The 55582-nt window shown below is 70.9% G+C and carries 50 protein-coding genes and 6 pseudogenes (1 of these 56 cut by a window edge); 32 read left to right on the top strand and 24 right to left on the bottom strand.

Going from position 1 to position 55582, the window contains the following annotated elements:
* The 3 genes from MOTC310_RS31445 to MOTC310_RS31435 all read left to right on the top strand — a co-directional run.
* Window positions 1–426, top strand: partial view of a chloride channel protein gene (locus MOTC310_RS31445; protein WP_331291014.1) — the final stretch only. It extends 954 nt beyond the left edge of the window; 426 of the gene's 1380 nt are visible here — the last part of the coding sequence; its start codon lies off the left edge, out of view; the stop codon is at window positions 424–426.
* Window positions 427–562: 136 nt separating this feature from the next.
* Window positions 563–742 carry a DUF1328 domain-containing protein gene (locus tag MOTC310_RS31440; RefSeq protein WP_010685332.1) on the top strand — a complete coding sequence of 60 codons (180 nt, stop codon included), beginning with the start codon at window positions 563–565 and terminating at the stop codon, window positions 740–742.
* Window positions 743–752: 10 nt separating this feature from the next.
* On the top strand, window positions 753–1607 hold the full coding sequence (locus tag MOTC310_RS31435; RefSeq protein ID WP_331304606.1) for an SDR family oxidoreductase: 855 nt from the start codon (window positions 753–755) through the stop codon (window positions 1605–1607).
* A 27-nt stretch (window positions 1608–1634) separates the two neighbouring features.
* On the opposite strand, the gene MOTC310_RS31430 is transcribed toward MOTC310_RS31435, so the two are convergent.
* Both MOTC310_RS31430 and MOTC310_RS31425 read right to left on the bottom strand, forming a co-directional pair.
* Complete coding sequence (locus MOTC310_RS31430; RefSeq protein WP_331304605.1) at window positions 1635–2033, bottom strand: nuclear transport factor 2 family protein; 399 nt, start codon at window positions 2031–2033, stop codon at window positions 1635–1637.
* A 47-nt stretch (window positions 2034–2080) separates the two neighbouring features.
* Window positions 2081–2803, bottom strand: a complete 723-nt coding sequence (locus tag MOTC310_RS31425) for an SDR family oxidoreductase (protein ID WP_331304604.1) — start codon at window positions 2801–2803, stop codon at window positions 2081–2083.
* Window positions 2804–2909: 106 nt separating this feature from the next.
* On the opposite strand from MOTC310_RS31425, the gene MOTC310_RS31420 reads away from it, so the two are divergent.
* A complete protein-coding gene (locus MOTC310_RS31420) occupies window positions 2910–3890 on the top strand; it encodes a LysR substrate-binding domain-containing protein (protein WP_331304603.1) in 981 nt (326 codons plus the stop codon).
* Between the two features lie 21 nt (window positions 3891–3911).
* On the opposite strand, the gene MOTC310_RS31415 is transcribed toward MOTC310_RS31420, so the two are convergent.
* Window positions 3912–4871, bottom strand: coding sequence for a cation diffusion facilitator family transporter (locus MOTC310_RS31415; RefSeq protein WP_331291020.1), 960 nt, complete (start codon window positions 4869–4871; stop codon window positions 3912–3914).
* Between the two features lie 158 nt (window positions 4872–5029).
* Here MOTC310_RS31415 and MOTC310_RS31410 point away from each other — a divergent pair, with 158 nt between their 5' ends.
* Complete coding sequence (locus MOTC310_RS31410) at window positions 5030–5467, top strand: HIT family protein (protein WP_331304602.1); 438 nt, start codon at window positions 5030–5032, stop codon at window positions 5465–5467.
* A 3-nt stretch (window positions 5468–5470) separates the two neighbouring features.
* On the opposite strand, the gene MOTC310_RS31405 is transcribed toward MOTC310_RS31410, so the two are convergent.
* The 3 genes from MOTC310_RS31405 to MOTC310_RS31395 all read right to left on the bottom strand — a co-directional run bounded on the left by MOTC310_RS31405 (window position 5471) and on the right by MOTC310_RS31395 (window position 8549).
* Window positions 5471–5881 (bottom strand): PilZ domain-containing protein, encoded by a 411-nt coding sequence (locus MOTC310_RS31405; protein WP_331304601.1) that lies wholly within the window; start codon window positions 5879–5881, stop codon window positions 5471–5473.
* 258 nt (window positions 5882–6139) lie between these two features.
* Entirely contained in the window at window positions 6140–6370 is a 231-nt protein-coding gene (locus MOTC310_RS31400) for a hypothetical protein (RefSeq protein ID WP_012320685.1), read from the bottom strand.
* A 115-nt stretch (window positions 6371–6485) separates the two neighbouring features.
* Window positions 6486–8549 carry an NAD(+) synthase gene (locus MOTC310_RS31395; RefSeq protein ID WP_091976887.1) on the bottom strand — a complete coding sequence of 688 codons (2064 nt, stop codon included), beginning with the start codon at window positions 8547–8549 and terminating at the stop codon, window positions 6486–6488.
* A 334-nt stretch (window positions 8550–8883) separates the two neighbouring features.
* Here MOTC310_RS31395 and MOTC310_RS32955 point away from each other — a divergent pair.
* The 3 genes and pseudogenes from MOTC310_RS32955 to MOTC310_RS31380 form a co-directional block, all read left to right on the top strand.
* A pseudogene (locus MOTC310_RS32955) lies at window positions 8884–10431 on the top strand (DNA translocase FtsK); the annotation flags it as partial.
* Window positions 10424–11116: pseudogene (locus tag MOTC310_RS31385) on the top strand (DNA translocase FtsK); the annotation flags it as partial. The pseudogenes MOTC310_RS32955 and MOTC310_RS31385, both read left to right, overlap by 8 nt.
* A 267-nt stretch (window positions 11117–11383) precedes the next feature.
* Complete coding sequence (locus MOTC310_RS31380) at window positions 11384–12292, top strand: LolA family protein (RefSeq protein ID WP_331293945.1); 909 nt, start codon at window positions 11384–11386, stop codon at window positions 12290–12292.
* Window positions 12293–12304: 12 nt separating this feature from the next.
* Here MOTC310_RS31380 and MOTC310_RS31375 read toward each other — a convergent pair whose 3' ends face one another.
* The gene (locus tag MOTC310_RS31375; protein ID WP_331293944.1) at window positions 12305–13039 is read right to left on the bottom strand and encodes a lysophospholipid acyltransferase family protein; all 735 of its coding nucleotides are present in this window, start codon (window positions 13037–13039) and stop codon (window positions 12305–12307) included.
* A gap of 160 nt (window positions 13040–13199) precedes the next feature.
* Here MOTC310_RS31375 and xth point away from each other — a divergent pair, with 160 nt between their 5' ends.
* Together xth and MOTC310_RS31365 are read left to right on the top strand one after the other, a co-directional pair.
* Window positions 13200–14009, top strand: a complete 810-nt coding sequence (gene xth / locus MOTC310_RS31370; protein ID WP_331304599.1) for an exodeoxyribonuclease III — start codon at window positions 13200–13202, stop codon at window positions 14007–14009.
* Between the two features lie 268 nt (window positions 14010–14277).
* The gene (locus tag MOTC310_RS31365) at window positions 14278–15156 is read left to right on the top strand and encodes an SDR family oxidoreductase (RefSeq protein ID WP_331293942.1); all 879 of its coding nucleotides are present in this window, start codon (window positions 14278–14280) and stop codon (window positions 15154–15156) included.
* A gap of 45 nt (window positions 15157–15201) precedes the next feature.
* Here MOTC310_RS31365 and MOTC310_RS31360 read toward each other — a convergent pair whose 3' ends face one another.
* On the bottom strand, window positions 15202–17532 hold the full coding sequence (locus tag MOTC310_RS31360; protein ID WP_331304598.1) for an FdhF/YdeP family oxidoreductase: 2331 nt from the start codon (window positions 17530–17532) through the stop codon (window positions 15202–15204).
* A 117-nt stretch (window positions 17533–17649) separates the two neighbouring features.
* Here MOTC310_RS31360 and MOTC310_RS31355 point away from each other — a divergent pair, with 117 nt between their 5' ends.
* The 6 genes and pseudogenes from MOTC310_RS31355 to MOTC310_RS31330 all read left to right on the top strand — a co-directional run bounded on the left by MOTC310_RS31355 (window position 17650) and on the right by MOTC310_RS31330 (window position 20814).
* Window positions 17650–17904: a hypothetical protein gene (locus MOTC310_RS31355; RefSeq protein WP_331304597.1), complete on the top strand. Its 255-nt coding sequence runs from the start codon at window positions 17650–17652 to the stop codon at window positions 17902–17904.
* A 213-nt stretch (window positions 17905–18117) separates the two neighbouring features.
* On the top strand, window positions 18118–18900 hold the full coding sequence (locus MOTC310_RS31350; protein WP_331304596.1) for an SDR family NAD(P)-dependent oxidoreductase: 783 nt from the start codon (window positions 18118–18120) through the stop codon (window positions 18898–18900).
* 105 nt (window positions 18901–19005) lie between these two features.
* The gene (locus tag MOTC310_RS31345) at window positions 19006–19284 is read left to right on the top strand and encodes a hypothetical protein (RefSeq protein WP_331304595.1); all 279 of its coding nucleotides are present in this window, start codon (window positions 19006–19008) and stop codon (window positions 19282–19284) included.
* Between the two features lie 133 nt (window positions 19285–19417).
* On the top strand, window positions 19418–19732 hold the full coding sequence (locus MOTC310_RS31340) for a hypothetical protein (RefSeq protein ID WP_331293937.1): 315 nt from the start codon (window positions 19418–19420) through the stop codon (window positions 19730–19732).
* A 139-nt stretch (window positions 19733–19871) separates the two neighbouring features.
* Window positions 19872–20183, top strand: a complete 312-nt coding sequence (locus MOTC310_RS31335; RefSeq protein ID WP_331304594.1) for a GCG_CRPN prefix-to-repeats domain-containing protein — start codon at window positions 19872–19874, stop codon at window positions 20181–20183.
* 155 nt (window positions 20184–20338) lie between these two features.
* A pseudogene (locus tag MOTC310_RS31330) lies at window positions 20339–20814 on the top strand (hypothetical protein).
* 377 nt (window positions 20815–21191) lie between these two features.
* Here the strand turns inward: MOTC310_RS31330 and MOTC310_RS31325 are convergent.
* The 8 genes from MOTC310_RS31325 to MOTC310_RS31290 form a co-directional block, all read right to left on the bottom strand.
* Window positions 21192–23063 carry an AAA family ATPase gene (locus MOTC310_RS31325; RefSeq protein WP_331304593.1) on the bottom strand — a complete coding sequence of 624 codons (1872 nt, stop codon included), beginning with the start codon at window positions 23061–23063 and terminating at the stop codon, window positions 21192–21194.
* 161 nt (window positions 23064–23224) lie between these two features.
* Window positions 23225–23677 (bottom strand): DUF6262 family protein, encoded by a 453-nt coding sequence (locus MOTC310_RS31320; protein ID WP_331304592.1) that lies wholly within the window; start codon window positions 23675–23677, stop codon window positions 23225–23227.
* A 2-nt stretch (window positions 23678–23679) separates the two neighbouring features.
* A complete protein-coding gene (locus tag MOTC310_RS31315; protein ID WP_331304591.1) occupies window positions 23680–24057 on the bottom strand; it encodes a hypothetical protein in 378 nt (125 codons plus the stop codon).
* 354 nt (window positions 24058–24411) lie between these two features.
* Window positions 24412–26370 carry a hypothetical protein gene (locus tag MOTC310_RS31310; protein WP_331304590.1) on the bottom strand — a complete coding sequence of 653 codons (1959 nt, stop codon included), beginning with the start codon at window positions 26368–26370 and terminating at the stop codon, window positions 24412–24414.
* The gene (locus MOTC310_RS31305; protein ID WP_331304589.1) at window positions 26367–27911 is read right to left on the bottom strand and encodes a site-specific integrase; all 1545 of its coding nucleotides are present in this window, start codon (window positions 27909–27911) and stop codon (window positions 26367–26369) included. The genes MOTC310_RS31310 and MOTC310_RS31305 overlap by 4 nt, the downstream gene beginning before the upstream one ends.
* Entirely contained in the window at window positions 27908–29110 is a 1203-nt protein-coding gene (locus tag MOTC310_RS31300) for a site-specific integrase (RefSeq protein WP_331304588.1), read from the bottom strand. Before MOTC310_RS31300 ends, MOTC310_RS31305 begins: the two co-directional genes overlap by 4 nt.
* Before the next feature lie 153 nt (window positions 29111–29263).
* Window positions 29264–29830, bottom strand: coding sequence for a single-stranded DNA-binding protein (gene ssb / locus MOTC310_RS31295; protein WP_331304587.1), 567 nt, complete (start codon window positions 29828–29830; stop codon window positions 29264–29266).
* A 168-nt stretch (window positions 29831–29998) separates the two neighbouring features.
* A complete protein-coding gene (locus MOTC310_RS31290; RefSeq protein WP_331304586.1) occupies window positions 29999–31018 on the bottom strand; it encodes an NADP-dependent oxidoreductase in 1020 nt (339 codons plus the stop codon).
* A 122-nt stretch (window positions 31019–31140) separates the two neighbouring features.
* Between MOTC310_RS31290 and MOTC310_RS31285 the strand changes: the two genes are divergently transcribed.
* Window positions 31141–31548 carry a DUF4174 domain-containing protein gene (locus tag MOTC310_RS31285; protein ID WP_331304585.1) on the top strand — a complete coding sequence of 136 codons (408 nt, stop codon included), beginning with the start codon at window positions 31141–31143 and terminating at the stop codon, window positions 31546–31548.
* A 137-nt stretch (window positions 31549–31685) separates the two neighbouring features.
* Complete coding sequence (locus MOTC310_RS31280) at window positions 31686–31862, top strand: hypothetical protein (protein WP_012320668.1); 177 nt, start codon at window positions 31686–31688, stop codon at window positions 31860–31862.
* Window positions 31863–32385: 523 nt separating this feature from the next.
* On the opposite strand, the pseudogene MOTC310_RS31275 reads toward MOTC310_RS31280, so the two are convergent.
* Both MOTC310_RS31275 and MOTC310_RS31270 read right to left on the bottom strand, forming a co-directional pair.
* A pseudogene (locus MOTC310_RS31275) lies at window positions 32386–32649 on the bottom strand (hypothetical protein); the annotation flags it as partial.
* A pseudogene (locus tag MOTC310_RS31270) lies at window positions 32643–33533 on the bottom strand (protein-methionine-sulfoxide reductase heme-binding subunit MsrQ); the annotation flags it as partial. The pseudogenes MOTC310_RS31270 and MOTC310_RS31275, both read right to left, overlap by 7 nt.
* A gap of 205 nt (window positions 33534–33738) precedes the next feature.
* On the opposite strand from MOTC310_RS31270, the gene MOTC310_RS31265 reads away from it, so the two are divergent.
* The 12 genes and pseudogenes from MOTC310_RS31265 to MOTC310_RS31215 all read left to right on the top strand — a co-directional run bounded on the left by MOTC310_RS31265 (window position 33739) and on the right by MOTC310_RS31215 (window position 48045).
* A complete protein-coding gene (locus MOTC310_RS31265) occupies window positions 33739–34749 on the top strand; it encodes an aldo/keto reductase (protein WP_331293926.1) in 1011 nt (336 codons plus the stop codon).
* Between the two features lie 378 nt (window positions 34750–35127).
* Entirely contained in the window at window positions 35128–35892 is a 765-nt protein-coding gene (rimP, locus tag MOTC310_RS31260; RefSeq protein WP_331293925.1) for a ribosome maturation factor RimP, read from the top strand.
* A 64-nt stretch (window positions 35893–35956) separates the two neighbouring features.
* Window positions 35957–37594, top strand: a complete 1638-nt coding sequence (gene nusA / locus MOTC310_RS31255) for a transcription termination factor NusA (protein ID WP_331293924.1) — start codon at window positions 35957–35959, stop codon at window positions 37592–37594.
* A gap of 25 nt (window positions 37595–37619) precedes the next feature.
* A complete protein-coding gene (locus MOTC310_RS31250; protein ID WP_331293923.1) occupies window positions 37620–38342 on the top strand; it encodes an RNA-binding protein in 723 nt (240 codons plus the stop codon).
* A 76-nt stretch (window positions 38343–38418) separates the two neighbouring features.
* Window positions 38419–38898, top strand: a complete 480-nt coding sequence (locus MOTC310_RS32950; RefSeq protein ID WP_419539982.1) for a translation initiation factor IF-2 associated domain-containing protein — start codon at window positions 38419–38421, stop codon at window positions 38896–38898.
* Between the two features lie 144 nt (window positions 38899–39042).
* Window positions 39043–41079: pseudogene (infB, locus tag MOTC310_RS31245) on the top strand (translation initiation factor IF-2); the annotation flags it as partial.
* A gap of 104 nt (window positions 41080–41183) precedes the next feature.
* A complete protein-coding gene (gene rbfA / locus MOTC310_RS31240) occupies window positions 41184–41612 on the top strand; it encodes a 30S ribosome-binding factor RbfA (protein ID WP_331293919.1) in 429 nt (142 codons plus the stop codon).
* A gap of 65 nt (window positions 41613–41677) precedes the next feature.
* Window positions 41678–42694 carry a tRNA pseudouridine(55) synthase TruB gene (gene truB / locus MOTC310_RS31235; RefSeq protein WP_331293918.1) on the top strand — a complete coding sequence of 339 codons (1017 nt, stop codon included), beginning with the start codon at window positions 41678–41680 and terminating at the stop codon, window positions 42692–42694.
* Window positions 42695–42828: 134 nt separating this feature from the next.
* Complete coding sequence (locus MOTC310_RS31230) at window positions 42829–44214, top strand: dihydrolipoyl dehydrogenase (protein WP_331304740.1); 1386 nt, start codon at window positions 42829–42831, stop codon at window positions 44212–44214.
* An 84-nt stretch (window positions 44215–44298) separates the two neighbouring features.
* Complete coding sequence (locus tag MOTC310_RS31225) at window positions 44299–46914, top strand: histidine kinase dimerization/phosphoacceptor domain -containing protein (RefSeq protein ID WP_331304584.1); 2616 nt, start codon at window positions 44299–44301, stop codon at window positions 46912–46914.
* Complete coding sequence (locus MOTC310_RS31220; protein ID WP_331304583.1) at window positions 46914–47504, top strand: biliverdin-producing heme oxygenase; 591 nt, start codon at window positions 46914–46916, stop codon at window positions 47502–47504. The genes MOTC310_RS31225 and MOTC310_RS31220 overlap by 1 nt, the downstream gene beginning before the upstream one ends.
* A 94-nt stretch (window positions 47505–47598) precedes the next feature.
* Window positions 47599–48045 carry a DMT family transporter gene (locus MOTC310_RS31215; protein WP_331304582.1) on the top strand — a complete coding sequence of 149 codons (447 nt, stop codon included), beginning with the start codon at window positions 47599–47601 and terminating at the stop codon, window positions 48043–48045.
* 109 nt (window positions 48046–48154) lie between these two features.
* Here the strand turns inward: MOTC310_RS31215 and gmk are convergent, their stop codons facing one another.
* Window positions 48155–48817, bottom strand: a complete 663-nt coding sequence (gmk, locus tag MOTC310_RS31210) for a guanylate kinase (RefSeq protein WP_331293913.1) — start codon at window positions 48815–48817, stop codon at window positions 48155–48157.
* A 52-nt stretch (window positions 48818–48869) separates the two neighbouring features.
* Entirely contained in the window at window positions 48870–49727 is an 858-nt protein-coding gene (locus tag MOTC310_RS31205; RefSeq protein ID WP_331294008.1) for a YicC/YloC family endoribonuclease, read from the bottom strand.
* A 144-nt stretch (window positions 49728–49871) separates the two neighbouring features.
* Here MOTC310_RS31205 and MOTC310_RS31200 point away from each other — a divergent pair, with 144 nt between their 5' ends.
* Complete coding sequence (locus tag MOTC310_RS31200; RefSeq protein ID WP_331293912.1) at window positions 49872–50507, top strand: PAS domain-containing protein; 636 nt, start codon at window positions 49872–49874, stop codon at window positions 50505–50507.
* A 59-nt stretch (window positions 50508–50566) separates the two neighbouring features.
* Here the strand turns inward: MOTC310_RS31200 and mltG are convergent, their stop codons facing one another.
* The 4 genes from mltG to MOTC310_RS31180 all read right to left on the bottom strand — a co-directional run bounded on the left by mltG (window position 50567) and on the right by MOTC310_RS31180 (window position 54616).
* Window positions 50567–51982: an endolytic transglycosylase MltG gene (gene mltG, locus MOTC310_RS31195; RefSeq protein ID WP_331304581.1), complete on the bottom strand. Its 1416-nt coding sequence runs from the start codon at window positions 51980–51982 to the stop codon at window positions 50567–50569.
* A 150-nt stretch (window positions 51983–52132) separates the two neighbouring features.
* On the bottom strand, window positions 52133–53023 hold the full coding sequence (gene mutM / locus MOTC310_RS31190) for a bifunctional DNA-formamidopyrimidine glycosylase/DNA-(apurinic or apyrimidinic site) lyase (RefSeq protein ID WP_331304580.1): 891 nt from the start codon (window positions 53021–53023) through the stop codon (window positions 52133–52135).
* Window positions 53024–53232: 209 nt separating this feature from the next.
* Entirely contained in the window at window positions 53233–53580 is a 348-nt protein-coding gene (locus MOTC310_RS31185; protein WP_419539981.1) for a Smr/MutS family protein, read from the bottom strand.
* A 322-nt stretch (window positions 53581–53902) separates the two neighbouring features.
* Window positions 53903–54616, bottom strand: coding sequence for a Tim44/TimA family putative adaptor protein (locus tag MOTC310_RS31180; RefSeq protein ID WP_331304578.1), 714 nt, complete (start codon window positions 54614–54616; stop codon window positions 53903–53905).
* A gap of 347 nt (window positions 54617–54963) precedes the next feature.
* Here MOTC310_RS31180 and secB point away from each other — a divergent pair, with 347 nt between their 5' ends.
* Window positions 54964–55464, top strand: a complete 501-nt coding sequence (gene secB, locus MOTC310_RS31175) for a protein-export chaperone SecB (RefSeq protein ID WP_331304577.1) — start codon at window positions 54964–54966, stop codon at window positions 55462–55464.
* Window positions 55465–55582 lie beyond the last annotated feature (118 nt).

The raw sequence follows: 55582 nt of genomic DNA, 5'->3' as shown, positions 1-55582 counted from the left end.
GAGGCCAAGGCCATCCTCCACGGCGACGCGGCGGCCGGCTGGACCTACGCGCCCCTGAAATTCGCCGCCACCGTGCTGAGCTCGATCAGCGGCATTCCGGGCGGCCTGTTCGCGCCGTCCCTGGCGGTCGGGGCCGGCCTCGGCGGCACGGTCCACGGCCTCCTGCCGGGCATGCCCGTGGGCGCCGTCGTGCTGATCGGGATGGTGGCCTACCTGACGGGCGTGCTGCAGGCGCCGATCACCAGCTTCGTCATCGTCACCGAGATGACCCAGAACCACGCGATGGTGATCCCCCTGATGGTCGCGGCCCTGCTGGCCGACGCGGCCTCCAAGGCGGTCTGCCGGGGCGGCCTCTACCACACCCTGGCGGAGATCATGCTGGAACGCGCCGATGTGCCGGCGCAGCCCGTGGCGAAGACCGGCTGACGGCGCCGCAACCCGCGCGACCGAGCGCGGGTAAGAATAAAAGCGGACCGGGCCGGGATTCGCGGAACGGTCTCGCTTGGCGTCGGTTGAGGCAGCAGCATCAGGCCCCGCGCCGGGGCGCAGCCGGAGTGACGCCATGACCCTTCTGAAATGGGCCCTCATCTGCTTCGTGATCTCGCTGATCGCCGGCGGTCTCGGCTTCACCGGCATCGCCTCCGGCGCCGGCTCGCTGGCCCGCATCCTGTTCGGCCTGTTCCTGCTCATCGCCATCGTGATCGTCGTCATCGCCTTCGCGGTCGGCCAGGCGGTGTTCTGAGTCCGGCGCGGTGCGCGGCACGGTCTGCCTCGTCACCGGGGCGACCGGCGGCATCGGCTACGAGACGGCCCTCGGCCTCGCGCGCCTCGGCGCGCGGGTCGCCATCGTCGGCCGCGACGCCGGGAAGCTGCAGGCCTGCGCCGAGCGGCTGCGCGACGCTGTGCCCGGGGCCGCCGTGGATCCGCACCGTGCGGATCTGTCGGCGCAGGCCGAGATCCGCCGTCTGGCCGAGACCCTGCGGACGGCCTATCCACGCCTCGACGTGCTGGTGAACAATGCCGGTGCGATCTTCGACCGGCGCACGCTGACCGTCGACGGGATCGAGCGCACCTGGGCACTCGACCATCTCGGCTACGTGCTCCTGACCCTCGAGCTCCTCGACACCCTGAAGGGCGCGGCGGCGGCGGGCGGCAAGCCGCGGATCGTCAACGTCGCCTCGGCAGCCCATTACCGCGGGCATATCGACTTCGACGACATCGAGGGCGCCCGGCGCTACCGCGCCATGGGCGCCTATGCCCAGGCCAAGCTCGGCAACGTGCTGTTCACCTACGCGCTGGCCCGACGCCTGCGCGACAGCGGCATCACGGCGAACGCCGTCCACCCGGGCGTGGTCAACACCGGCTTCGCCAGGAATACCGGCGGCCTGCTCGGTGCGGCCTGGGCGCTGATGCGGCCGTTCCTGATCACGCCCGAGAAGGGCGCGCGGACATCCCTCCGCGCGGCCAGCGCCCCGGACCTCGACGGCGTGACCGGCCGGTACTTCTCCCACGGTCGGCCGAAGGTCTCCTCGGCCGAGAGCCGCGACGAGGCCGTCCAGGAGCGGCTCTGGGCGCTGAGCCTCCGGCAGGTGGGCCGGAGCGGCTGAAAACCCCGACCCTTCGCGGCCCCGGTCTCAGGCGGCCGGCGGGTCGAGCAGGACCCAGAGGCGCACGATCCTGCCGTCCACGACTTCGGCAACGTCGGTCCCGGTGATGGCGACCGGACCGCCCTCCGGGCCGGCTTCCCAGCGCAGAGATCCCAGGCCGTGGTGCCCGACCGCCGGGCCGACGGGCATGAAGCGAAAGGTCGGCCCGAACCGGCCCAGGAGCGTCCCGGCGACCGCGCCGATCGCCGCGCGTCCCCGCACGATGCCGGTCGGCTCGAACATGACCGGCTCGGCCACGAACAGTTCGTCCAGGGCGGCGGTCCGCCTGTCGGCGTCCCGCTCGTTGAAGACCCGCTCCAGGTTGGCGCGCAGCAGCCGGTCGTAGTCCGGCTCCGTCACCGGAGGGGCCTCGGTCATGTCGGGCATCGCGATTCTCCTGCGCAGGGGGGGTGTCGCGCGCGACGGCCGGCTGCTCAGATGAGGCGGCCGCCGCCGTCGATGTGCAGGGTCTCACCGTTCATGAAGCCGTTGCTCATCAGGAAGACGACGGCTGCACCGGCTTCCTCGGCGGTGCCGAGGCGGCGCTGCGGCAGCCTCTCCGTGAGCCCGGCCACGTAGGCGTCGCGGTGGGCGCCGAGCGTGCGGCCCAGGAGGGGAGTGTCGGTGGTGCCGGGAGACAGCGCGTTCACGCGCACCGGGGCCAGTTCGAGAGCGAGGCCGCGGGCGAGGGCCTCCGTGGCGGCCGACGCGGCCGCCAGCACGGCGGTGCCCTGGGCGCTCGGGCGGTCCGCCAGGGCGCCGGAAATGAGAGTGACCGACCCGTCCTCGGCCAGTCGGTCGCCGAGGGCGCGCAGGGCGTGGACCGCGGCCCAGATCCGCTCGTCGAAGGCGCGCCTCAGATAATCCACCTCGGCCTCGAGAACCTTGCCGGCCACGAAGGTGCCGGCGAGCAGCACGAGGTGGTCGACGCGGCGAATCTCGGCCAGGGCGGCCGCGATCGTCTCGGGTCGCGTCACGTCCGCGGCGCGCCAGCCGGCGAAGCCGTTCTCCGCCGCGACGCGCTCGGCGCCCGCGGCGTCGCGACCGACGACGATGACCGCGGCGCCGGCCACCCTGGCCTGGCGGGCGGCCGCGAGGCCGATGCCCGAGGTGCCGCCGAAGACGACGACGCTGCGGTCCTGGAGCGAGCTGCTCATCGCGGTTGTCCCTGCCCGTCGGCGCCCGACCGGCGCCCGTGGATGCAGGATGCGCCGACGCCGTCAGCTTGATAATCGGCCCGCCTTTCGCTTCAGTCATGCCTTCATGGAACAGATCGGCCTCGACCGGCTCACGGGCATCGTCGCCTTCGCCCGCTCCGCCTCCCTCGGCAGCTACTCGGCGGCGGCCCGCTCCCTCGGTATCTCGCCCTCGGCGGTGAGCAAGAGCGTGCAGCGGCTGGAGGCACGGCTCGGCGTGAGCCTCTTCACCCGGACGACGCGCTCGCTGACCCTGACGCCGGAGGGGCGCGACCTGCAGGAGCGCGCGCTCCGGCTCCTGCGCGAGGCCGAGGCGATCGAGCAGGCCGCGGTCGCGGCGCGCTCCGAGCCCGCCGGCATCCTGAAAGTGGCGGCGCCGATACCGGTCGGGGTGCACCTGCTCGCCCCGGCCCTGCCGCGGTTGCTGGCGCGCCACCCGAAGCTGTCGGTCGACCTGCGCCTGAGCGACCGCTTCGTGGACCTGATCGAGGAGGGCATCGACGTCGCGATCCGGGTCGGCGACCTCGCGGATTCCCGGCTGGTCTCGCGCCGCCTCGCGCCGCACCGGGTCTGCGCCTTCGCGGCCCCAGCCTATCTGGCGCGGCGCGGCGCGCCGCGGCATCCGGACGACCTCGTCCACCACGACTGCGTGAACTTCCGCTTCCAGAGCACGGGCCAAACCCTGCGCTGGCCGTTCCAGGTCGGCGGCCGCAGGGTCGAGATCACGCCGGATGCCGGCATCGTCGCGGATTTCAGCGACGCGGTCACGGCGGTGCTGGTGGCCGGCGGCGGCATCGGCATCTCGCCGACCTACATCGCCGCCCCCTATGTCGGGCGGGGCCTGCTGGTGCCGGTCCTGCAGGACTTCGCGGTGGAGCGCTCCGTCTTCACGGCGCTGTGGCCGGAGAGCCGCCGCGGCAATCCGAACGTGAAGGCCTTCCTCGCCTTTCTTGAGGAGATCTTTCCGTCCCCGGCGCCGTGGGACGCCATGCTCGCGCCGCCCGCAGGGGATCAGCCGGGCGGAGACGGACGTCCGGAGCCCGCCTGATCGGGCCCGGCATGCGGGGGCTCAGGCGGCCGCCCGCACCGTGTGATCGCCCTGCTGCTGGATCTCGATGAACACCCGGGTCACGTCGGGGCTGCGCGCCTTCAGCGCCCGGTCGAGGCGCGTGACGAGGCTCTCGACCTCGCCGGCGCTGAGGTCGTCGGCCATGTCGATGCTGAGATTGACCAGGATGTCGGAGGGGCCGAGGTGCTGGGTCAGCACCTCGTTGACGTGGAGAACGCCCGGCTCGGCGCGGGCCAGTTCGGAGATCGCCGCGACGACCTCGGGATCGGCCGCCTCGCCGATCAGCAGGCCGTGGGTCTCGACCATCAGGAACGCCGCCATGCCGATGAGCACGAGGCCGATGCCGACCGATGCCCAGCCGTCCAGGCTCGGCATCTCCAGGAAGTGGGACAGGGCCACGCCGCTGAGGGCGATCACTAGGCCGACCAGGGCGGCGGTGTCCTCGGCGAGCACCGTGAACAGGGTCGGATCCTTGCTGCGCCGGATCGCCCGCACGGCGGAGTGCTTGCCCTTCTCGGCCCAGAACTGGCGCATCGCCACGAAGAAGGACGTGCCCTCCGCCACGATGGCGAAGCCGAGGATCGCGACGTTCACCCAGAGGCCCGGCAGCCGGTAGCCGAACAGCTCCGCGTCCACGTCCGGCTCGGGGTGGCGGACCCGCTCGATCCCCTCGTAGACCGCGAAGAGGCCGCCGCCGAGGAAGATCATCAGCGCCACGACGAAGGCGTAGAAGTAGATCTCGCGACCGTAACCGAACGGGTGACGGGCATCGGCCGGGCGCTCGGCCCGCTTCATGCCGACGAGCAGCAGCACTTGGTTCGCCGTGTCGACCACCGAGTGCACGCCCTCGGCGAGCATCGCCGTCGACCCGGTCAGCGCCCCGCCGACGAACTTCGCCGCCGCGATGGCGAGGTTGGCCCCCGCCGCCGCGTAGATCGCCCCCGTGCTCTCGTGCGCCATCCGGAACTCCCTGCGCGGCCTGTGGGGCGCCGGGCTGTCGGGGCCCGGCACGGCGCCGCCGCGGCGATGCAAGCGTCGCGGCGGGCCGGTTGTTCCCGTGTGGACGCGGGCGGGTGCCCCGTGCAACCTGCGGCCGCCCAAGGAGTCCCGGAGGCAGCATGGCCGACGCCCGCTACGATCCCGACAACATCTTCGCCAAGATCCTGCGGGGCGAGATCCCCTGCCACCGCGTCTACGAGGACGCCCACACCCTGGCCTTCATGGACGTGATGCCCCAGGGCGAGGGCCACACCCTGGTGATTCCGAAGGCGCCGGCCCGGGGCCTGCTCGATGCCGACCCGGACTCGCTCGGGGCCCTGATGGTGAGCGTCCAGAAGGTCGCCCGCGCCGTGAAGGCGGCGTTCCAGGCCGAGGGTCTCACCCTGTTCCAGTTCAACGAGCCGGCCGGCGGCCAGACCGTCTTCCACCTGCACGTCCACGTCATCCCGCGGCGCGAGGGCGTGCCGCTGAAGCGCCACGAGGGCGGGATGGCCGATAACGGGGTCCTCGCCGAGCACGCCGCCCGCATCCGCGCGGCGCTCGAGACCCAGGCCTGACGATCAGGCCGCGCTCGCCGAATCGCCCGACTGGGCCATGCTGGCGAGCAGCCGGCGCAGGGCGGCGTTCTCGGTCTCAAGCTCGCTGATGCGTTTCAGCAGGAGGGTCACGGAGGCGTCCGTCGCGGCCGGATCGGGCGAGGCCGCCGCGGTGTCGGCCCGGGCCGGGGCCTCGAAGGTGACCCCGATGCCGTCCTCCCGGCGCCAGCGCAGGGTGGCCCGGTAGGTCCGGTCCTTCTGGGGGATGTAGAGATCGAACGCATCCGGAAGCGTGGTGGCCTCGCTCATGACGAGGCGCGCGCCGGCGGGAGACATGTCGCGCACCAGGCAGTCGAGGCTCGACGAGCCGTTGTTGAAGACGATGCGGCCCTTGAGGAAGACCCTCTGGCGCGTCTCTCTGCGATGCTCCGACATGCGGGCGCCTCCGGACAGCTGACGGTTCCGGGAAACCTGCACGCCAGCCCTTAAGGAATCTTCGTCGCGATCGCGGAGTCGGGCCCCGCGCCCGCGGGGCCGCGCGTCGTCATCGAGGATTTTGCGCCGCATCCATCGGGCGGATGGCTGGCCCGCACGGAGGCTTGGCGCACGGAGGTTTGGCGCGCGGCGCGCCGGTCCGACCGCCTCCGTCCGGTGCCCGGGCACCGGACGGTGCGCGCGAGCATCCCGCCAGCCTCAGGCGATGAAGCGCCGGTCCACCGTCTGGAACAGGTAGAAGCCGTTGAAGCGCACCGCGGTGTCGGCGGCCCGCCCGTCGAAGTCGAGGGGTTGCCGGCTGCCGTCGCAGAGCTTGCCGCCGAAGGTCCAGCGACCCGCGCCGATGAAGGGCGGGACGGTGCTGGCCTCCGGCACGGCGCAGCAGAGGCCTTCCTCGCCCTTGAGCTGGAACAGGTTGTAGCTTCGCATCCGAAGTCCTCCGCCTGGCCGCCCTCGGAGCCGATTTTCCCAATACAAGATTTCGCATTGCGAAGAATCGGCTTGACCGTGCTCATAATGGCACAATCGGTCGAGTTTGTGACGGTCAAGTTTCAGGGACGTTTCGGTTCAGCTCGTCGATCCAGATGCGCGCCGACCCGTCGGAGGGCGCGCGCCAGTCGCCCCGGGGCGACAGGGAGCCGCCCGCCGAGACCTTCGGCCCGTTCGGGAGCGCCGAGCGCTTGAACTGGCTGAAGCCGAAGTAGCGGGTCAGGAACACCCCGAGCCAGCGGCGGATCTCGGGGAGGTCGTAGGCGACCCGCTTGGTCTCCGGGAAGTCCGGCGCCCAGGTACCGCGCTCCCGGTCGCCCCAGGCGTGGAGCGCCAGGAAGGCGATCTTCGAGGGCCGGAAGCCGTGGCGGAGCGTGTAGAACAGGTTGAAGTCCTGCAGCGCGTAGGGGCCGATCGTCCCCTCCGTGCTCTGGGGGCTGTCGTCCTGGTCCACCGGCACCAGCTCGGGGGAGATCTCGGTGTCGAGGACCGCCTGGAGGGTGCGCGCCTCGTCCGGCCCGACCTCGCCGTTGCCGATCACCCAGCGGATCAGGTGCTGGATCAGGGTCTTGGGCACGCCGGCATTGACCGCGTAGTGGCTCATCTGGTCGCCGACGCCGTAGGTGCACCAGCCGAGGGCGAGCTCCGACAGGTCGCCGGTGCCGACCACGATGCCGCCGGCGTGGTTGGCCAGCCGGAACAGGTAGTCGGTGCGCAGGCCGGCCTGCACGTTCTCGAAGGTGACGTCGTAGACCGCCTCGCCCTTGGCGAAGGGGTGGTCCATGTCGGCGAGCATCTGCTTGGCGGCCGGGCGGATGTCGATCTCGGCGGCCGTGCAGCCCAGGGCCTTCATGAGCGCGTGGGCGTTGGTCTTGGTGGCGTTCGAGGTGGCGAAGCCCGGCAGCGTGTAGGCCAGGATGTCCGAGCGCGGGTAGCCGAGCCGGTCGAAGGCCTTGGCGATCACGATCAGCGCGTGGGTCGAATCGAGGCCGCCCGAGACGCCGATCACGGCCTTGCGGGTGCCGGTGGCCTCCAGGCGCTTGGCGAGGCCGGCGACCTGGATGTTGTAGGCCTCGTAGCAATCCTGCGCGAGGCGCGTCGGGTCGGCCGGCACGAACGGGAAGCGCTCGATCCGCCGCATCAGGCCGAGATCGGCCTCGGGCGGGTTGAGCCGGAACGGCACCCGGCGATAGGGCAGGGCGCGGCCGCGCGCGTCGTCGTCGAAGCTGCCCGCCTGCAGGCGCTCCTGGGCGATCAGGTCGAGGTCGATATCGGCCAGCGTCGTCACCGGCTTCTCGGGGAACCGCTCGCCCTCGGCGAGCCGCACGCCCAGCTCGTCGACGCTGGTCTGGCCGTCCCAGGACAGGTCGGTGGTCGATTCGCCCTGGCCGGCCGCCGCGTAGACGTACGCGCAGGCGCCGCGCATCGAGGCCGCCCGGGACAGGAGCGCCCGCGACTCGGCCCGGCCGACGGTGATCGGGCTGCCCGAGAGATTCGCCAGCACGGTGGCTCCGGCGAGCGCCGCGCGCATGCCGGGGGGCTCGGGCACCCACAGGTCCTCGCAGATCTCCACCCCGACCACGAGGCCCGGCAGGTCCTCGGCCGGGAACAGCAGGTCGGTGCCGAAGGGCGCCTCGTGGCCGGCGACCCGGATGGTCTCGCCGGCGATCCCGGCGCCCGAGGCGAAGTGGCGCTTCTCGTAGAACTCCCGGTAGTTCGGCAGGAAGGTCTTCGGGACGACGCCCAGAACGCGGCCGCCCTGGATGGCGAGCGCGCAGTTGTAGACGCGGTGCCGCCAGCGCAGGGGCGCGCCGACGATCAGAAGCGGCCGCAGATTCGCCGATTCGGCGACCACGCGGGCGGCCGCGACCTCGACCGCGTCGAGCAGGGTCTGCTGGAGCAGCAGGTCCTCGATCGCGTAGGCCGACAGGCCGAGCTCGGTGAAGACGGCGAGCGCCGCCCCCGACTCGTGGCAGGTCCGGGCGAGGTCGAGGATCACGCCGGCGTTGCGCTCGGGCTCGGCCGGGTGGCTCCGGCCGGTGCAGGCCGCGACCCGGGCGAAGCCGTGGCGGTAGAGGGAGCGGAAGCGCGCCGGCGATTCGGAGGCGGGTGGAGACACGGTCACCTGTCCGGATGAGGGGTGGCTGCGGGTAACATATGGGACGCGCGCGGTCCCGGCGATCGCGCCGCCGCCGGATCGCGTCGGGCTGCCCGCGACGACGGTTCGATCGCCGGCATGGTTTCCGCACCGCGGCCGACGGCAAGCCTCCATTAACGACGAATGGCCTAACTCAGGAACAGCCGCCGCGCGTCGGCGGATCCCTGTTTCGAGTATCGTCTGAGAACCCATGCGCGCATCGGGACGGCCTCCGTACTCCCACCGTGACCCCGCCCGCCCTGTCCGCGGCGGCGACCGCTCGGGCCTCTCCCTGGGAGCCCTGGCGCACCGGCTGATGGCGCTCCGCGCGAGCCTCACCCGCCGCCTCTCCGGCTCTCCCGCGGGCCTGCCCGCCCGCCCGTCCTACGGCGCGCCCGGGCGCCGGGCCGAGCCGAGCTGGCTCACCCCGCCGGGCGCGATGGTCGGTCGCGACGCCTCCGAGCGCGCGGCCGCCGTCCCGCCGGCGCCCCCGGCCCAGCCCGAAGCCGTCCCGGCCCCGGTCAAGGTCGCGCCGGTCGCTCCGCGCGCCGAGGCCGAGCGCGTGGTGATCCCGATGACGCCGCGTCCGGTCCTGCTCCGCGGCAAGCTGGCGCCGCAGCCGGAGCCGGTCGAAGCCGAAGGGACCGGCGAGGTCGAGGCCGAGCCCGTCGCGCCCGCCCTCGCGGCCCTCGAGGTCGCGGCGCTGCCGGCCCCCGCGCCGGTCTCGGTGCCCCTGGTGGCGCCCCGGGCGCACCTGATCCCGGCCGGCCGCCACCTCGAGATCGCGCCGATCGAGAACGCCGATTACGAGCTGCCGTCCCTGGAGCTGCTCGCCCTGCCGGCCCCCGGCGGCAGCGAGGAGGTCGACGCCGACGTGCTGGAGCAGAACGCCCTCAACCTGCAGCAGACGGTCCAAGATTTCGGCGTGCGCGGCGACATCCTGGCGGTGCGGCCGGGCCCGGTCGTGACCCTCTACGAGCTCGAGCCCGCCCCGGGCACCAAGTCCAGCCGTGTGATCGGCCTCTCGGACGACATCGCCCGGTCCATGTCGGCGGTCTCGGCCCGTGTCGCGGTCGTGCCCGGCCGGAACGTCATCGGCATCGAGCTGCCGAACGAGACCCGCGAGACCGTCTACCTGCGGGAGCTGCTCTCGTCGGCCGACTTCGCGGAGAGCAAGCACAAGCTGGCGCTGTGCCTGGGCAAGAACATCGGCGGCGAGCCGATCATCGCCGACCTCGCGCGCATGCCGCACCTGCTGGTCGCCGGCACCACCGGCTCGGGCAAGTCGGTGGCGATCAACACCATGATCCTCAGCCTGCTCTACCGGCTGAAGCCGGAGGAGTGCCGCCTGATCATGGTCGATCCCAAGATGCTGGAGCTGTCGGTCTACGACGGCATCCCGCACCTGCTCTCCCCCGTGGTCATCGACCCCAAGAAGGCGGTCATCGCCCTCAAATGGGCCGTGCGCGAGATGGAGGAGCGCTACAAGAAGATGGCCAAGATCGCCGTCCGGAACATCGACGGCTACAACGCCCGCATGAAAGAGGCCCGCGACAAGGGCGAGACCATCACGCGCACGATCCAGACCGGCTTCGACCGCCACACCGGCGAGGCGGTGTACGAGGACGAGGCGATGGACCTGGCGCCTCTGCCGTACATCGTGATCGTGGTCGACGAGATGGCCGACCTGATGATGGTGGCCGGCAAGGACATCGAGGGGGCGATCCAGCGGCTGGCGCAGATGGCGCGGGCGGCGGGCATCCACCTGATCATGGCGACGCAGCGGCCGTCGGTGGACGTGATCACCGGCACGATCAAGGCGAACTTCCCGACCCGGATCAGCTTCCAGGTGACGAGCAAGATCGACTCGCGCACCATTNATCCACCTGATCATGGCGACGCAGCGGCCGTCGGTGGACGTGATCACCGGCACGATCAAGGCGAACTTCCCGACCCGGATCAGCTTCCAGGTGACGAGCAAGATCGACTCGCGCACCATTCTCGGCGAGATGGGCGCCGAGCAGCTTCTGGGCCAGGGCGACATGCTGTTCATGGCCGGCGGCGGGCGCACGACGCGCGTGCACGGGCCGTTCTGCTCGGACAGCGAGGTCGAGACGGTGGTCGCCCACCTCAAGCGCCAGGGCCGGCCCAGCTACCTCGACGCCGTCACCGCCGACGATTCGCCCGAGGAGCCCGCCAAGGAGGGCGGCCGGTCCGGCCGGGGCAAGGCGGCCGCGGCCGACAAGGCCGAGCGGTCCGACGAGCCCGAGGAGGAGGCCCCCGTCTTCGACATCGGCGCCTTCGCGGCGGCGACCGGCGGCGAGTCCGACGATCTCTACAAGCAGGCGATCGAGGTGGTGCTGCGCGACCAGAAGGCCTCGACCAGCTACATCCAGCGCCGGCTGCAGATCGGCTACAACCGCGCCGCCTCCATCATGGAGCGGATGGAGATCGAGGGCATCGTCGGCCCGGCCAACCACGCCGGCAAGCGCGAGATCCTGGTCGCCGGGGCGGCGCACAGCTCGGCCGGGATGTACGACGACGAGTGAGACGCTGCCCGGGCCGCCTCCCTGCGCGGCGGCCCGGGCGTCGCATCTTCGCCACAGGGCGGGGTTCTAAAAGGGGGCTGCGAAACCCGCCCCGTCTTTGCGAGCGGAGCGAAGCACCCCAGGGTATCGCGCCATCCGGTATCGTGGCGCACCTGGATTGCTTCGCTCCGCTCACAAAGACGAGGGGACGGCAAGGCGTCCGCAGCGGCCCGCCCACCTCTGTTTCGCCGCCGGAGCTAGCCCGCGGCTCCTCAGGAGATTCTGCCGATGATCGGCCGCCGCATCCGCACAGCCGGCTCCGTGATCGCCGCCGGGCTGTGGCTCGCGACCGCCAACCCGGCCGAGGCGCAGGTGGGCGCCTTCATCGACAGCCTGTTCGGCCACAAGGAGGAGCCGGCCCCGCAGCCGGAGGCCGCCCCGGCCGCCCCCGCGCCGGCCAAGAAGCCCGCGCCCAAGGCCAAGGAGGCGAGCAAGGAGGCGAAGCCCGGCAGCGCCAAGTCCGGCAAGGGCGGCGACAAGGCCGCCGACAAGGCCGACCACAAGGCGCCCGAGCCGAAGGTCGCGGCGGTGGGCGCGCCGACGGCGATCGTCACCGGCGACTCGGCCGATCCCGCCACGCTGCTGGCGCAGGCCAACGGCTATTTCAACGGCATCAACACGCTGACGGGCAACTTCGTGCAGATCGGCGCCGACGGGCGCCGGATCGGCGGCAAGCTGACGCTCGCCAAGCCCGGCCGCCTGCGCTTCGACTACGACCAGCCCTCGCCGCTGGAGGTGGTCGCCGACGGCACCTCGGTGGCGGTGCGCGACCGGAAGCTCAACACTCAGGACCTCTACTTCATCGCCCAGACGCCGCTGAAATTCCTCCTGCGCGAGAAGATCGACCTCGCCCGCGACCTCACCGTCACCGACGTGGCGAGCGATCCGGGCGGCGTCCGCATCAGCCTGGAGGATCGTGCCACCCTCGGGGGCACCTCGAAGATCCAGCTGTTCTTCGACGCCGAGATGAAGACCCTGTCGCAGTGGCGGATCACCGATCCGCAGGGCTACGTCACCACGGTGACGCTCTCGAACCTGCAGAAGGGCAAGAGCGTCGACGGCAGCCTGTTCTTCATCAATTACGGCCGCGACGAGGACAAGGCGATGCAGCGGCAGATCCAGCAATCGCAGAAGTGACGGGGTCCGCCCTCACGCCGCCCCGAGCCCGGCCGCGCCGCCGGGCCGCCACCGGTCCAGCTCCCGATCGATCGCCCCTTCCGTGCCGTGCAGGAACTCCGCGGTCGGCAGGCCGGGGGCGAGCGCGGCGAGGTAGCTCACCACCACCGTGCCGGACCGGGTCGCCGCACCCCCGGGCCAGAACAGGCCGGAATTGAGTGCCACCGGCACCACCGGCAGGCCGAGCCGCCCGTAGAGCAGTTCGACGCCCCGCTTGAACCGCAGGGGCTCGCCGATCGCGCCGCGGGTGCCCTCGGGGAAGATCAGGATCGACCGGCCGGCCGCGACCGCCGCCCGGCCGCCGTCGATCATGGTGCGCAGGGCCTGGGTGCCGTTGGCGCGGTCGATGACGATCATCGGCGACCGCCGCAGGAACCAGCCGACCACCGGGATCGCCAGAAGCTCCCGCTTCGCGACGATCGCCACGTCCGGCACCAGGACCAGGAAGGCCAGCGTCTCCCAGGCCGACTGGTGGTTGGCGACGATCAGGCAGGGCTCGGCCGGCAGGTGCTGGCGGCCCTCCTCGACGTAGCGCAGCCCGACGATGCGCCGCAGCCCGCCCAGGATCCCGCGCGCCCAGAGCCGCGTCGCCCGGCGGATCGGTCGCTGCGGCGATCCGGACAGGAGGAAGACCGCCAGCGGCGCGAGGAACAGGGTCGTCCAGGCCGCCCAGTAGACGGCGAACAGGAGCGAGCGGGCATGTGCCATGGCAGGGCCTCGACGAGGGGCCCGGGACAGGGCAGGCCTTCGGCATAGCGCCGCGCGCGTGAAGAGGCACGGCATTTCGCAGCCCCGCCCCGGAGCGGACTGTCGCGGGCCGCGAAATCGGCTATCGGAGCGCGACCCCGTCCCAACCCCGGCCCCGCCCGTGCAGCTCACCGTCACGACCTGGAACATCAACTCGGTGCGCCTGCGCATCGACCTCGTGCTGCGCTTCCTCGCCGAGCACAAACCGGACGTGCTCTGCCTCCAGGAGACCAAGTGCCCGGACGACGCCTTCCCGCTGAAGGCCCTGCGCGGCTCGGGCTACGAGCACGTGATGTTCGCCGGCCAGAAGGGCTACAACGGCGTCGCGATCCTGTCGCGCTTCCCGCTGCACACCCGCGCCGTGATGGGCTTCTGCGAGCGCCCGGACGCCCGCCACATCTCGGCGGTGCTGGGGCCGGAGGCCGGGGCGGCCTCGGGGATCGTGCTGCACGATTTCTACGTCCCGGCCGGCGGCGACGTGCCCGACCGCGACCTCAATCCGAAATTCGCCCACAAGCTCGACTTCCTCGCCGAGTTGCGCGCCTGGGGCGGCAAGCGCGTCTCCGGGCCGGCGATCCTCGTGGGCGACCTCAACGTCGCGCCGCTGGAGCACGATGTCTGGTCGCACAGGCAGCTCCTCGACGTGGTGAGCCACACCCCCGTGGAGACCGAGGCGCTGGAGATCCTGCGCGGCGAGGCCGGCTGGGTCGACACGGCGCGCCATCTCACCCCGGAGCCGGAGAAGATCTACACGTGGTGGAGCTACCGGTCCCCCGACTGGTCGGCCGCCAACAAGGGGCGGCGCCTGGACCATGCCTGGGTGTCGCCGGACCTCGCCGGGACCGTCCGCAAGGTCGAGGTGCTGCGCGAGGCCCGCGCCTGGGAGCGCCCCTCCGACCATGTCCCGGTGACCCTCACGCTGGAGCTGTGACGGGGCGCGGAACTGCGGCGCGGTCCGAGCATTGCCCGCTCACGAACTCGTGACGTGAGCCAGCCCCGATGCGCAAGATCCTGATCGCCTTCCTGCTTCCCAAGGTGGTGTCCTACCTGCGCCGCCGCTACGGCGGCCCGCATTCCACGCGCCACAGGGCCTTCTGAGCCGCCCGTCCCGGCCGGCACCTGTGACCGCCGGGCGCAGGCCGAGGTCGCGGGGGCGGCCCTAGATCCGGCGGATCCCATCCGCCGAGGAGCCGCACCCGATGACCCAGGACCCGCGCGAGGCCGGCCCCCGGCCGCCGTTCCCCGGCGACCAGCAGCAGCCGCGCCCGGGCCTCACCGCGAAGATGAGCCCGCGCCCCGACCACGGCGAGGAGAGCTACGTCGGCAAGGGGCTCCTCGCCGGCCAGGCGGCGCTGATCACCGGCGGCGATTCCGGCATCGGCCGGGCAGTGGCGATCGCCTACGCCCGCGAGGGCGCCGACGTGGCGATCTCCTATCTCGAGGCCGAGCAGGAGGATGCCGAGGACACGAGGGCCTGGGTCGAGAAGGCCGGCCGCCGCTGCCTGCTGCTCCCCGGCGACATCCGCGCCGAGGCCCATTGCCGGGACCTCGTGGCGCGCACCGTGGCGGCGTTCGGGCGCCTCGACATCCTCGTGAACAACGCCGCCGCCCAGGTGGTGAACGAGGGCCTCGACGACCTGACGGCGCCCGATATCGAGGGCTCGTTCCGCGCCAACGTCTTCGCCATGTACTACCTCGCCCAGGCGGCGGTGCCGCATATGGGGCCGGGCGGGGCCATCGTGAACAGCACCAGCGTGCAGGCCAAGGTCGCCGGCCCGAACATGCTGATCTACGCCGCCACCAAAGGCGCGATCGCGAGCCTGACCATCGGCCTGTCCAACCTGCTCGCCCCGAAGGGAATCCGGGTGAACTGCGTCGCCCCCGGGCCGGTCTGGACGCCGATCCAGCCGATCGTGAAGAGCCCCGAGCAGATGGAGCAGCTCGGCGCGCAGACCCCGCTCGGGCGCGCCGGCCAGCCCGCGGAGCTGGCCCCGGCCTACGTGCTGCTCGCCTCCCGCGAGGGCAGCTACATGTCCGGGGCGCTGGTGCCGGTCACCGGCGGCATGCCGATGCTCTGAGGTTCCGATGCTCCGAGCGCCGCCGCTCCGAGCGCGCAGACCGCCTCAGCCGGTGGCGTATTCCAGCTCCGGCGCGAGAACCGCGTCGCTGTCGGGGTGCACCGTGACGGGGACCGTCTTGGCGGCGGGGGTCTTGCTGCCGATCGCGTAGTGCCAGATCGGCATCAGGACGTTGCACTCGGGATAGTAGCCCCCGATGCAGCCGATCGGGATATCGTAGGCCACGACCAGCAGGCCCGAGAGCTTGCGGTCGACGCCGTCGTCGGCGACCGTCCGGAGCGTGACGGGCTGGCCGATCTTGAGGCCCCGCCGGTCGATGTCCGAGCGGTTCATCAGCACCACTTTCCGCGTGTTCTTGATCCCCCGGAATCGGTCGTAATAGCCGTAGACCGTAGTGTTGAACTGGTCGTTGCTGCGCAGCGTCATCAGGCGCAGGGTGTCGTGGCCGACATCGGGCATGTCGGCATCCTCGTCGAGCCCGGTCGGGGTGACGAAGTTGGCCCGGCCCGACTCCGTGTGCCATTCGCGCCGGTTCGCCGGCAGGTCGCGCTGGAAGCCGCCCGGCTCCCACATGCGCCGCTCGTAGTCCCAGAACGAGTCCGGCAGCGTCTCGCCGATCTCGCGGCGGATCTCGGCGTAGTCCTCGCTGTACGCCTCCCAGCGCACCCGCGGGTTCGGGTCGAGCACGCGCTGCGCCAGCTCGCAGATCAGGCGGATCTCGCTGATCAGGTGCGGCGAGGCGGGCCGGCGCAGCCCGCGATTGCCGTGCACGCAGGCCGAGGTGTCCTCCATCGAGAGCACCTGCTGTCCCCTGGACGTCTCGATGATCTCCAGGCGGCTGATCACCGGCAGGATGTAGCTGATCGCGCCCGGGAGCAGCGCGGTCCGGTTGAGCTTGGTGATGACGTTGATGGTCAGGGGGATTCGCCGCCACGCCGGCTCCATCTGGCCGTGGTCGGGGATGGCGCGGGCGAAGTTGCCGCCGAGCATGAAGAAGGCGCGGACCTCGTCGCGCAGGATCGCCTCGCAGGCCTCGACGGTGTTGTAGCCCGCCTCGCGGGGCGGCTCGAACTGGAACTGCTGGCCGAGCCGGTCGAGGTCGAACAGCTCGGGCTTCTCGGTGATCCCCATCGTGCGCTGCCCCTGCACGTTGGAGTGGCCGCGGATCGGGCAGATCCCGCTGCCGGAGCGGCCGATATTGCCGCGCATCAGCAGCAGGTTCACCAGCATCTGGACGGTCTCGACCCCCGCCCGGTGCTGGGTCAGCCCCATGCCATAGACGCCGATCGTCGCCTTCGCGTGACCGTAGACGTGGGCGGTCGATTCCATGTCGGCGCGGTGCAGGCCGGAGCGGCGCTCCAGCTCGTCCCAGTCCTGGGCGCGCAGCCAGGTGGCGAAGGCGTCGAATCCGTGCGTGTTGTCGCGGATGAAGGTCTCGTCGAGGACGGCGTCGCCGCCCCGGGATCGGGCCTCGTCGTGCAGGGCGAGGACCGCCTTGCAGATGCCCGCGATCGCCGCGAGATCGCCCCCCGCCTTCACCTGATGGTACTGCGAGCTGATCCGCGTCGCCTTCCCGGTGAGCATCTCGGTGGGCGATTGCGGGTTCAGGAACCGCTCCAGGCCGCGCTCGCGCAGCGGGTTGTAGGTGATGATCGGGACCCCGCGCCGGCTCGCCTCCTGCAGCGGGTGCAGCATCCGCGGCGCGTTGCTGCCGGGATTCTGGCCGAAGAACATGATGCAGTCGGAATGGGCGAAGTCGTCGAGCGACACCGAGCCCACGGCCTGGCCGATGCTCGCCGGCAGCGCCACCGAGGTCGTCTCGTGGCACATGTTGGACGAGTCCGGCAGGTTGTTGTTGCCGTAGAGCCGGGCGAAGAGCTGGTAGAGGTAGCTCGCCTCGTTCGACAGGCGGCCCGAGCTGTAGAACACGGTGCCCGTCTGCCGGTCCTCGACGGCCCTGAGCTCGCGGGCGATCTCCTCGACGGCGTGGCCCCACGAGACCGGCACGTACTTGTCGGTGGCCGGGTCGTAGCGCAGCGGATGGGTCAGGCGGCCGGTCTGCTCCAGCCGGTAATCGTCCCAGTCCAGCAGCTCCGTGACCGTGTGGGTGGCGAAGAAATCCGGCGTGCAGCGGTGGGCGGTGAGTTCCCAGGCCACGGCCTTCACGCCGTTCTCGCAGTACTCGAAGGGCAGCGGGCTCGCCGGCTTCACCCAGGCGCAGCTGTTGCACTGATAGCCGTCGACCTTGTTGTGCCGGCTGAGCGCGATCGGCCCGCTCGCCAGCACGCCCTCGCGCCGGAGGATGTTGCCGACCGAGAGGGCGGAGCCCCATCCGCCCGCGGGGAGGCGATAGGGTTTGAATTCGGGCTTGTCCAAGGGGCGATCTCCGGACCTCGCCGCCGGGAAACAGCGGCCGCATCGCGACGTTCTCCGTTGAAACCGCGGGCATGGCGCTTTGTTCGCGAGATTATCTTGATCTTAACGGAGGTTAGTGTGGCGGTCGGTCGAGACTATCTGCTGAAAAAGCCCTCAGGTCCGTCTGGGCTGAAGCTGTTCCTCGACACGCAGGTCGTGCCGCTCGCCGCCAATATCGCGGGAAGTCTGGAGGTGGCGCTGGACCGCGCCGCGGCGCGCACGGGCGTCCGGCCGGCGCTGATCCTGGCGGGCGCGACCGGCCTGATCGGCCTCGGTCTGATCCGCCTGCTCACCCGTCGGGACGGGGTCGAGGACCGGTTCGAGCGGATGTGAGCGAGGAGTCGGGACGCCTGTCATCGCCCGGCGGATGTTCCGGGAGACCCTCGACGACGCCCGCCCGATCAATCAGACCTTAACCGCGGATCGGTTCTCAACGGCGGGACGGCCGCGAAGGCCGCCCCGGTCCGGCATGCGGTGGCGGCACCGCTGCGGACCTGCACGCCGCGTCGCGCCACCCGGGCGCGGCCGACCCCGACGGAGACGACCATGAGCGACGCCCAGGCCCGGACCGCGCTGGTGACGGGGGCCGCCCGCGGCATCGGCCTCGCGACCGCGACCCGCTTCCTCGCCGACGGCTGGAACGTCGCCCTGCTCGACATCGACGGCCCGGGCGTGGCTGCGGCGACCGAGAGGCTCGGCCGTCCGGAGGCCACGCTGGCGGTGACGGCCGACGTCTCCGAGCCCGAGGCGGTGGCGGCGGCGATCCGGCAGGTCGCCGACCGGTTCGGCCGCCTCGACGCCCTGGTGAACAATGCCGGCATCGCGATCTTCAAGCCGCTCACGGAGACCACCTTCGCCGACTGGACGCGGGTGCTCGCGGTCAACCTGTCCGGCCCGTTCCTGTGCACGCAGGCGGCCGTCCCGCTCCTGTCCGAGCGCGGCGGGGCCGTCGTGAACATCACCTCGATCTCGGGCCTGCGCGCCTCGACGCTCCGGACGGCCTACGGCACCAGCAAGGCGGGTCTCGCGCAGCTCACCAAGCAGCAGGCCGCCGAGCTGGCGCAGTACGGGATCCGCGTGAACGCCGTGGCCCCCGGTCCGGTGGACACCGCGATGGCCAAGGCGGTGCACAGCCCCGAGATCCGGGCGGACTATCACGACGCCGTCCCGCTCGGCCGCTACGGGCTGGAGTCGGAGCTCGCGGAGGCGATCGTCTTCCTCTGCTCGGAGCGCGCCTCCTACATCACCGGTCAGCAGCTCGCCGTCGACGGCGGCTTCGAGTCGACGGGCATCGGTTTGAAGACGCTGCGCGGCGCGCGCAACGTCTGAACGCGCCGGCCCGATCTGCCGGTTCCGGACAGGGTTCGTTAACCCTGCCGCCGTAGCCCGGAACCTTGGTCAACAGGCGCGGGCACCATGCCGAGACTCGGCTCCATGATCGTCGACGGTCTAGCGTTCCTCCTCGTGGCGATCGCCCTCGCGGCGGTCGTCGCCGGCTACGAGCGGAATCTGCCGGATCCGTCCGCCTCACCCGCGATGGTCGCCGGGCACGCGACCCTGTGGACCGACCCGGAGACGACGGGCTCGATCGCGCCGGCGGTACCGGGTTCGGCCACTCGCTGGGCCGACGCGCAACCTCGGCCTCCGCGAACGGACGCGAACCGGCCGGTAAGCCCTCTGAGCGGCGCCTGGGTGAGCCCGCCGCGCCGCTGAGGCGTCGGGCGATCGACGGGGCACGCCCCGGACCGCCGATCGACGCGGTGCGGAACCCCGCGGCCGCGATCACAACCGTTCGTTAACTATGGTTGCCGAACCTGCCACCGCACAGCGAAGCGGAGAGGCATCCATGGCGCGCGACGGCAACCGACCCCATCCCAGCGCCCTGGCCCGGTACCCGGTTCCGATCGAGCTGATCTCGGCGCTGTTCCGCGCCGACGACGCGGAGCGCGACCGGCTGCTCGCGCCCATGCCGGCCTACGGCCGCGCCCGGATCGCCGCCTACTGCGCCGACCACGCGCGGCTCGAGGCGCTCGGCCTGAAGGTCGCGCGGTCCTGCGACGAGGCCACGCTCGTCAAGGCAGCCGGCCAGGCGATCGGCGCCGATCTCTTCGCGCGCTCGCGGGCGGCCGCGCCGGCGCCGATCCAGCTTCAGGCCGCCTGATCGGCCCGCCGCGTTCGGGCCCGTTCGGCCGATGCCGTCGGGTTGATGAATGCCCGCGCCTGTCCCGGTTCACAGCGGGCGGCGCATCCTCCTGTCATCGGTCCGGCGCGTCCGGGCCGCAGGTTCAGGAGACCGTGTCATGATGCGCTCCAAGATGCTCGGCCTCGTCGCGGTGGCCGCGGCGGGAATCGCCACCGCCACGACGGCGAGCGCGGCGCCGCTCGGCTACGGACCGCCCGATGCCGGGGTGGTGATCGAGCGCGTGGCCGGCGGCTGCGGTCCGGGCTTCCACCCCAATCCCTGGGGGCATTGCCGGCCCAACGATCGTGGCTGGGGCTGGGGCGGCCCGCGGGGATTCCAGGGCGGACGGCCGGGCTACGGCGGCTACGACCGCGGCTACGGTGGTTACGGCGGCTCCGAGGCCCCGCGCCGGTTCTACGGCGGCTGGTGATCCGCGCGGGCGGTCGATCCGGCGGCCGGCCCGTGCCGGACCAGTGCTCGGCCGCCGGCTTGTCCCGCCAGATCGGACAAACCCATATTCACGACGGCATAGAGCCGTATTAATCTCTTCCGGGACGCAACATAGTGTCCCGGAGTTTCTTCATCATGAGTCGCTGTGTATTTGCATCCCTGATGATCGTCGGCCTGGTGGCCGGCGCCTCGCCGGCCGCGGCGCTCTCCGCGAAGGACTGCTCGGTCAAGTACCAGGCCGCCAAGCAGGCGGGGACGCTCAACGGCCAGAAGTGGAACGACTTCCGCAAGGCCCAGTGCGGCGCGGCGGCCGACGACGCCCCGACGACGACGCCGAACCCGGTCTCGCCGACCGCCACGACCGCGCCGCCCGCCGCGCCGCCGGCGACGGCCGNGCGCGCGCCGGGGCGCCGCCCGCCGCCGGGGCGGCGGCCGCATTCCCCCGCGCCGTCGACCCGAAATACGCCAAGGAATCGGCCGGCAAGGCCCGGATGCACACCTGCCTCGACAGCTACAACGCCGCGAAGGCGGCCGGCACGCTGGGCGGCATGAAGTGGATCGAGAAGGGCGGCGGCTACTACTCGGCCTGCAACCGGCAGCTCAAGGGCTGAGCGGGGGCGCTCCGGGGCGCCGAAGGCGGGCGGCCCGAGACGTACGCCGGCGGATCTGGATCCCGGGCACCGCCGCGCGGTCCCGGGATGCTGCCTTGAAACGGCTGCGCTGACGCAGCCCAGATGTCCGCGTCACCCGGGTCGGGCAGGCCGACTCGGGTGACGGTACAGGGCCTCCGGATCGCAGGCGGTCCTAGAACGGTTCTGTGCGGGGAGGAACCGCCACTGTGTGTGTTACTGCGTTGACAAGTCTAGGCAATCCTCGATGGCGCCGGGCAGAAGTGTCATCTATCGCCTGGCGCCGGCGTTACGACGGCTCCCCGGACCCGCTGCCGAATCCAAGTTCTCAGGGACCGTAGCCACTCCGTACGGAACCATCAAGCCGTGGGCTGATGGCGCTCCAGGACGGTAGCACTGAAGCCGGTTTCCCGCCGGTCGGCAGCCGCCATTTGCTCGACAGCCTTCGCCAACACCGACTCCCTGCCTACCAACACCACGCGCTCTGTCGCTCTTGTGAGCGCCGTGTAGATGAGGGAGCGATCGAGGATGCGTGACGTGCACACCGGGACCACCACGGTATGAAACTGGCTGCCCTGCGACTTGTGAACGGTGATGGCGTAGGCGAGCGAGACGTCGTCGAGCGCGGATCCCGTGAACTCGTGGCGCTCACCATCGAAATGCACCGTCAGCACGCCATCGCTAACGTCAACCACCTCGCCCAGGCTGCCGTTGCGAAGGTCTCTCCGGTAGTCGTTCCGACCGTAGATGATGGGTTCCCCCACCGCGAAGGCGTGACCTTGCAAGCGGGGCTTGCCGCGCGAGAGAAGGCGGTGGAGCTTCTCGTTCAGCGCAACCGTGCCCGCCGCGCCCATCTTCACCGGCGAAAGGATGCGCAAATCGTCACGAAAGCCTCCCAGCGCCGCGACCGCATCGACCACGTCCTCGCCAGTCGGCTCGTCCGGCGTGGCTACGAGCACGACGCCATGCCCGCACCCAATTTCCGCGGGGAGGCGAGGGAGATGCCCTTCCCGCACCGACGCGGCCACGACCGGAATGCCGGAGCTCTCGGCCTGGCGGTAGATGCGCGTTAGGCGGACCTTCGGGATCCACTCCATATCCGCGAACGCATGCAGGGTGAGGCCGAAGCCGATAGGCCCGAGCTGGGCAGGGTCTCCGACGAGCAGCAGCCGGCATTCTTCCGGGAGATGACGAAGTAGGCGGTAGAGGGTTGGCAGGTCGACCATGGAGCTCTCGTCGACCACGACGAGGCTCTCCGGGCCGAGGACGACCTTGCCGGCCTCACAAGCCTTGAGAAAGGCGGCGATGGTCGAGGAGGGCCGGCCGGTCGCCTCGCGCATCCGCACCGCCGCGCGACCGGCGAGGGCCATCAGGTGGACCACCCGACCGAAGGAGGCGCAAGCTGCGCACACGGCCCTCAGGACCGTAGTCTTCCCAACTCCCGCTCCGCCCAGAACCAGCCCGATGCGCCCCTGTACCGCCAAGCGGACAGCGGATTGCTGCTCCTCGTTGAGATCCACCCCGACCGGGCCGGTGGCGCAGTCGAGCCAGCGTTGCAACTCGGCGTCGCCGACATCCCGGGCGACGAGGTCGCCGACCGCCGGCCCCGAGGCCATCGTGCTCAGGCGCTCAAGGACGAAGCGCTCCATCATCATGGCGCCTGCCGGCTGCCAACCGTCTGCAACGGCGATTGCCGCGCCAGCATCGGCTGCGAGGAGCACGGCGCGATTCGCCAGTTCCGGCGGGATGCCGAAGGGCTTCTCCAGGCGACCCAGCAGCTTCCGGCGTGACGTCCAGGTATGTTGCTGCTGCAGCCGGTCGTAGAGGACGGCCTCGACGGCAGCCACGAGCCGGGCTGGCGCGTCAGGGGCCATCCCAAGGCGTCGAGCCGCGGCGTCGACCACCGGCCAGGGCGCAAGCGCCATCAGCGCGTATGGATGCTGACGGATGCGGGCAGCTCCGTCCGCCCCCCAGAGGCGCACGATCTTGCCGGCGAGGCGCACGTCGAGGTCATTTTCGGCCAACCAGACGACGATGTCGTTCCGCGCCAGGTCCTCCCGCCAAGCGGCCACGAGGGTGGCTGCCGCCCGTTCGCCGACGACGGGCACGAAGGGTATCGGATCCCCCGCCGCCAACAGACGGGGGAGTTCTTCGTCGAAGATTTCCAGTAGGCGGGCTGCCTTGGCGTAGCCGATTCCCTCGAACGCGGGAGTTTCAGCAAGGTGGCGCACGAGCGTCGCGCCCGCTGTCTCCTGCCCCGCCGACCTACTCCTATCATACCCCCGTGCTCGGGGAGGCGAAGGGGCAAGCGCAAGCGCCGCCCTGACGGGCGCCCCCTTCACCTCCCCTGCGCGCGAGGGTCTGCTATCCGCAGGTCGGCTCCGAGGGACGGTCATTTTCCAGTCTCACCAAGGGACTGAGGGAGGGGCGCGACCCATCGGCCGGTCTCCACCATGTGCTCCTCGACGTGACGTATCCGCCGGAGACGCTCGCGCAGGCCAGCGGCCTCGGCACGTAGGGCGGCGTTCTCCTGCTCAAGCTTGTGAATTCGGCGGTCGCGCTGATCCGGGGTCCGGACCGCGGGCTTCTCGTCCTCAGCCGCATCCTCGCCGTCACCTCGATCAAGGCCGAGCTTGGCCTCGGCCTCGGCGAGCATCTCCTTTGCGGTTGGGTTCTTGTAGAGGACTTGCCGGTCGAACCCACAGGCGAGCGCAACCGCCGAGACGTTGACCCGCCCCTGCCGTACCGGCAGCGCGAGCCCACCTGCCGCCAAATCGTCCAAGTAGGCTCGCAGCCGGCGAACGTTCTCGGCGCCGGCGGCCGCCCCAGAGATCAACTCGCCCATGGCTAGAACTTGCTCCGGTCGATGGGCGGCAGATCCTTCATGAGATCGTGCTCGGTCAGCTTCCGGACAGAGGCGTTGCGGAGCATGATGAGATGGCGCTCCTCGTACCAGGCGAGTTTGCCGAGCAGCTCCTCAACCTGAGCCTGAAGTCCCTCGACCTGCCGCCTTAAGACCACCACCTCAGGGTCTCGCGTCCGTCGTTTCGTTCCACGAGCCAGAGCCTGCTTACGGGCGGTTACCACCTCGACGATCTCAGGCTTTGCCGCCAGCGCTTGCCTCGTCCAGGATCCGACCTTGCGCTGCTGCAGAGCTGCGATCAGATCCACCCAACGAAGCGGGAGTTCCGGCCATGTCTGGACCACCTCGCGGATGCGAGCCACGACTGTCTCGTCCAGGTGTTGCCTACGTCGGGTCCGGGGCAAGCCGCCCGGCGGCCGTCGCCCACCTCTCTTTGCCGCCATTCGTCTCGCCCGAGCCTGGGCCCGACCTTGATTCGACCCCGAGACTGGAGAGAACAGCAAGGATGTGAACACTCTGACTCCTTCGTATTGGTTGTTCGGACGAGCGGACGCGGCGTCACCTGGACGCGCGAATTGACCTCCGTTGGAACGGGAAAACGCGACCCTCCGCCGGGCGGATAGGTCTAAGTCGATGTGATTTTGGGGATCTTGAAGTATAGCACGGAACGGTCCCGAAGTCGTGCCGAGAGAGGGCTTATGGTTAGTGCCGCGACGTCAGGATCGCGGCGGCTGCACGAGGGTTCCGTCGGGAATGCTGCCGTCTCGGTGGACGCCCACGATAGCCTCAAGCCCGGCCATCGTTCGCCGATGGGACGCGACCCACCTCGGCGCGCCGTAGGTTCCCTCATCGGCCTCGCCGGTGGCTGCCGCCAGGAGCATCTGGGTCTCATCCAGCATCCGCTCCGCCGCCGCCAACTGAGAGGCGTCACCCTTCACCACCACGTGCTCACCGCAACCCGAGCAGTCGCCGTGCTGAGCACACGGCAGCAGGCTCCAATCGTGGAGGCACATGCCGATCTCGGTCACGTGGGCCGTCGCGATCTGAACCTCTCGGAAGGTCGCCCTATCCTGGGGCGGTAGCTTCTCATGCACGTCAGCGAGCGCTCCCCGGATCTCACCCTTCTCGACCAACTTACGGACCTTGGCGGCCAACTCGGCCCCGGAGACGTGGTCGTAGGCCGCATTCTGTCCGACGTCCTTCCGGCCGGACCAACGGGCGATCTCCATCTGAGACATCCCACCCGCCTGAGCGAGGGTGTTGAGCCAATGCCTGAACTGGTGGGTATTCATCCGGATCGGGGTGCCATCGTCCTCGACCAAGCCGAAGCGCTCGAAGATCGAGGGTGCCCCGGGCTTGCCCGCGATGAAGCCGGACATCATCCCATCCGTGAGGAATCGGACGGAGCCCGGGATGACGGAGCGATCTGGGTGGGTGTAGTTCTGGGGGATCAGAAACAGGTGTTGTTCAAGCCTAAGGGGACTTTCCGGAGGGACCTTCGGAGCGTCGAGCCGGATCGCACCGGCGATATCGCGGCGGCGAACGTAAAGTGATCGCCCCTCCTGAAGGAGCGGCACTTCCCAGGTCCGACACCACTGCAGGCCGCTTGTTACATGCGGCAACCCGAGCAACTTCGCGACAGACCGACATTCTATGAGCTCGCTCGGATCGCCGCCGTCGAGGCCGGGAGCCATGACGCCCCAAGGATGCCGCGCGATGAAAGTGGCCGCGTCGCGGGCGGGTTGGGTTATGCGACGGATGTCGGCGACAGCGCGCCTCGCCACGTCTACGAGCGGCGTCGCAATCCACTTCGGTGCCGGAGGCGCGCCCTTCTCGCCCCAGTAGCGGATCCCGTAGCGCACGACCGGCTCACCCCGGTCATCCAGGACAGGCTGTCCGTCGTGATAGGCGCGTTCCTCGACCTCACAATCCGCCGGCAGGCTGAGCAGCTCATTGATTCTCCATCCGCCGCAAACGAGCAGCTCGACTGCCCTTATCCGCAGAACATCGACGTCTTCCGTGACGCGGTTGGCGAGGGTGGCTAGGGCATCGAGACTGGCTTCGCTCGGGAGCTTCTCCTCTCGCCGCTGTTTCGCCTCGGCATCCAGGCGACCCTCAACCCCAGACGGCCGTCGGATCGGATTATTGAAATCTTGGAGCGCGCGCCCGATTCCATATCGGTCGACCCAACTAGCGAGCTCGGCCAGCTTCTTCCCCGTTCCGTATGCGGTGTTGGCGCTCTGAGCCTTCCTCGCAGCGTTGGCAGCTTGGTGAAACAAGTCCGGCAGCAGCTTGCACGGGTCATAGTCGATCTCGGCCATCTGGCCGTGCAGAAAACGTCCCGCGGCGATCAACCCGGCATGGTCGTCGAGGTGCTTTGAACCATCCTCCTCGCGCAGCCTCACGACGGCCTTCAGGAAGCTTGCGAAAGGCTCAGACAGGGGGACGCGACCTTGCTCCCCCCTGCCGCCAGCCAGGGCTTCGGTGAAGTATAGGCGACTGACCCCAGCCCGGGCGCTGCTGGCCCGCTTCGCCTTGGTGAGCGCCACCTCCCACATCGCATCGTCGAAACGCACGGCGCCGAAGCTCGTGCAGGCGCGCGCCCGAGCCACGAAGGCATCGAGGTTCGATTCGGCGTCGCGGTGCTTGGCGGAGGGCAGGATGTGGATGTTCATATCGCTCGCGCCTCCTCGATCCGCCGGATCACATCGCCGATGGCCAGGATGGTCGCGTCATGGATCGTCACCATGCGGCCATCCATCCCGGCAGCCTGCTTGCGCTCGCGCTGAGCTATTAGGTCGTCCAGGATCTTGTCGTGGGGACCGTCCATCCAAGGCTGGAACTGGCCGCAGGTGTAGCAAGCGATAGGTGCGAGCAGGTTGCAGTAGGAATGCTCCCCACAGGTACCAAGGCCAGCCGGACGCCCTGTTGCCCGGTCGACAGCCATAACTCGGCTGGCGGGATCACCGCCTCGCTCGGCATCGGCCTCGTTCGGCACGACATTGCCAAGGAACGCTTGCGCAACAGGCCCAAGCTTGAGCGCCATCGCCCGATCCAGGGACTTAACGATGTCCGATTTGATGTCGAAGTAGACCCGGACATTCTGTAGGTCGGTGTGGTCGAGCGCTTCCGCCACCTCCTCCATGCTCGCGCCTTCGCGGACGAGCCGGGTGGCGAAGGTATACCGCAGGCGGCGCGTGGTGACCTTCAGTGGCTCCCCGGTCCTAGCCGAGATGACGCCGAGCCGTGAGACCCCGTCGCCGACGAGCGCCGTGAACTCGGACGGGTACATGTGCCAAGCATAATCGGCCATGGTTTCCTCCAAGTGCGACCTCATCGTCCGTCGCAGAAAAATCGGAGTGTCTGGGCCGGTAGTTCGACCCTGTAGCGCCTCCCGCTGACGGTTCTCTGCAATTAGGTTAAGGACTACATCTCCGATCTCTGACGTTAGTTTGCGCGTTTTAAACGCGGTGCGCGGGGCGTCGTGCCTTTTCTTAACGCGAGGGACACGCAAATTTATGAAGCGATTGTTGCCCTCGCTAATTATCTCGATGTCACGCTCGCGCAGCAGCGTCATTTGGAAAGGGTTGCAGCCCAAAGCAACACAGAGCCAGAGCGCCGCACTGCAGTCGAGCGGCAGGGAGTTTTTCCGTCGCTGAGCATTCAGTGCATTTAGTAGGGCAGTGATTTCTAAATCGACTAGAGGGCCATCTTCAGGATCTAATGAGAGAACTGCGTGCCCTTTAGCATTTCCGCCAATCACTTTTTGGTCGAGCTGAAACGCAACCTCTGGTGAGAACGACGCATACCCGCGGTCAGCGCCGGAACGGTACCAATGGCGAATATGGTGCAACTGATAAGCTTTTGACCCTAATTTGGCCTGAAGCTCAGCTATGAAGCTCTCCGGTATCTCCGTTCCATTACGCTCCGCTTCAACAAACAATTCAGACTGAGAAAGCAGGCGCAACGCGGCAAAGGTATTATAGACAGACTTCGGGGCCTTCGACTTTATAAGAGCTCGCATATACGATTTCGTAGCCGATAATAAATCTTCAGCCCTGAATGGAAGATGAGCAAAATTTAGTGATATTTTATCACCCGCGTAGTTCAGGTTCCACAAATCCGTGGAAGTATCGACCGGTAGGCCAGATAGATCTATGATGGCCTCCGAACTCGGCGCCGGAGCAATTTTCAGCAAGCGTAAAACTGCGCTCATTCAGCACCTGTGCTTTTCCGCTGGACGGCATCGACGTGCTGCGCCGCCATTTCCTTCGCGTATTCTCGATTGTAATGAGCGCCCTGTTTTGACCCTTTCTTCCATCCAAAGTGGTAATTTCTGGCCAGTTCCGTCTCGCCATCGGTCCAGCCAAGCGCGCGGCTCTTTTTGGAGAAGCGCACGTTGGCCACATGCCTTTTCGCATGAGGTGTCAAGCCGACCGGCAAGGTCTTGATACGATCACGCAGCAGATCGTACATGTCGTTGACTGTGCGCAGCCCGAGCTCGGTTCCTTCCTGTGAAAGGAAAACGTACGAGTTCTTTGAAGCGCCGGGATATCGCTTCGGATCATTACGATGCCGCTTGATCCAAACATCCAGAGCGCGGGCCAACTCTGCAGATATCGGGATCTCACGGCCGAGCGTCTTGACCCGCGGCTCTACTTTGCGACGGTCATCCTTGTCGTCAGGCCGTCGCACCACCGTCACGGACGGCTTCGCCCCATGCAGGACGAGATCCTCGCCCTTCAGGACCAGGGCTTCCGCGCGCCGCATGCCGGTCTCGTAGTAGAGCAGTAGCAGGGCGTAGTTCCGGTGTTGGTGCTCCGGTCGGAAGGGGTTGTTGGGGCTGCCCGGGACGATGGCCGCCAACATCTCCTGAAGGACATCCTCGTGGACAGGATCCCTTTCCCCCGACCCGCCGCTCGGAAGGTCGCTGTCGATCGTCTTGACGAAACGGTCCAGGGCGAGCCGCGCCTCCGGCAGGCGAGGATCCCCGACCCGGATCCGATGCAAGGCGAGATTAGCGTGCCAGACGATGTAATCTCGGACGGCATGACAGCGGTTCACGAAGTGACCGGGCTTTACGGTGCCATTGACCTTCGCGCCCTTCGCCGCCCGTAGGTTGAGGCGCAACGCATCCTTGAGGTCGTCGATCTCGTCGGGACCCAGGAGCTCGAACGACTCCGTCCTGGCCTGGAGGTCGATGCCGCGGAGAGAAGCCCAGTTGAGCGCGACCGCGACGGCTCTGAGCCGTAGCTCGTCGGTGCCGGCCGACTTCTCGCGTCCCCGGCGCGAGCGCATCACATAGAAGCCGGGCTGCGTAGCCAGGAGGCCGCGGCCGTCGACTATGGCCGCGTGACGCTCGCCGGAGCGAAAACGCAGCAGCTTTACACTGAAGGGAGGAATTTCACAGTTCATCTCAGCATCTTAACCGGAAGTCGTTTACAAAAACCGACCACCGCCTACGAAGACGCCAAAACCTGCCTTTCGCAGTTAACCCGTCGCTACCGGAATATCCAGCAGCGACAGGCGTTTAGCTCACATAGTGGACAAAAATGGCTTCCCCGCACGTCAGAAGGGGATGTCGTCGTCGAGGTCGTAGCCGCCGCGGCTGCCACCGCCACCGCCGCCACCCGAGGAGGCCGGGGCCGGACGCCGCTCGCCGCCCTGGGCGCGACCGCCGCCGAAATCGCCGCCGCGATCACCGCCCCGGCCACCGCCGAAGTCGCCGCCGCGGCTGATCTGGCCGCCGCCCTCGTCCTCGCCGGCGAAGTCACCGCCGCCGCCGCGCCCGTCGAGGATCGTCATCTCGCCGCGGAAGCGCTGGAGCACCACCTCGGTCGTGTACTTCTCGACGCCGGAATTGTCGGTCCACTTCCGGGTCTGGAGCTGGCCCTCGATGTAGACCTTCGAGCCCTTGCGCAGGTACTGCTCGGCCACCCGGGCGAGGTTGTCGTTGTAGATCACGACCGAGTGCCACTCGGTCTTCTCCTTGCGCTCGCCGGTCGCCTTGTCCTTCCACGACTCCGACGTCGCGAGCCGCAGGTTGCAGACCGGGTCGCCCGAACCGAGGCGGCGCATCTCGGGATCGCGCCCGAGATTGCCCACCAGAATCACCTTGTTGACGCTGCCCGCCATCGCTCTCTCCTAGTCGTACGGATCTCACAGGGCATCTGCCCGGCGGCGCGCGAACCATGCGCCCGGGCCTCCGGAGCGGCAACCGGCGGGGCGGGTTTGTGCCCGCTTTCCGCAGCGCCGACGGATCGATTTGTTCTATATCCGTTCCGTTTCGGCAGCAAGCCGCTCTCAGGCGACGCGGACGACGAGCTTGCCGAAATTCCGACCTTTCAACAGGCCGATGAACGCCTCGGGGGCATTCTCCAGCCCCTCGACCACGTCCTCGCGGTAGCGGACGCGCCCGTCCTGGATCCAGCCGGCGACCTCCTTGCGGAACGTGTCCGCCTGCTCGGCGAAGTCCCAGACGATGAAGCCCTGGATGTGCAGCCGGTTGGTCAGGACCGCGCGCATCAGGCCGGGCAGGCGGTCCGGGCCGGGGGGCACCTCGGTGGCGTTGTAGGCGGAGACGAGGCCGCAGACCGGGATCCGCGCGAACGGGTTGAGCAGCGGCAGCACGGCGGCGAAGACCGCGCCGCCGACATTCTCGAAGTACACGTCGATGCCCTTCGGGCAGGCGGCCGCCAGCGCGCCCGGCAGGTCGGACCCGCGATGGTCGATCGCGGCGTCGAAGCCGAGCTCCTCGGTGAGGTAGCGGCACTTCTCGGGGCCGCCCGCGATCCCGACGGCGCGGGCGCCGTGGATCTTGGCGATCTGGCCGACCAGGGAGCCCACGGGGCCGGCGGCGGCGGCCACCACGACGGTCTCGCCGAATTTCGGCCGGCCGATGTTGAGGAGGCCGGTATAGGCGGTCATGCCCGGCATCCCGAGCACGCCCAGCGCCGTCGAGGGCGGCGCGGCCGCGGGATCGACCTTGCGCGAGCCCTTGGCGTCGGTGACGAAGTACTCCTGCCAGCCTGCGAAGGCCGTCAGCAGGTCGCCCACGGCGTGATCCGGGTGGTTGGAGGCGACCACCTCGCCCACCGTCTCGGCGGTGATCGGCGCGCCGATCTCGACGGGCGCCGCGTAGGATTTCGCGTCGCTCATCCGGCCGCGCATGTAGGGGTCCAGCGACAGCCAGCGGGTGCGCAGGAGGACCTGGCCGGGTCCGGGCTGCGGCACCGGCACCTCCTCCAGGCGGAAATTCTCGGGCCGCGGCTCGCCGTGCGGGCGCGAGGCCAGGACGATGCGGCGGTTCATGGCGGTGGTCATGGCGGACTCCCGGAGACAGGCTGCCGCCCCGATCTGGGGCGCCGGGCCCGGGAGGCAAAGGCGCCGCGGCGATCGCGGGTGCGAGTCGCGCGTTGTCCCGGCTCGGGAAGCGGAGCGGCGGCATGCGGGAGACGGCACTGGGACTTGGGCTGGCGGCGATCGCGGCGATGGCGGCGGGGGCCGCCCGGGCCGGTCCCCTCGACACCTATCGTGACCGGGCGCGGGTGCTGGTCCTGTCGGCGCCCGAGGCCGGGAACGCGCAGCTCCGGGCGCAGCGGGCGGCGCTGGCCTCGGTCCGCACCGGCGTCGCCGAGCGCGACCTCGTGGTGCTGGAGGCGGTCGGCTCCGGCGCGGAGGCGCGGGCCCTGCGCGACCGGCTCGGCCTGCCCGCGGACAGCTTCCGCGCGGTCCTGATCGGGAAGGACGGGAGCGCCAAGCTCACCGCCGAGGCGCCGGTCGCGCCGCAGAGGCTGTTTTCCACGATCGACGCGATGCCGATGCGCCGGACCGAGATGCGCGAGCGCCGCTAGGAGCGGGTCCCCTGTGAACGGCGGGGCCGCGGACACCATCGGTTAAGCCTACCGGCCTATCACCGAAACGTGTCGACGGCCGCGCCCCGGCCGTCCGTTGAGGCCCGCCAGGACGCTCGGACGAGACGCTCGAATCGATGACCCGACAGCAAGTCGCCACCGCCATCCGCCGCCTCGTCGACCTTCAGGTCGAGGATATCGAGCGCGCGGTCCGCGACGGCCACAAGACCATCGCGCTGAACGAGCTGGCGGATCTGAACCGCCAGCTCAAGGCCTTCGCGGCCGCCCTTAGGAAGGCGCCGGCCCGCATCTGAGCCGGATTCCCACGCTACCAGCGCGGCCCGCCCCAGCGACGGGGTGGGATGTCCTCCGGCGGCGGGGGAGGTGGCGGCGGCCCGCGGTCGATGACCGGCTCGTCGCAGACCCGCACCCGTCGCAGCACCGGCTCTCCGTCCGGACCGAAGCGCCGCCGCACGAATTCCCGGCACGCCTCCGGGGACGCTTCTGGGGGCGCCGCTGTGAAGCGGGGACCGCGGACTTCGGATTCGGGCCGCGGTCCCGGAGGGGGCGGGGGCGGCGGTGGCCGGCGCTCCGGCTCGTCGTCCTGAGCGGGCCCGGCGTAGCCGTGCGGCGGGTAGGGGCCGTCGAAATCGGCGGCCAGAGCTGGGCCGGCGGCGAGGAGCAGGGCGCAGAAACCGGTTCGTACGAGGAGACGACGAGCGGGCACGGTGGCCTCGGCGTGAGCGGGCGCGCGGGGATCGCGGCCATCATCACCGAAGGGTGCGCCCGGGCGCCTGAACCGCCCCCGAGCCGGCGTGTCGGCTGCCGTTCAGCCGGCTACTTCTGCATCGCGTTGACTTCGCACTGGGCGTAGTCCGCGCTCGCCTTCACGTAGGCGTTGAGCTTCTGCAGGTAGGCCTCGGCGATCGGCCGGAAGGCCTGCGCCTGCAGGTTGTAGGCCTTGATCGCGTCGTTGTAGCTGTAGGCCTCCCAGCCCGGGCAGCCTTCCTTGGCGTCGAGGCAGGCGGGCTTCGGCGGCAGCGCCGGCTTGGCCGGACGCGCGGAGGCTGGCGGCGGCTCGGGCGGCGTGCANGGCGGGGCGCGGCGGCCGGCCCCCGGCCCAGCGCCGGACCGGCGGCGCGCGCCTTCGGGCCCCGCACCAGGGCGAGGAGCGGCAGCGACAGGCCGACGGCCAGCACCCACCAGGCCGGCCGGATCGGGCCTGAGAAGTCGAGATTGGCTGCGAGCACGAGGCTGGCCGGGACGCCGCTGGCGAGGCCGTACCACGCGGCTTCCAGCCCGGCGGTCGCGAGCCCGGCGAAGACGGCCAGGAGGAGGAGCGACCAGGGCCGTTCCGGCCACCGGAAGCGCCGCATCACCCGCCAGCCCATCAGCAGCAGGAACAGACCGGCGGAGAAGACCGGGTCGGTGACGTCGATCTTCGACTGCAGGAAGTAGTGGACCAGGGCCAGCACGGCGATCGTGTAGGCGAGGCGGTGCAGGCGGTTCCAGTTCGGGCCGAGGTTGCGGATCGCGGCGTCCGTGGAGGTCAGGCCCAGGGCGATCAGGCCGATCAGGGCCACGAAGCCGATCGTCAGGTAGAGCCGGAGCGCGATCTCCGAGATCACCTTGGTGAGGATCAGGTTCTGGTCGACGGCGTAGAGGGCGAGGTGGGCCACCGCGTAGGCCATCGCGGTGACGCCGAGCATGCGCCGGACGACGATGACCTTCGGCCAGTCGGCAAGGCGGCGCAGCGGCGAGATCGCCAGCGAGAAGAGCAGGAAGCGCACCGCCCACTCGCCGGTGGCGTGGATCAGCGCGGTGATCGGCTTCGCGCCGAGGGCGTCGAGCCGGTAGGCGGCCGCGAGGTAGAGCGCGGGCGCGACGCAGCCCGCGAACACCGCGAGCTTCAGCCCGGAGAGCCGACCGCCGCGGTCGAGCCAGGGGAGCGGGATGCCGAGGGGAGCGGCCAAGCGATCGATCATGGGTCCGAACGGAAGCTTCTCGGTCAACGATAGCGGCACCGATGGCCCGGGCCACCGGCGGGAACGGCTGCCCGGGCCATCGGTGCCGTCGCGGGTCGGTTCGCCGCGGGTGCGCGCAGGTTACAGGGCCGCCTTGACCTGTGTTGTGGTTGACCGCGCCGTTCCCGCGGCGAGATAGCGGGACGACGGACGTTGGATGGATCCCATGCAGTACCGCACGCTCGGCCGCTCCGGCCTCAAGGTCTCGCCGATCTGCCTCGGCACGATGATGTTCGGCGGCCCCACCGACGAGGCCGCGGCCGGCCGCATCGTCGGCAGCGCCCGGGAGGCCGGGATCAACTTCATCGACACGGCCAACGTCTACACGGAGGGCCGCTCCGAGGAGATCACCGGCCGGGCGATCCGGGCCGAGCGCGATGCCTGGATCCTGGCCACCAAGGTCGCCAACGCGACCGGACAGGGCGTCAACGACCGCGGCCTCTCGCGGGTCCACGTGATGAAGGCCGCCGAGGACAGCCTGCGCCGGCTCGGGACCGACTTCATCGACATCTACTACCTTCACAAGGAGGACCACGACACGCCGCTGGCCGAGACGGTCCGGGCGATGGCCGACCTCGTGCACGCGGGCAAGATCCGCCATTTCGGCGTCTCGAATCACCGGTCCTGGCGGGTCGCCGAGATCTGCCGGCTCTGCGACGAGCTCGGCATCGACCGGCCGGTGGTGAGCCAGCCCTACTACAACGCCTTCAACCGCATGCCCGAGACCGAGCACCTGCCGGCCTGCGCCCATTTCGGGCTCGGCGTCGTGCCCTACTCGCCGCTCGCCCGCGGCGTGCTCACCGGCAAGTACGATCCCGACGCGCCGCCGCCGGCCGAATCCCGCGCCGGCCGCCAGGACACCCGGATGATGCAGACCGAGTGGCGCCCGGAATCCCTCCGCATCGCCCGGACGCTCAGGGAGCACGCCGAGGCCCGCGGCATCACGGCCGGCCAGTTCGCCACCGCCTGGGTGCTGAACAACCGCCTCGTCACCGGCGTCATCGCCGGGCCGCGGACGGAGGCGCAGTGGCAGGAATATCTCGGCGCCCTCGACTACGCCTTCACCCCGGAGGACGAGGCGCTGGTCGACGGGTTCGTCGCCGCGGGCCATCCGACCACGCCGGGCTACAACGATCCGGCCTATCCGCTGGAGGGGCGGGTGCCGAGGAGCGGCTGAGAGGCGGCCGATCTCCAACCAACCCCCTCATCCTGAGGTGCGCGCGCAGCGCGCCTCGAAGGAGCCCTCCAGACAGCGCGCGATCCCTGGAGGCCTCCTCCGAGGCCTTCTTCGAGGCCTCCGCTACGCTCCGGCACCTCAGGATGAGGCCGAGATCGGGAAGAACAGGGAGTGCGTCGTGCGCCTGATCCGTCTTGCGCTCCCGGCCGAGGGTCGCTATCTAGCTCTCAACAGTTCTGATGGCAGTCGAGAGGCTGCGGTTCGGGAGTGGGCCCCACCGGGTCCGCTCTTTTTTTTCGCCGCACACTCTCTCGCCGCACGAGGCCCCACGCCGCGGGCGGCCAAGCAGAACGCCGCGAAGGTTGCGCGCTCATACCCATGTCGTCCGAGATCGAAGCGGATCTGTCCGAGAAGCGCCTCGTCCGCGAGGCCGGTGTCGCCGCGCGCGTCGCGCAGGCGATCGAGGGTCCGCTCGAGGGCCTCGGCTTCCGGCTGGTCCGGGTGCGGATGTCCAACGTCAACGGCTGCACCGTGCAGATCATGGCGGAGCGGCCGGACGGCACCTTCACCATCGACGATTGCGAGGCCGTGAGCCGCGCGATCTCCCCGATCCTCGACGTCGACGATCCGGTGGGCGGCGCCTACAACCTGGAAGTGTCCTCGCCGGGGATCGACCGGCCGCTGGTGCGGGTCTCGGACTTCGCCCGCTGGGCGGGCTACGAGGCGAAGGTCGAGCTGAGCCCGCCGCTGGACGGGCGCAAGCGCTTCCGCGGCATCCTGGGCACGCCCGATCCGACGGGCGCGACCGTCCCGATCGACCTGCCCGACGTGAAGGAAGGGCTGCCGAGCCGCATCGACCTGCCGCTGAAGGACCTCGCCGAGGCCCATCTCGTCCTCACCGACGAGCTGATCCGCGAGTCGCTCCGCCGCGGCGGACCGTCCGCCGCGGACGAGGCCGACGCGGAAGAGGACGAGGAGGCCGCCGCGGAGAGCGCGCCGGCGCCGGTGCGGAGCCCCTTCCAGCCGAAGGGGCCCCGGAAGGCCAGCCCCGCGGCCAAGCCCCAGAAACAGGCCCGGACCGGCCCGAAGAAGCCGGTCGTGACCAAGGCGTCCCGGCTCAAGGACCGCGACTCCCTGCACTGAGACCCCCGTGCCGGCCGCCCGGCGGCCGGTACGCAGATTTGACGGAAGAGAAGGACCGACACCGATGGCCGTCGTCAGCGCCAACAGGCTCGAACTCCTCCAGATCGCCGACGCGGTCGCCCGCGAGAAGGTGATCGACCGCTCCATCGTGATCGACGCGATGGAGGAGGCGATCGCCAAGGCCGCGCGCTCCCGCTACGGCGCCGAGACCGACGTTCACGCCGAGATCGACCCGAAGACCGGGGCGCTGCGCCTCTCGCGCCACCTCCTGGTCGTCGATCAGGTGGAGAACGACGCCCGCGAGATCACCCTGGATCAGGCACGCCGCTACAACCCCGGCGCGCTGGTCGGCGACGTGATCTCCGACACCCTGCCGCCCTTCGATTTCGGCCGCGTCGCCGCCCAGTCGGCCAAGCAGGTCATCGTCCAGAAGGTGCGCGACGCCGAGCGCGCCCGCCAGTTCGACGAGTACAAGGACCGCATCGGCGAGATCCTCAACGGCATCGTCAAGCGGGTCGAGTACGGCAACGTCATCGTCGATCTCGGCCGCGGCGAGGGCATCGTGCGCCGGGACGAGATGATCCCGCGCGAGACCTTCCGCCCGGGCGACCGCATCCGCTCCTACCTGTTCGACGTGCGCTCCGAGGTCCGCGGCCCGCAGATCTTCCTGTCGCGCTCGCACCCGCAATTCATGGCCAAGCTGTTCGGCCAGGAAGTGCCGGAGATCTACGACGGCATCGTCGAGGTGAAGGCGGTGGCCCGCGACCCGGGCTCGCGCGCCAAGATCGCGGTGATCTCGCGCGACGGCAGCATCGATCCCGTGGGCGCCTGCGTGGGCATGCGCGGCTCGCGCGTGCAGGCGGTCGTCGGCGAGCTCCAGGGCGAGAAGATCGACATCATCCCGTGGTCCGAGGACGAGGCGACCTTCATCGTCAACGCCCTCCAGCCCGCCGAGGTGGTGAAGGTGGTGCTCGACGAGGAGGCCGACCGCATCGAGGTGGTGGTGCCGGACGACCAGCTGTCGCTCGCGATCGGCCGCCGCGGCCAGAACGTGCGCCTCGCCTCGCAGCTCACCGGCTGGGACATCGACATCCTCACCGAGGCCGAGGAGTCGGAGCGCCGCCAGAAGGAGTTCGCCGAGCGCACCCAGGTGTTCATGGAGGCGCTCGACGTCGACGAGACCGTCGGCCAGCTGCTCGCCGCGGAAGGCTTCCGCAACGTCGAGGAGATCGCCTACGTCGACATCCAGGAGCTCTCCGGCATCCAGGGGCTCGACGAGGAGACCGGCACCGAGATCCAGGCCCGCGCCCAGGACCACCTCGCCCGGATCGAGCAGGCGCACGACGCCCGCCGCACCGAGCTCGGCGTCGCCGACGAGCTGCGCGAGATCGAGGGCATCACCACGCCCATGATGGTCGCCCTCGGCGAGAACGACGTGAAGAGCGTCGAGGACCTGGCGGGCTGCGCCACCGACGACCTCGTCGGCTACACGGAGGGCCGCGGCCCCGAGGCCGTGCGCCACGCCGGCTACCTCGACGGGTTCGACCTGTCCCGCGCCGAGGCCGAGGCCCTGATCATGGCCGCCCGCCTCAAGGCCGGCTGGATCGAGGCCCTGCCGGAGCCGGAGACCGAGGAAGGGACCGAGGAGGGTGCCGAGGCGGCCGAGGGCGAAGACGCCGCCCCCGCGCAGGCCGAGGCCTGAGCCGAGAGCCGGCGGCGGAGGCGCGATGGTCGCGGTCGACACGACCCTGCCCGAGGACGGGCTGGATGCCGGGGGGCTCGATGCCGGCCCCGGCCGCCGCTTGCCCGAGCGGACCTGCATCGTCACGCGCGTCGCTCAGGCGCCGGAGGCGATGATCCGGTTCGTGCGCGGGCCGGACGGCAGCGTCGTGCCCGACCTGCGCGCCAAGCTGCCGGGCCGCGGCGCCTGGGTCAGTGCCCGGCGCGAGGCGGTCGCCACCGCGGTGCGGAAGAACCTGTTCTCGCGGGCCTTCAAGGGGCCGACGCCGGCCGCCCCCGACCTGCCGGACCGGATCGTCGCGGGACTTCGGGGCGACCTGCGGCAGGCGATCGCGATGGCCAACAAGGCGGGCTGCGTGGTCGCGGGCTTCTCGAAGGTCGAGGCCGCGATCGGCGGCCAGCCCGGCGCCATCGCGGTGATTCACGCCGCCGAGGCGAGCCCGGACGGCCGGCGCAAGATCGCGTCGGCCTTGCACAGGCGCCACGGTGACGCCATGTCAAGGATCCCGATCATCGATGACCTGTCCGAGGACGAATTGGACATGGCCTTAGGTCGGGATCATGTGATACACGCTGCGCTCGTCGCAGGAGCCGGAGCCGCCGGCTGCCTGTCGCGTTGGCGTCGGCTACGCTCCTTCGAGGGCGCCGCCGCGGCGACCGGGGAGCCCGATCCAGCCCGAATCGGCGGGGTCGACGAAGCCTCACGTTGACGACGCAGGACGATTTTGACCGGCGCCACCGGGTGTCGGTTCACGGGACGATGGAAACCCTCAGGGTTCAGGCTGAATGAGCGATACGAACAACCCGGGCGACAAGACTCTGAACCGGACTTCCCCGAAGCCGCTCTCTCTCAAGCGGCCGATCGAGGCGGGCACCGTGCGTCAGAGCTTCTCCCATGGCCGCTCCAAGCAGGTCGTGGTCGAGACGGTGAAGCGCCGCGTCATCGGTGCGGCGCCGGCCGCACCTGCCCGTGAGCCTGCACCCGCACCGCGTCCGGCGGCCCCCGCGCCGACGGCGCCGCCTCCGCGGCCGGCGCAGCGCGCCGCCTCGGGCGTCGTCCTGCGCACCCTGAGCGAGCAGGAGAGCGCGGCCCGCGCCGCCGCCCTCGCCGACGCGCAGCGCCGCGAGGCCGAAGCGCGCCAGAAGGCGGAGGCCGAAGCGGCCGCCCGCCGGCGCGAGGCNGGTCGATCCTCCTGCTCTGCACTCTCCTGCTCCTGCCCAGCCAAGCATGGGCGCTGTGCCGGTGTATCTGCGTCAGGGGCGTGATGCGGCCGATCTGCCAGCAGACCGATCTGGTCGAGCCGATCTGCCAAGGGCTATGCGAGGATCAGATCCGGCCCGCGACCGTCGTAAGGCCGCTCGCGGGCGGGCAGCAGGTGTTCAGCCCGGTCGAGCTCTTTGATCCGGCACGGCGCCGCCGCGCGCCCCGCCGGTCGCGCCGCCCAGACCAACGAGGACGAGTCCGAGACCAAGCGGGTCATCCGCCGTCCCGGCATGCCCCTCAAGATCATCGCGCCGCCGAAGACCCCGAAATCCCCGGGCGGCGACCGCAACCGCGGCCGTCTGACCATCGCCAACGCAACCTCCGGTGAGGACGAGCGCACGCGCTCCGTCGCCTCGTTCCGCCGTCGCCAGCAGCGCATGAGCGGCCGCGGCCACGTGGAGCAGAAGGAGAAGCTGTCCCGCGAGGTGACGATCCCCGAGACGATCACCATCCAGGAGCTCGCCAACCGCATGTCGGAGCGGGCCGTGGACGTGATCCGCCTGCTGATGAAGCAGGGCCAGATCCACAAGATCACCGACGTGATCGACTCGGACACCGCCCAGCTCATCGCCGAGGAGCTCGGCCACACGGTGCGCCGCGTCGCCGAGTCCGACGTCGAGGAAGGCCTGTCCTCCGACGAGCCGGACCTGGAGGAGGATCTCGATCCCCGTCCGCCGGTGGTCACCATCATGGGCCACGTCGACCACGGCAAGACGTCGCTGCTCGACGCGATCCGCAAGGCGAACGTGGTCGAGGGCGAGGCCGGCGGCATCACCCAGCACATCGGCGCCTATCAGGTCGCGTCGCCGTCCGGCGACATGATCACCTTCATCGACACCCCGGGCCACGCGGCGTTCACGTCGATGCGCGCCCGCGGCGCCAAGGTCACCGACATCGTGGTGATCGTGGTCGCGGCCGATGACGGCGTCATGCCCCAGACCATCGAGGCCATCCAGCACGCCAAGGCGGCGGGGGTCCCGATGATCATCGCGGTCAACAAGATCGACAAGCCGGACGCGAAGCCGGAGCGGGTCCGCACGGAGCTGCTGCAGCACGACATCCAGGTCGAGTCGATGGGCGGTGAGACCCTCGAGTTCGAGGTCTCGGCCAAGACCGGTGCCGGCCTGTCGGAGCTCCTGGAGGGCATCCAGATCCAGGCCGAGATCATGAACCTGCGCGCCAACGAGAAGCGCGACGGCGAGGGCACGGTCATCGAGGCCCAGCTCGACCGCGGTCGCGGCCCCGTGGCCACGGTCCTGGTCCAGCGCGGCACCCTGTTCACCGGCGACATCGTCGTGGCGGGCGCCGAGTGGGGCCGCGTGCGCGCCCTGATCGACGATCTCGGCGAGAACGTGCAGTACGCCGGCCCGTCGGTGCCGGTCGAGGTGCTGGGCTTCAACGGGACGCCCGATGCCGGCGACCGCGTGATCGTGGTGCCGAGCGAGGCCCGCGCCCGCGAGGTCACCGAGTACCGCGCCCGCCAGAAGCGCGAGCGCCAGAATGCCCGGACCGGCGGTGCCAACCGCTCGCTGGTCGACATGATGCGCGATCTCAAGGAAGGCGCCGGCCGCAAGGAGCTGCCGGTCGTCATCAAGGGCGACGTGCAGGGCTCGGTCGAGGCGATCTCGGGCGCCCTGGAGAAGCTCGGCAACGACGAGGTGGCTGCCCGCATCCTCCTGGCAGGCGTCGGCGGCATCACCGAGTCGGACATCACCCTGGCGCAGGCGTCGAAGGCGGTGGTCATCGGCTTCAACGTGCGCGCCCACAAGGAGGCCCGCGAGGCCGCCGAGCGGGCGGGCATCGAGATCCGCTACTACAACATCATCTACGACCTCGTGGACGACATCAAAGCCACGCTGTCGGGGATGCTGCCGCCGACGCTCCGCGAGGAGCGCCTGGGCGAGGCGACGATCCAGGAGGTCTTCGAGGTCTCGAAGGTCGGCAAGGTTGCCGGCTGCCGCGTCACCGACGGCATCGTGGAGCGCGGCGCCCATGTCCGCCTGATCCGCGACAGCGTCGTGATCCACGAGGGCAAGCTCAAGACGCTCAAGCGCTTCAAGGACGACGCGAAGGAAGTCACCTCCGGCCAGGAGTGCGGCATGGCCTTCGAGAACTTCGAGAACATGCGCGCGGGTGACGTGATCGAGTGCTACCGGGTCGAGGAGATCCGCCGCACCCTCTGACGCTCCGGGCTCATCCGGACAGGGCGGCCGCGGCACCTGCCGCGGCCGTCTTTTCTTTTTTCAGGACGTGCGCCGTCCGCTCCGGCGGGGCGGCCCGAGACAGAATGGCCCAGAAACCGACCTCCACCGGCCCCTCGCAGCGCCAGCAGCGCGTGGCCGAACTCGTGCGCCACGCGCTGGCCGAGGTGCTCCAGCGGGGCGACATCCAGGATCCGGTGCTCGGCACGCATGTCGTGACCGTGCCGGAGGTGCGGATGTCGCCGGACCTGAAGCTCGCCACAGCCTACGTGATGCCGCTCGGCGGCCTCGACGAGGCGCCGGTGATCGCCGCCCTGGAGCGTCACCGGAAGGTGCTGCGCCAGGAGGTGGCCCGGCGGGTGAACCTGAAATTCGCGCCGGAGCTGCGATTCCGGCGGGACGAGACCTTCGACGAGGCGGCGCGCATCGACAAGCTGCTGCGGGACGAGCGGGTCCAGCGCGACCTCGAGTCCGGGTCCGAGGACGACGAACCGGAGACCGGGACGGGGCATTGAGTCCCGATACCAAGCAGAAAGGGACGGGGCATCGACCCCGGGGACACGCGGACATGACGGTTTCCATGGAAGATTTTCCGCCGGCCGAGCGCCAGGCTCCCCTGCCGAGTGCGGAGCGCCGCGGTCCGGAGGGACGCCGTCCTCAGCGCGGGCCGCGACCCGACCGCCCGAAGCGCCGGGACGTCTCGGGCTGGGTGATCCTCGACAAGCATGTCGGCATGACCTCGACCCACGCGGTCGCGGTGGTGAAGCGCGCCTTCAATGCCAAGAAGGCCGGCCATGCCGGCACCCTCGACCCGCTGGCCTCCGGCATCCTGCCGATCGCGCTCGGCGAGGCGACCAAGACCGTCCCGTTCGTGATGGACGGCCGCAAGGCCTACCGCTTCACCGTGCAGTGGGGCATCGAGACCGACACCGACGACGCCGAGGGCCGTCCCGTGGCGACGAGCGAGGCCCGACCGGACCGTGCGGCCGTCGAGGCGGCGCTGCCGGCCTTCGTGGGGGCGATCGAGCAGGTGCCGCCGCGCTACTCGGCCATCAAGATCCAGGGCGAGCGCGCCTACGACCTCGCCCGCGAGGGCGAGACCGTGGAGCTGGTCGCCCGGCCGGTGCAGATCGACCGGCTCGCGGTCGTCGAGCACGACGGCGAGCGCACCGTGATCGAGGCCGAGTGCGGCAAGGGCACCTACGTGCGGGCGCTGGCCCGCGATCTCGGCCGGATGCTCGGCTGCTACGGCCACGTGGCCGCGCTGCGTCGGACCCGGGTCGGGCCCTTCTCGGAGGCCGAGGCCTGCGCGGTCTCGGCCCTGACGGACGGCAGCCCCGAGGCCGCGCTCGCCTACCTGCGCCCAGTGGAGACGGCGCTCGACGCCATCCCGGAGGTCGCGGTCTCGCGCGATCTGGGCCTGCGCCTGATGCGGGGACAGCCGGTCATCCTGCGGGGCCGCGACGCGCCCGTGGAGGGCAAGGCCTTCGCGACCTGCGCCGGTATCCTGGTCGCCGTGGGCGACGTGGAGCGCGGCGAGCTGATCCCGCACCGGGTGTTCCACCTCGGCGGCACCGCCCCCGGCCGCGGCGCCTGACTCTCCGGCTCCGCACCGTCCTGGCGGACGCGTGCGGGCCACCGGCCGGTCCAGGTCGGGCTGAGACGTGAGCGCGCAGGCGGAACGAACCTGAGCCGTGACGCTTTGGCCCCGGCGGACGGTCCGGGATGCTGATGCGCGAGTTCGACTACGACGTGGCGGTGATCGGTGCCGGGACTGCCGGCATCGCGGCGCACCGTGCGGCCACGGAAGCGGGGGCGCGGTCGGTGCTGATCGAGCGCGGGCCCGGCGGGACGACCTGCGCGCGGGTCGGCTGCATGCCCTCGAAGCTCCTGATCGCCGCGGGGGCCGCCGCGCGAGCGGCGCGCACCGCGGACCTGTTCGGCATCCGGGTCTCCGGCGTCGCCGTGGACGGACCTGCCGTGCTGCGGCGTCTCCGCGCCGAGCGCGACCGGTTCGTCGACAGCGTCCTCGACGGCCTCGACGCTCTGCCCGACCACGAGCGCCTCGACGGTGCCGCCCGGTTCGAGAGCGATCGCACCCTTGTGATCGGCGACGCGATCCGGATCCGCTTCCGGGCGGCGGTCGTCGCGACCGGATCGACCCCGATCGTCCCCGACTCCCTGCGCGGCCTCGGGGCGGACGTCCTGACCACCGACAGCCTCTTCGAGATCCCCGATCTTCCGGACTCGCTCGCCGTCCTCGGGGCTGGAGCCGTCGGGATCGAGATTGCCCAGGCGATGGCGCGGCTCGGCGTGGCCGTCACGGTGATCGACGCGGGCGACAGCGTCGCCGGCCTGACCGAGCCCGACCTCACCCGGCAGGCTGCCGAGATCTTCGGTGCGGAACTGGATCTTCATCTCGGCGCCGAGGTTCGGGACGCCCTTCCGGACGGCCACGGCGCGCGCCTGCGCTGGGTCGACCGAAACGGGCGCGAGCGGGTCACGCGCGCGGCGCGGGTGCTGGCTGCCACCGGCCGTTCCCCGAACCTGGAGCCCCTCGGGCTGGAGGCGACCGGTCTCCGCCGCGGTGAGAAGGGCCTGCCGGATTTCGACCCGCGCAGCCTCGTCTGCGCGGGTGCGCCGATCCTGATCGCGGGCGATGTCGACGGCTGGCGGCCGGTGCTGCACGAGGCGAGCCGCCAGGGGCGGATCGCGGGCGCCAACGCGGCCGCCCTCGCGGCGGGCCGTCCGGTCGCGATTCCGGAGCCTTGGACGAGCCTCGCGATGGTCTTCACCCAGCCCCAGGCGGCGGTGATCGGCGCGCCCTACGATCCGGAGGACGACCGGCGGATCATCGGCGCTATGGATTTCGCGGATCAGGGACGCGCCCGCGTGGAGGGGCTGAACCGCGGCGGCATGCGCGTCTGGGCCGATCGGTCTGGGCGGCTGCTCGGGGGCGAGATGCTCGGGCCGGCCGTGGAGCACCTCGCGCACCTGCTCACTTACGCGATCGCGGACAAGCAGACGGCACAGGCGGTGCATGATCGACCGGTATATCATCCTACGGTTGAAGAAGGATTATCCAGTATTATGTCTACGATGATACAGAGAAGCTGAGGCGTTGATCTTGTCGACATTACAAGCATTGCGCTCGGCCATTCCGGTCGCCATACCCGCCTGAATGAGCCGGTCTCGTCCCTGATGCCGCCCAGCCAGGCCCCCGAACCTGACGTCGATCTCGACGTCATCGCGCCGGACGCGCTCGATCGCCTGGATCAGGGCGTGATCGGGCTCGATTCGGCCGGCACCGTCGTGGCCTTCAGCGAGGGCGCGAGCGCGATCTCCGGGCTGTCGCGGGAGGCCGTCCTCGGCCGCGACTATTTCCGCGACGTGATGCCGGGCACGAACGTGCCGAGCTTCCGCGGCCGGTTCCTGGCGGGCGCGCGCCGCGGCGCCCTGGACGAGAGCTTCGATTACGTCTTCGGCCGGCTGCCGCAGCCGCTGCGGGCCCGGATCCACATGCGTCACGGCCAGATCGCCGGCACGCGCCCGGTGACATGGCTGACCATCGATCCCGTCGAGAGCCTCGGGGCCGACCGGTCGCGCGAGGCCGTCATGGCGGCGATCGGCCGGCGGGTGCGCGCCGAGCCGGTGGATGCCAGCCTCTGCGAGCGTGAGCCGATCCACATCCCGGGATCGATCCAGCCCAACGCCGTGATGCTCGCGGCCGATGCCGGGACCCTCCTGGTCACGGCCTACTCGGCCAATGTCGACGAGATCATCGATCCGATCCAGCCGCCCCTGGCGGGCCGGCCCCTGGCGGACGTGCTGCCGGCCGATTTCGTCGCGGCGATCCGGGCGCGCCTGGCCGGCGGGTCCCTCGGCGACGGCGCCTCCATGCGCCGGACCCTGACCTTCCCGGACCGCGCCGCCGCCTATCACGCCGTCGCCCACACCCATGCGGGCCGCCTCATCGTCGAGCTGGAGCTGGAGCCGGACTCGGCCGACGATTTCGCCACGGCGAGCCAGGTCGATACCGAGCTCGCCGTCGGGCGCCTGCGCGAGGCCGGGACGCTGGCGGATGCCGCACGGATCGCGGCCCTCGAGATCCGGGCCCTCACCGGGTTCGAGGCGGTCCTGGTCTACCGCTTCGACGCGGACTGGAACGGCGAGGCCGTGGCCGAGGACAAGGTGCCGGGCTGGTCGCGCAGCCTGCTGGGCCTGCGCTTCCCCGCCTCCGACATCCCCGCCCAGGCCCGGGCCCTCTACACCAAGGCCAAGAGCCGCTTCGTCATCGACCGCGACAGCGTCCCGGTCGGGCTCGTCGCGGCCCCGGGCGCCGGCAACGGCCCGATCGACCTGACCTTCGCCCAGCACCGCACGCTCTCGCCGATCCACCTGGAGTACCAGCGCAACCTCGGCGTGAACGGCTCCATGTCGATCTCGATCATGGTCGAGGGACGGCTCTGGGGCCTGATGATCGGTCATCATCGCCGCCCGCACTACGTCACGCCGGAGACGCGCGCGGCCGCCACGGTGCTCACCGACGCCTTCGCCATGCGCGTGCAGGAGATCGAGTCGCGCCGCCTCTGGGCCGAGCGGCAGGCCCATCTCGACGTCGAGGGGCGCCTCGTGCGCGGCCTGACGCGCTCCGACGACTTCGTCGCCGCCCTGACCGCCGGGACGACGACGCTGCTCGACCTGTTCAGCGCCACCGGCGCCGGCATCGTCTCGGGCGAGCGGGTCACGCTGATCGGCCGGACGCCGCCGGCCGAGATGGTGGCGGCGATCGCGGGCTGGCTGCGATCGCGCGTGCCGGAGGGCGAGGTCGGCTACAGCAGCGACAGCTTCAGCGCCGATTATCCGGAAGCCGGCCCGCATCGCGAGATCGCCAGCGGCCTGCTCGCGGCCTTCGTCGACGCCTCGCGCGAGAACCTGCTGCTGTGGTTCCGGCCGGAAGTGCCGAGCACGGTCACGTGGGGCGGCGACCCGCGCAAGCCCGTGCTCGCCGGGAGCGGTCCCGTGGCGGTGCTCCCCCGCCGCTCCTTCGAGCGCTGGGTCGAGGAGCGCACCGGCTTCGCCGCGCCCTTCGCGGAATGGCAGGTCCAGCTCGCCGGCTCCCTGGCCGAGGCGGTCGAGGGCGTCGTGCTGCGCCAGCGGCGCAAGATCGACGAGCTCACCACCCTGCTCGCCGAGAAGGAGCGCCTGCTGGAGCAGAAGGACCTTCTCACGCGGGAGATCGACCACCGGGTCAAGAACTCCCTGCAGATCGTGTCGGCCTTCCTGCAGATGCAGCGGCGCCAGATCGCCGACGGCGAGGCCCGGCAGGCCTTCGCCGACACCTCCGCGCGGGTGATGAGCGTCGCGCGGGTCCACGACAGCCTGTACCAGGCGGACCGGTTCGACGAGGTCGATCTCGGCCAGACCATCGAGAATCTGTGCAACGACCTCGCGGGGCTCGCCGGCGACGGGCACGCCGTCGATCTCTCGGCGGAACCCGGCCTGATGGTGCCCTACCGCAAGGCGGTAGCGCTCTCGCTGATCGCCACGGAACTCGTCACCAACGCCTTCAAGTACGCGGCCACGCCCGAGGGCATCGGCCGCGTCGAGGTGAGCGTCTCGGCCTCCGGCCCCGGCGAGGTCCAGCTCCGCGTCTGCGACGACGGCGCCGGCCTGCCGGACGACTGGGCCGACGCGCGAGCCCGCAGCAAGGGCTCCGGCCTGGGGATGAAGCTCATCCGGGCGATGCTCGACCAGATCAACGCCAAGCTCACCGTCGCCAACACGCCCGGCGCCTGCTTCACGATCACCGCGTAATGTCCCGCGACGGCCTGCACGCGCGGCTGCGCGCCGCGACCGATCCGGCCCACCGGGCGCTGGAGACCTCCCTCGACTGGCAGGCGCGGGTGGCGACGCTCGGCGGCTACCGCGACCTGCTGGGGCGCCTCTACGGCTTCCACGCGGTCTGGGAGTCGGCCATCGGGTCCGGGCTCGCCGACGAGCCGTTCCTGGCGCCGCGCCGCCGCCTCGCCCTCCTCGCGGCCGACCTCGACCATCTCGGCCTCCCGGCCTCCGCGGTCGCGGCGCTCCCGAGGCCGGCCGCCCCGGTGCTCGTCGGGCCGGCCGCCGCCACGGGCGCCCTCTACGTGCTGGAGGGATCGACCCTCGGCGGCCAGCTGATCGGCCGGCACATCGCCGGCCTGCACGGATTCTCCGGCGCGGGGCTCGCCTATTACCGGGCGCACGGGCCCGCCGCGGGGACGATGTGGGCGAACTTCCGGCAGCGCCTGGACGTCTTCGGCGACGATCCGGCCGCGGAGGCCGCGCTCACCGGCGCGGCCGTCTCGACCTTCGCGGCGATGCGCGCGTGGCTCTGCCCGGTTCCGGAGATGCCGGCCGCCGCCTGAGCCGCTCGGGCCGCGCCGCGGGCGGCATTTGACGGGATCGGCCCGGACGGTTGTCAATGCCGCCCGCCGTCCCGACCCAGAGGCCCGTCTCTCGATGCTCGCCTTCGCGCTCTCCGCCCTGCTCGCCGTGCTGGCGGGCGCCGGCCTCGTCCTGCAGCAGATCCTGAACGCCAATCTCCGCGCGGGCCTCGATTCGGCGTCCTGGGCCGGCGTCTCCAGCTACGCGGTCGGCCTCGCCTGCATGGCGCTCCTCGCCGCCGCCCTGCGCGATCCGGTGCCGACGACGAGCGTGGCGGAGCGGATCCCGTGGTGGACCTGGAGCGGCGGCCTGTTCGGCGCGGTGTTCATCGGGCTCGCGATCCTGCTCGTCCCGAAGCTCGGCGCCGCGACCTTCTTCGCCCTGCTGGTCACGGGCCAGATGCTCGCCTCGGTGCTGTTCGACCACGCCGGCCTGCTCGGCCTCGCGCAGCGGCCCGTCGACCTGCCGCGCCTCCTCGGGATCGCGCTCCTGATCGGCGGCGTCGTGCTGATCCGCCGCTAGGGCCGTGCCCGATCGCGTCGCAATCGGGCACGGCTCCGAGCCTCTGTCTTGACGCGCTCCCTCGCGCCGAACCGGTATCCATTGCGGCGGAGAGCGCTCTGGGGCCGGATCACGGCGACTCGGCCAGCAGGCCCTCGACGAAGGGGGCGAGGCCGGTGCGGCGCGCCCGCCGGAGCCGTTCGGCCGCCAGAATCCCCTGCAGGGCCTTGAAAGCGTTCTGCAGGTCGTCGTTGACGATGACGTAGTCGTACTCGACCCAGCGCTGGATCTCGGTCCGCGCGTTGGCGAGGCGCTTCTCGATCGTCTCGGCGGAATCCTCCGCCCGGCGCTCCAGGCGCTGGCGCAGCTCGGCCATGCTCGGTGGCAGGATGAAGACCGTCACCACGTCCTGGGCGAGCTTGGAGCGCACCTGCCGCGTGCCCTGGTAGTCGATGTCGAAGATCATGTCCCGGCCGGAGCCCAGCACCTTCTCCACCGGCCGCCGGGGCGTGCCGTAGAAATTGCCGTGGACCTCCGCCCATTCGAGCAGGTCGTCGCGGTTGCGCAGGTCGTCGAACGCCTCGCGATCGATGAAGTGGTAGTGCCGCCCGTCGATCTCGGAGGGCCGCCGCCCCCGCGTGGTCACGGAGATCGAAAGGTCGAGCGCCCAGCTCGGATCCTGCGCGATCGCCCGCGTCAGGGTGGTCTTCCCCGCGCCCGAGGGCGAGGAGAGGATCAGGATCAACCCGCGCCGCGCGATCGAGTCGGAGACGCTCCCGGCCGGCTCGGTCATGCGCGTGGCTCCCCGACGTTTCGCATCCGTATCCTCACGTCCTGATCCGGCATCACTCGATGTTCTGGACCTGCTCGCGGAACTGCTCGACCACGGCCTTCAGGTCGAGTCCGATCCGCGACAGGCTGATGTCATTGGCCTTGGCGCACAGGGTGTTGGCCTCGCGGCCGAATTCCTGGGCCAGGAAATCCAGGCGGCGGCCGATCGCGCCGCCGGCCGCCAGCAACTCGCGGGCGCTCGCCACGTGGGCGCGGAGCCGGTCCAGCTCCTCGCGCACGTCCGCCTTGCCGGCGAGCAGCATCGCCTCCTGGTGCAGGCGGTCCGGGTCGAGGCCGCTGCCGCCGAGCGCCGCGACGGCCGCCTCCAGGCGCGCCCGCACGGCCTCGGGCTGGCGGGCCGGATTCGCCTCGGCGGCCTCGGTCAGCGCGGCGATCCGCTCGACCTGGGCGGTGACGACCTGCTCGAGCTGACGCCCCTCGGCGCGGCGGGCCTCGACCAGATCCGCGACCAGCTGGACCACGCCCGCGGCCAGGTCCCGGGCGAGGGAGTCGGTGTCCGCCGCCTCGTCCTCGACCTCGATCACGCCGCGCACGCCGAGCAGCCCGTCCATGGTGGCGCGGGCCACGCCCTCGGGGACCGGCACCCGGGCCACCGCCTGGGCGAGGCTCGCCAGGAGGGCCTCGTTGATCCGCACCCGCGCGGTCGTCTCCGGCTTGGTGAGCGTCAGGGTCAGCTGGCACTGCCCGCGGGCCAGGGTTTTCTGCAGGGCGGTGCGGGCGGTCTCGCCGAGCCCGTCATAGCCGGCCGGCACGCGGGTGCGCACGTCGAGGCCGCGCCCGTTGACGCTGCGGACCTCCCAGGCCCAGTGCACCGGTCCGGCACTGCCCGCCGTCCGGGCGAAACCGGTCATGCTCGCGATCTGGGCCACGCCGACCCCCGTCCCCGTGAAGATCGGGGCCTGTAGCACGGATCACTCCGGTGGGAAGAGGCCGGTCGCCGCTGCCACCGCGACGCGGCCCGCGCCGGGCGGCCCGCACATGGGTTCGGATGGCGCATGCCGCGATCAGTATTGGGGTGGGCCGCGCTCAAGCCGTTCGGGATGTCCGCGCTGGGCGTCGGCATCTGGGAGGATGCGCCGCACGAGGGATGGGTGCGCGGGGATGCCACCATGGCGCGGATCTTCGGCCTGACCGAGGCCGAGGCGGCGGACGGGATCAGCTGGGAGCAGCTCTCCGCGATCTTCCATCCGGAAGATCTCGCCCGGGACCAGAGCGAGCGCCGCCGCGTGCGCGAGGAAGGCGGCCTCTTCGCCTGGGAGCACCGCATCGTCCCCGCCCCCGGGCTCGTGCGCTGGGTGCTGGCGCGCGGCCGGTTCGAGCGGCGCCCGGACGGGCACATCTACGGCCGCGGCATCGTGATCGACATCACCGACAGCCGGGTCGACGGCCCGTTCGAGCCGCCGGTCGGCTTTCTCGGCGCCCCGACCGAGCAGGGTACCGCGGTCGAGCGGATGGCGGATTACGCGATGCGCCTGTGGGAGCTGGTCGGCGATCTCGGGCCCGAGGAGGCGGCCCGGGTGCAGCCGCTGCTCGAGGCCCTGCTGTACGAGCTGGGACGGCAGATCGCGGCCTCCCTGTCGGGCGACCCTCCGGACGTGCCGCGGCGCCCGCGGAACACGAAGGCGCACTGAGGCGGGCGCGGAGGCGGGCGCGGAGGCGGGCTCGACGGCGTCGGGCCCGCCGGCGGTCCCTAGCGGCGGCCCCGCGGCGCCGGTGCCGGCTCGCTCAGGGTCGGCACCGTCTTGGGCGAGCCCAGATCGTAGCTGCGGTTCTTGAGCGGATCGAGGCGAGTCCCCTCGGAGGCGTCGAAGGCGCGCGTGCCCGGCGTTCCGGTATCGAGGGCGAAGGCCGCGTTGGTGTTGATCCCGTTGCCCGCGGGGGCGCCGGCCGGCGCGTAGGCCGAGGCGCGGCCGGGCGTCGCCGGATCGGGGCTCGGCTCGACCTTGTCGACGGCGTCCGGCGGCGCCTGGCGGCTCTTCTCCACCGCCCGCCAGCGGGCGACGTTGCGCTGGTGCGCCTCGAGGGAATCGGCGAAGGCGTGGCCGCCGGTGCCGTCCGCCACGAAGTACAGATCCTTGGTCCGCGACGGGTTGGCCACCGCCTCCAGGGCGGCGCGGCCGGGATTGGCGATCGGGCCCGGCGGAAGACCCTCGATGACGTAGGTGTTGTAAGGGGTCGGCCGGTCGATCTCGGAGCGCAGGATGCCGCGGCCGAGGGTGCCGCGCCCGCCCACGAGCCCGTAGACGATCGTCGGGTCGGATTGCAGCTTCATCCGCTTGTTGAGGCGGTTGATGAAGACGCCGGCGACCCGGGGCCGCTCGTCGGCGCGGCCGGTCTCCTTCTCGACGATGGAGGCGAGGGTGACCATCTCGGCCGGGGTCCGCACCGGCACGTCGGCGCTGCGCCGCAGCCAGATCTGGTTCAGCACCTCGCGCTGCTTGGCCTTCATCAGGTTGACGATCTGCTGCCGCGTGGCGCCGCGCTCGAACTTGTAGGTGTCGGGCAGGAGCGAGCCCTCCGGGGGGATCTCGTTGATCTCGCCGGTGAGCACGTCGTTGTCGTTGAGCCGGGTGACGATCTGCTCGGAGGTCAGGCCCTCCGGGAAGGTGATGGCGTGCTGGACCTGCCGGCCCGTGGCGATCGTGTCGAGCGTGTCGGAAATGCTCGCATGCGCCTTGAACACGTACTCGCCGGCCCGGAGCGCGGGCCGGCCGCCGAAGCGGGCGGCGAACTCGAACAGGCCGGTATGGTCGATCACGCCCTCGCGCTTCAGGGTCTCGGCGATCTCGGAGGTCCCGCTGTGGGTCGGGATGACCACGACCTTGTCGGCGGCGAGCGGTCCGGGCTCGCGCACCTGCCGCTGGAACAGCGTGATCCCGATCATCGCCGCGATGGCGATGACGACCGCGAAGGTCAGGGCCCCGCTGATCAGGCCGACGAGGCCGCTCCGCTCGCGCTCGGGCTTCTCCGGCGGCGGGGGCGCGACGGTCGGCTTGATCGCCTCGCCGGGCGAGCGCGGCGAGAGCCGCTGCGGCAGGGCGGGCTCGTCCGTCGGATCCTGCGCTGTGGTCTCGGGCGCGGGCGTCTTTGAGCGGCGGAAGAACATCGGGATCCTGTCTGGGCCCGCGCGACCCGTCACGCGTCGCGGGCCGGGATCGGCTGCCCGCAACCGGGTGCGCACGTCGAGGGCCGTAACCCTAGCCGGGTTTGTGGCGAAAATGCCGTTCCGCGGCGCGATAGGCGCCGATCGGCGCGCTCAGCCCGGGGGCTGGCAGGTGGCGCAGTAGAAGGTGGAGCGGTTGGCCTGCACGATGCGGGTGATCGCGCCGCCGCATCCCGGCCGGCTGCAGGGCAGGCCGATCCGGTCGTAGACCCGGAAGGCGTGCTGGAAGGCGCCCGCGCTGCCGTCCGTGTGGGCGTAGTCGCGCAGGGTCGAGCCGCCGGCCTTCACGGCCTCCTCGAGGACCTGCACGATCGCCTTGGCCAGGGCGTTGGCCCTCGGCGTCGGGCGACCGTCCGGCCGGGCGAGGCTCCCCGCCGGCGCCTCCGGATGGAGGCGCGCCCGGTGCAGCGCCTCGCACACGTAGATGTTGCCAAGGCCCGCGATCAGGCGCTGGTCGAGCAGGGCGGCCTTCAGCGGCGCGCTCTTGTGGCGGAAGAGCCGCGCGATCACCGCCCCGGTCAGACCGTCGAGGGGCTCCACGCCCATCCGGGCGAAGTGCCGGCAGGCCGCGAGATCCGCGCTCGGGACCAGGTCCATGAAGCCGAAGCGGCGGGCATCGTTGTAGGTCACCGTGGCGCCGGTGCTCATCGCCATCACCACGTGGTCGTGCTTGGGCGTGCCCTGGGCGCCCTCGAGGTAGAAATCCCCCGGCGACAGGTTGCTGCCGTCGGGCAGGGCCACGTCGAACCGGCCGCTCATGCCGAGATGCATGACCAGCGTCTCGCCGGAATCGAGCGCGGCGGTGAGGTACTTCGCCCGGCGCGCGAGGCCCGTGACGGTCCGCCCCTCGAGGCGGGCGGCGAAGCGCTCGGGGAACGGGAAGCGCAGGTTGGCCCGGCGCAGGGTGACGCGGCTGAAGCGCGCGCCGACCAGGGCGGGCGCCAGTCCCCGCCGCACCGTCTCGACCTCGGGAAGCTCCGGCATCTCTCTCGCGGCCTCTCCCGGCTGTGCGTGCGCGGCGCCCCGCGCGCCGGCTCCGGATATCGGCGGGATCGGAGCGCGCCGCAACCGCGCCGATCCGGCGCGGTTTGCCGCGCGGGACGCGGACGCCGCGAGGCGCCGTCGCGCGGGGGCGTTGAACAGGGGACCGCACGGGATCGCCGCGCCATGTCCTGTGCCGGGTCCCGACCGCCCTAGCGGCGGCGCAGCCGGACATACAGGGCGCCGCCGCCGCCATGGTGGCGGGCCGCCTCCTCGAAGCCGAGGACGATGCCGCGCAGCTCCGGCCCCCGCAGCCAGTGCGGCACGCTGCGGCGCAGCACGCCGCGCTCGGCGAAGGCCTCGGAGTAGCCCGGGCCGCCCTTGCCCGTGACGACCAGGACGTAGGAATGCCCGGCGGCCCGGGCCCGGAGCAGGAAGCCCGTCAGCGCGGCATGCGCCTCCGCCTGCACCATCCCGTGCAGGTCGATCCGTGCCTCGATCGCGAGCCGTCCCCGGCGCAGGCCGAGCTTGGCGTTCCGCTCCAGCCCCGCGCCGGGCACGTGGCGCTGCGGCGGCGCCTGGTACGGCGCTGCGGTGGCCGGGCGCGGCGGCTCCGCGGCCGGCTTCGGCGATTTCGGCGGCTGTTTCGCCCNGGGGCCGCGCAGACCCGGCGGAACGCGTCGAGCGCCGCGTCCGCCCGCGCGCCGGGGAAGCCCGGCAAGTCGGTCGGGGGGACGGGCGTGAGGACCGCGCCGCCGACCGCCACCGGCGCGGCCGACGCGGCTTGGCTAAGGAGGGACGCGAGGAGGACGGCCGGAACTGCTCCGGACCGGGCGCGGGGGATCGACACGGCAAGATCGTCACGGGGCGCCGGTCACGGGCTCAGGCGCCGGCCTCGGTGGCCACGAGCTGCCAGTTCGGATCCCGCGACCCGAGGGTGCGGGCGAAGGTCCAGACATCCGGCACCTCCACCACCGTCTCGGCGCTGCCGTCCACCACCTTGCCCTCGGCGTTGCGGGTGGCGGTGATCAGGTTCGACAGGAAGCGCACGGTGACGTGCGCCACGCGGTTGCGCACCTCGACGGCGACGATCTCGGCCTTGTCGATCGACACGAAGGTGGTCTCGAGCGTCTGCCGGTTGCGCTCGCGCTCCGCGATCGCGCGCTCGAACGCCTCGCCGACCTCCTTCGAGAGGAGGCCGCGCAGGGTCTTACGGTCACCCTTGGCGAAGGCGATCATGATGGCTTCGTAGGCGGATTTCGCGCCCTCGATGAACGCGCGCGGGTCGAAGCCGGGCTCGGCCTGGATGCAGGCCTCCAGCCCGCGGGCGACCTCGGATCCCGGCTCGGCGATCCCCCGCCAGTCCCGCGGCGCGGCGGCGGGCGGCGGCGCGGCCTGGACCCGGTCGGCGCCGGGCAGGCGCACGACGTTGTCGCCGTCGGAGCGCGCCTGCGGCTCGGTGCGGCTGCGGTCGACCGGCTTGAACGGCGAGCGCTCGGCCCCCGTCTTCTGACCGAGCACCGAGCGCAGACGCCAGATCACGAAGACGGCCAGCGCGAGGAAGATGATCGTCGTAACGTCGAAACTGTCCTGCATCACCGATCCGATGGTGGCCGCGGCGAGACCCTGTGCCCCTTGCTCAGGTCACGCGCGGTGCGACGCCGGCTAAGCGCGCAGAGGTCTGGCCGACTCATATCCGACCAACGCGTCGGGAGCGAGCCGGTTGTGCCGGCCGGGCAACCGTACCCACGCGTCAATTGCGATACCGGGCGATATGGGTCGCGGGGGCCGCCGGCGCCAGCGCCGCCCCCGCTCGCTTGTCCAGGCTCGGCCCGCGTGTTAGCGGCCCTGCCGTTTGGGCAGTTCCGCGGCGTGATCCAGCCGCTCCCGCCGCGACAACAACCCGCGCCGGCCCTGCCGGTCGATCGAGAAGGATGATCCGCATGGCCGATTCCCCGGCAGCGAACGGCAACGGCGGCGGCATGCCGCAGGGCGATGTGCCGACCATCAATGCCCTGGCGCAGTACACGAAGGACCTCTCCTTCGAGAATCCGAACGCGCCGCGCTCGCTCCAGCCCAAGGAGGGCCAGGGGCCGCAGATCAACATTCAGGTGAACGTCAACGCGCAGCAGCTCTCCGAGACCGATTTCGAGGTCGAGCTGAAGCTCGAGGGCGACGCCAAGGTCCAGGCCGAGGTGCTGTTCGCCTTCGAGGTAACCTATGCCGGCGTCTTCCGGCTCCTCAACATCCCGGCCGACCAGATCCATCCGGCGGTGATGATCGAGTGCCCGCGCCTGCTCTTCCCCTTCGCCCGCCAGATCGTGGCCGAGGCGGTGCGCAACGGCGGCTTCCCGCCCCTGTACATCGACCCGATCGATTTCGTCGGCCTCTACCGGCAGAAGGTGATGGAGCAGCAGGGCGCCCAGGGCCCGCTCGCCTCCTGAGGCAGGACGAGCCGGCGGCCGCTCAGCGGCCGCCGGGACCGCGATAGGCCGCCGCCAGCGCGCGCAGGGCCTCCGCGGGGCGCCCGGCGAGGCGGCGNCCCGCACCGCCGCGCCCCGG

Origin of the sequence: Methylobacterium oryzae (genome assembly GCF_036441375.1) — a bacterium.
In the GTDB taxonomy this organism is placed as follows: Bacteria; Pseudomonadota; Alphaproteobacteria; order Rhizobiales; family Beijerinckiaceae; genus Methylobacterium; species Methylobacterium oryzae_A.
This window is presented reverse-complemented; position numbering and strand designations above follow the sequence as displayed.

What these genes read in the sequence shown, in the direction of transcription:
- MOTC310_RS31310 (WP_331304590.1), bottom strand. Translation starts at nt 26,370, where the DNA reads ATGAACATCCACATCCTGCCCTCCGCCAAGCACCGCGACGCCGAATCG.
- MOTC310_RS31380 (WP_331293945.1), top strand. Translation starts at nt 11,384, where the DNA reads ATGATCGGCCGCCGCATCCGCACAGCCGGCTCCGTGATCGCCGCCGGG.
- MOTC310_RS31250 (WP_331293923.1), top strand. Translation starts at nt 37,620, where the DNA reads ATGGTCGCGGTCGACACGACCCTGCCCGAGGACGGGCTGGATGCCGGG.
- MOTC310_RS31300 (WP_331304588.1), bottom strand. Translation starts at nt 29,110, where the DNA reads ATGAACTGTGAAATTCCTCCCTTCAGTGTAAAGCTGCTGCGTTTTCGC.
- mutM (WP_331304580.1), bottom strand. Translation starts at nt 53,023, where the DNA reads ATGCCGGAGCTTCCCGAGGTCGAGACGGTGCGGCGGGGACTGGCGCCC.
- MOTC310_RS31225 (WP_331304584.1), top strand. Translation starts at nt 44,299, where the DNA reads ATGCCGCCCAGCCAGGCCCCCGAACCTGACGTCGATCTCGACGTCATC.
- MOTC310_RS31375 (WP_331293944.1), bottom strand. Translation starts at nt 13,039, where the DNA reads ATGGCACATGCCCGCTCGCTCCTGTTCGCCGTCTACTGGGCGGCCTGG.
- MOTC310_RS31345 (WP_331304595.1), top strand. Translation starts at nt 19,006, where the DNA reads ATGATCGTCGACGGTCTAGCGTTCCTCCTCGTGGCGATCGCCCTCGCG.
- MOTC310_RS31410 (WP_331304602.1), top strand. Translation starts at nt 5,030, where the DNA reads ATGGCCGACGCCCGCTACGATCCCGACAACATCTTCGCCAAGATCCTG.
- MOTC310_RS31400 (WP_012320685.1), bottom strand. Translation starts at nt 6,370, where the DNA reads ATGCGAAGCTACAACCTGTTCCAGCTCAAGGGCGAGGAAGGCCTCTGC.
- MOTC310_RS31430 (WP_331304605.1), bottom strand. Translation starts at nt 2,033, where the DNA reads ATGCCCGACATGACCGAGGCCCCTCCGGTGACGGAGCCGGACTACGAC.
- nusA (WP_331293924.1), top strand. Translation starts at nt 35,957, where the DNA reads ATGGCCGTCGTCAGCGCCAACAGGCTCGAACTCCTCCAGATCGCCGAC.
- MOTC310_RS31220 (WP_331304583.1), top strand. Translation starts at nt 46,914, where the DNA reads ATGTCCCGCGACGGCCTGCACGCGCGGCTGCGCGCCGCGACCGATCCG.
- MOTC310_RS31285 (WP_331304585.1), top strand. Translation starts at nt 31,141, where the DNA reads ATGCGGGAGACGGCACTGGGACTTGGGCTGGCGGCGATCGCGGCGATG.
- ssb (WP_331304587.1), bottom strand. Translation starts at nt 29,830, where the DNA reads ATGGCGGGCAGCGTCAACAAGGTGATTCTGGTGGGCAATCTCGGGCGC.
- rimP (WP_331293925.1), top strand. Translation starts at nt 35,128, where the DNA reads ATGTCGTCCGAGATCGAAGCGGATCTGTCCGAGAAGCGCCTCGTCCGC.
- MOTC310_RS31305 (WP_331304589.1), bottom strand. Translation starts at nt 27,911, where the DNA reads ATGAGCGCAGTTTTACGCTTGCTGAAAATTGCTCCGGCGCCGAGTTCG.
- MOTC310_RS31335 (WP_331304594.1), top strand. Translation starts at nt 19,872, where the DNA reads ATGATGCGCTCCAAGATGCTCGGCCTCGTCGCGGTGGCCGCGGCGGGA.
- MOTC310_RS31180 (WP_331304578.1), bottom strand. Translation starts at nt 54,616, where the DNA reads ATGCAGGACAGTTTCGACGTTACGACGATCATCTTCCTCGCGCTGGCC.
- truB (WP_331293918.1), top strand. Translation starts at nt 41,678, where the DNA reads ATGGAAGATTTTCCGCCGGCCGAGCGCCAGGCTCCCCTGCCGAGTGCG.
- MOTC310_RS31290 (WP_331304586.1), bottom strand. Translation starts at nt 31,018, where the DNA reads ATGACCACCGCCATGAACCGCCGCATCGTCCTGGCCTCGCGCCCGCAC.
- MOTC310_RS31365 (WP_331293942.1), top strand. Translation starts at nt 14,278, where the DNA reads ATGACCCAGGACCCGCGCGAGGCCGGCCCCCGGCCGCCGTTCCCCGGC.
- MOTC310_RS31340 (WP_331293937.1), top strand. Translation starts at nt 19,418, where the DNA reads ATGGCGCGCGACGGCAACCGACCCCATCCCAGCGCCCTGGCCCGGTAC.
- MOTC310_RS31205 (WP_331294008.1), bottom strand. Translation starts at nt 49,727, where the DNA reads ATGACCGGTTTCGCCCGGACGGCGGGCAGTGCCGGACCGGTGCACTGG.
- MOTC310_RS31415 (WP_331291020.1), bottom strand. Translation starts at nt 4,871, where the DNA reads ATGGCGCACGAGAGCACGGGGGCGATCTACGCGGCGGCGGGGGCCAAC.
- gmk (WP_331293913.1), bottom strand. Translation starts at nt 48,817, where the DNA reads ATGACCGAGCCGGCCGGGAGCGTCTCCGACTCGATCGCGCGGCGCGGG.
- MOTC310_RS31215 (WP_331304582.1), top strand. Translation starts at nt 47,599, where the DNA reads ATGCTCGCCTTCGCGCTCTCCGCCCTGCTCGCCGTGCTGGCGGGCGCC.
- MOTC310_RS31230 (WP_331304740.1), top strand. Translation starts at nt 42,829, where the DNA reads ATGCGCGAGTTCGACTACGACGTGGCGGTGATCGGTGCCGGGACTGCC.
- MOTC310_RS31320 (WP_331304592.1), bottom strand. Translation starts at nt 23,677, where the DNA reads ATGGGCGAGTTGATCTCTGGGGCGGCCGCCGGCGCCGAGAACGTTCGC.
- MOTC310_RS31350 (WP_331304596.1), top strand. Translation starts at nt 18,118, where the DNA reads ATGAGCGACGCCCAGGCCCGGACCGCGCTGGTGACGGGGGCCGCCCGC.
- MOTC310_RS31425 (WP_331304604.1), bottom strand. Translation starts at nt 2,803, where the DNA reads ATGAGCAGCTCGCTCCAGGACCGCAGCGTCGTCGTCTTCGGCGGCACC.
- MOTC310_RS31420 (WP_331304603.1), top strand. Translation starts at nt 2,910, where the DNA reads ATGGAACAGATCGGCCTCGACCGGCTCACGGGCATCGTCGCCTTCGCC.
- MOTC310_RS31265 (WP_331293926.1), top strand. Translation starts at nt 33,739, where the DNA reads ATGCAGTACCGCACGCTCGGCCGCTCCGGCCTCAAGGTCTCGCCGATC.
- secB (WP_331304577.1), top strand. Translation starts at nt 54,964, where the DNA reads ATGGCCGATTCCCCGGCAGCGAACGGCAACGGCGGCGGCATGCCGCAG.
- mltG (WP_331304581.1), bottom strand. Translation starts at nt 51,982, where the DNA reads ATGTTCTTCCGCCGCTCAAAGACGCCCGCGCCCGAGACCACAGCGCAG.
- MOTC310_RS31200 (WP_331293912.1), top strand. Translation starts at nt 49,872, where the DNA reads ATGCCGCGATCAGTATTGGGGTGGGCCGCGCTCAAGCCGTTCGGGATG.
- MOTC310_RS31280 (WP_012320668.1), top strand. Translation starts at nt 31,686, where the DNA reads ATGACCCGACAGCAAGTCGCCACCGCCATCCGCCGCCTCGTCGACCTT.
- MOTC310_RS31405 (WP_331304601.1), bottom strand. Translation starts at nt 5,881, where the DNA reads ATGTCGGAGCATCGCAGAGAGACGCGCCAGAGGGTCTTCCTCAAGGGC.
- MOTC310_RS31440 (WP_010685332.1), top strand. Translation starts at nt 563, where the DNA reads ATGACCCTTCTGAAATGGGCCCTCATCTGCTTCGTGATCTCGCTGATC.
- rbfA (WP_331293919.1), top strand. Translation starts at nt 41,184, where the DNA reads ATGGCCCAGAAACCGACCTCCACCGGCCCCTCGCAGCGCCAGCAGCGC.